At 41.1% G+C, this 53,251-nt stretch carries 46 protein-coding genes and 1 tRNA gene; 25 read left to right on the top strand and 22 right to left on the bottom strand.

Annotation, left to right across the window (positions count from 1 at the left end; genetic code table 11):
• Nucleotides 1-229: 229 nt before the first annotated feature.
• The gene (locus ACE1B6_RS01590) at nucleotides 230-691 is read right to left on the bottom strand and encodes a DUF29 domain-containing protein (RefSeq protein ID WP_413255481.1); all 462 of its coding nucleotides are present in this window, start codon (nucleotides 689-691) and stop codon (nucleotides 230-232) included.
• 175 nt (nucleotides 692-866) lie between these two features.
• Between ACE1B6_RS01590 and ACE1B6_RS01585 the strand changes: the two genes are divergently transcribed.
• The 4 genes from ACE1B6_RS01585 to tilS all read left to right on the top strand — a co-directional run bounded on the left by ACE1B6_RS01585 (nucleotide 867) and on the right by tilS (nucleotide 5,623).
• Nucleotides 867-2,651, top strand: coding sequence for a DUF3352 domain-containing protein (locus ACE1B6_RS01585; RefSeq protein ID WP_413255480.1), 1,785 nt, complete (start codon nucleotides 867-869; stop codon nucleotides 2,649-2,651).
• Nucleotides 2,652-2,823: 172 nt separating this feature from the next.
• Nucleotides 2,824-3,885, top strand: coding sequence for a c-type cytochrome biogenesis protein CcsB (ccsB, locus tag ACE1B6_RS01580; protein ID WP_413255479.1), 1,062 nt, complete (start codon nucleotides 2,824-2,826; stop codon nucleotides 3,883-3,885).
• Between the two features lie 273 nt (nucleotides 3,886-4,158).
• The gene (locus ACE1B6_RS01575; RefSeq protein ID WP_413255478.1) at nucleotides 4,159-4,527 is read left to right on the top strand and encodes a response regulator; all 369 of its coding nucleotides are present in this window, start codon (nucleotides 4,159-4,161) and stop codon (nucleotides 4,525-4,527) included.
• A gap of 109 nt (nucleotides 4,528-4,636) precedes the next feature.
• On the top strand, nucleotides 4,637-5,623 hold the full coding sequence (tilS, locus tag ACE1B6_RS01570) for a tRNA lysidine(34) synthetase TilS (protein ID WP_413255477.1): 987 nt from the start codon (nucleotides 4,637-4,639) through the stop codon (nucleotides 5,621-5,623).
• A 67-nt stretch (nucleotides 5,624-5,690) separates the two neighbouring features.
• Here the strand turns inward: tilS and hmpF are convergent, their stop codons facing one another.
• On the bottom strand, nucleotides 5,691-7,457 hold the full coding sequence (hmpF, locus tag ACE1B6_RS01565) for a pilus motility taxis protein HmpF (protein WP_413255476.1): 1,767 nt from the start codon (nucleotides 7,455-7,457) through the stop codon (nucleotides 5,691-5,693).
• Nucleotides 7,458-8,173: 716 nt separating this feature from the next.
• Here hmpF and ACE1B6_RS01560 point away from each other — a divergent pair.
• The 7 genes from ACE1B6_RS01560 (at nucleotide 8,174) to ACE1B6_RS01530 (ending at nucleotide 22,424) form a co-directional block, all read left to right on the top strand.
• Nucleotides 8,174-9,400 (top strand): response regulator, encoded by a 1,227-nt coding sequence (locus tag ACE1B6_RS01560; protein WP_413255475.1) that lies wholly within the window; start codon nucleotides 8,174-8,176, stop codon nucleotides 9,398-9,400.
• A gap of 221 nt (nucleotides 9,401-9,621) precedes the next feature.
• The gene (locus ACE1B6_RS01555) at nucleotides 9,622-9,987 is read left to right on the top strand and encodes a response regulator transcription factor (RefSeq protein WP_413255474.1); all 366 of its coding nucleotides are present in this window, start codon (nucleotides 9,622-9,624) and stop codon (nucleotides 9,985-9,987) included.
• Between the two features lie 11 nt (nucleotides 9,988-9,998).
• The gene (locus ACE1B6_RS01550; protein WP_413255473.1) at nucleotides 9,999-10,532 is read left to right on the top strand and encodes a chemotaxis protein CheW; all 534 of its coding nucleotides are present in this window, start codon (nucleotides 9,999-10,001) and stop codon (nucleotides 10,530-10,532) included.
• Between the two features lie 254 nt (nucleotides 10,533-10,786).
• A complete protein-coding gene (locus tag ACE1B6_RS01545; protein ID WP_413255472.1) occupies nucleotides 10,787-13,651 on the top strand; it encodes a methyl-accepting chemotaxis protein in 2,865 nt (954 codons plus the stop codon).
• Nucleotides 13,652-13,820: 169 nt separating this feature from the next.
• Nucleotides 13,821-19,304, top strand: coding sequence for a response regulator (locus ACE1B6_RS01540; protein ID WP_413255471.1), 5,484 nt, complete (start codon nucleotides 13,821-13,823; stop codon nucleotides 19,302-19,304).
• A 474-nt stretch (nucleotides 19,305-19,778) separates the two neighbouring features.
• Nucleotides 19,779-21,851 carry a prolyl oligopeptidase family serine peptidase gene (locus tag ACE1B6_RS01535; protein ID WP_413255470.1) on the top strand — a complete coding sequence of 691 codons (2,073 nt, stop codon included), beginning with the start codon at nucleotides 19,779-19,781 and terminating at the stop codon, nucleotides 21,849-21,851.
• A 114-nt stretch (nucleotides 21,852-21,965) separates the two neighbouring features.
• Nucleotides 21,966-22,424 (top strand): NUDIX hydrolase, encoded by a 459-nt coding sequence (locus ACE1B6_RS01530; protein WP_413255469.1) that lies wholly within the window; start codon nucleotides 21,966-21,968, stop codon nucleotides 22,422-22,424.
• A gap of 20 nt (nucleotides 22,425-22,444) precedes the next feature.
• On the opposite strand, the gene ACE1B6_RS01525 is transcribed toward ACE1B6_RS01530, so the two are convergent.
• Nucleotides 22,445-23,467, bottom strand: a complete 1,023-nt coding sequence (locus ACE1B6_RS01525; protein ID WP_413255468.1) for a mechanosensitive ion channel family protein — start codon at nucleotides 23,465-23,467, stop codon at nucleotides 22,445-22,447.
• A gap of 289 nt (nucleotides 23,468-23,756) precedes the next feature.
• The gene (locus ACE1B6_RS01520) at nucleotides 23,757-24,995 is read right to left on the bottom strand and encodes a sugar ABC transporter substrate-binding protein (RefSeq protein WP_413255467.1); all 1,239 of its coding nucleotides are present in this window, start codon (nucleotides 24,993-24,995) and stop codon (nucleotides 23,757-23,759) included.
• A 122-nt stretch (nucleotides 24,996-25,117) separates the two neighbouring features.
• Here ACE1B6_RS01520 and ACE1B6_RS01515 point away from each other — a divergent pair, with 122 nt between their 5' ends.
• A complete protein-coding gene (locus ACE1B6_RS01515) occupies nucleotides 25,118-25,870 on the top strand; it encodes a sterol desaturase family protein (protein WP_413255466.1) in 753 nt (250 codons plus the stop codon).
• Here the strand turns inward: ACE1B6_RS01515 and ACE1B6_RS01510 are convergent.
• Nucleotides 25,867-26,730, bottom strand: a complete 864-nt coding sequence (locus tag ACE1B6_RS01510) for a DUF6671 family protein (RefSeq protein WP_413255465.1) — start codon at nucleotides 26,728-26,730, stop codon at nucleotides 25,867-25,869. The genes ACE1B6_RS01515 and ACE1B6_RS01510 overlap by 4 nt on opposite strands.
• Nucleotides 26,731-26,891: 161 nt before the next feature.
• Here ACE1B6_RS01510 and ACE1B6_RS01505 point away from each other — a divergent pair, with 161 nt between their 5' ends.
• Nucleotides 26,892-28,244 (top strand): AAA-like domain-containing protein, encoded by a 1,353-nt coding sequence (locus tag ACE1B6_RS01505; RefSeq protein ID WP_413255464.1) that lies wholly within the window; start codon nucleotides 26,892-26,894, stop codon nucleotides 28,242-28,244.
• Between the two features lie 179 nt (nucleotides 28,245-28,423).
• On the opposite strand, the gene ACE1B6_RS01500 is transcribed toward ACE1B6_RS01505, so the two are convergent.
• From ACE1B6_RS01500 to ACE1B6_RS01490, 3 genes are all read right to left on the bottom strand, one after another.
• Nucleotides 28,424-29,503, bottom strand: a complete 1,080-nt coding sequence (locus ACE1B6_RS01500; RefSeq protein WP_413255463.1) for an NAD(P)/FAD-dependent oxidoreductase — start codon at nucleotides 29,501-29,503, stop codon at nucleotides 28,424-28,426.
• Nucleotides 29,504-29,576: 73 nt separating this feature from the next.
• Complete coding sequence (gene psbQ, locus ACE1B6_RS01495) at nucleotides 29,577-30,029, bottom strand: photosystem II protein PsbQ (protein ID WP_413255462.1); 453 nt, start codon at nucleotides 30,027-30,029, stop codon at nucleotides 29,577-29,579.
• A gap of 41 nt (nucleotides 30,030-30,070) precedes the next feature.
• A complete protein-coding gene (locus ACE1B6_RS01490) occupies nucleotides 30,071-30,910 on the bottom strand; it encodes an alpha/beta fold hydrolase (protein ID WP_413255461.1) in 840 nt (279 codons plus the stop codon).
• Nucleotides 30,911-31,204: 294 nt separating this feature from the next.
• Here ACE1B6_RS01490 and ACE1B6_RS01485 point away from each other — a divergent pair, with 294 nt between their 5' ends.
• Complete coding sequence (locus ACE1B6_RS01485) at nucleotides 31,205-31,624, top strand: hypothetical protein (RefSeq protein WP_413255460.1); 420 nt, start codon at nucleotides 31,205-31,207, stop codon at nucleotides 31,622-31,624.
• Between the two features lie 18 nt (nucleotides 31,625-31,642).
• On the opposite strand, the gene ACE1B6_RS01480 is transcribed toward ACE1B6_RS01485, so the two are convergent.
• From ACE1B6_RS01480 to ACE1B6_RS01470, 3 genes are all read right to left on the bottom strand, one after another.
• Nucleotides 31,643-32,065, bottom strand: coding sequence for a thiol-disulfide oxidoreductase DCC family protein (locus ACE1B6_RS01480; protein WP_413255459.1), 423 nt, complete (start codon nucleotides 32,063-32,065; stop codon nucleotides 31,643-31,645).
• A 33-nt stretch (nucleotides 32,066-32,098) separates the two neighbouring features.
• Nucleotides 32,099-32,593: a hypothetical protein gene (locus ACE1B6_RS01475; RefSeq protein WP_413255458.1), complete on the bottom strand. Its 495-nt coding sequence runs from the start codon at nucleotides 32,591-32,593 to the stop codon at nucleotides 32,099-32,101.
• Between the two features lie 850 nt (nucleotides 32,594-33,443).
• The gene (locus tag ACE1B6_RS01470) at nucleotides 33,444-33,677 is read right to left on the bottom strand and encodes a hypothetical protein (RefSeq protein ID WP_413255457.1); all 234 of its coding nucleotides are present in this window, start codon (nucleotides 33,675-33,677) and stop codon (nucleotides 33,444-33,446) included.
• Between the two features lie 241 nt (nucleotides 33,678-33,918).
• Between ACE1B6_RS01470 and ebsA the strand changes: the two genes are divergently transcribed.
• Nucleotides 33,919-34,314, top strand: a complete 396-nt coding sequence (gene ebsA / locus ACE1B6_RS01465; protein ID WP_413255456.1) for a type IV pilus biogenesis protein EbsA — start codon at nucleotides 33,919-33,921, stop codon at nucleotides 34,312-34,314.
• Nucleotides 34,315-34,453: 139 nt separating this feature from the next.
• Here ebsA and ACE1B6_RS01460 read toward each other — a convergent pair whose 3' ends face one another.
• Nucleotides 34,454-35,344 carry an alpha/beta fold hydrolase gene (locus ACE1B6_RS01460; protein WP_413255455.1) on the bottom strand — a complete coding sequence of 297 codons (891 nt, stop codon included), beginning with the start codon at nucleotides 35,342-35,344 and terminating at the stop codon, nucleotides 34,454-34,456.
• 134 nt (nucleotides 35,345-35,478) lie between these two features.
• On the opposite strand from ACE1B6_RS01460, the gene ACE1B6_RS01455 reads away from it, so the two are divergent.
• Nucleotides 35,479-37,794, top strand: a complete 2,316-nt coding sequence (locus ACE1B6_RS01455) for an S-layer homology domain-containing protein (protein ID WP_413255454.1) — start codon at nucleotides 35,479-35,481, stop codon at nucleotides 37,792-37,794.
• A 54-nt stretch (nucleotides 37,795-37,848) separates the two neighbouring features.
• Here ACE1B6_RS01455 and ACE1B6_RS01450 read toward each other — a convergent pair whose 3' ends face one another.
• From ACE1B6_RS01450 to ACE1B6_RS01440, 3 genes are all read right to left on the bottom strand, one after another.
• Nucleotides 37,849-38,358 carry a hypothetical protein gene (locus ACE1B6_RS01450; protein WP_413255453.1) on the bottom strand — a complete coding sequence of 170 codons (510 nt, stop codon included), beginning with the start codon at nucleotides 38,356-38,358 and terminating at the stop codon, nucleotides 37,849-37,851.
• 90 nt (nucleotides 38,359-38,448) lie between these two features.
• On the bottom strand, nucleotides 38,449-38,937 hold the full coding sequence (locus ACE1B6_RS01445) for a GNAT family N-acetyltransferase (RefSeq protein WP_413255452.1): 489 nt from the start codon (nucleotides 38,935-38,937) through the stop codon (nucleotides 38,449-38,451).
• Nucleotides 38,937-39,557 (bottom strand): MiaE family protein, encoded by a 621-nt coding sequence (locus ACE1B6_RS01440; RefSeq protein WP_459562956.1) that lies wholly within the window; start codon nucleotides 39,555-39,557, stop codon nucleotides 38,937-38,939. Before ACE1B6_RS01440 ends, ACE1B6_RS01445 begins: the two co-directional genes overlap by 1 nt.
• A 120-nt stretch (nucleotides 39,558-39,677) precedes the next feature.
• On the opposite strand from ACE1B6_RS01440, the gene ACE1B6_RS01435 reads away from it, so the two are divergent.
• Nucleotides 39,678-40,427 (top strand): metallophosphoesterase family protein, encoded by a 750-nt coding sequence (locus ACE1B6_RS01435; protein ID WP_413255450.1) that lies wholly within the window; start codon nucleotides 39,678-39,680, stop codon nucleotides 40,425-40,427.
• A gap of 96 nt (nucleotides 40,428-40,523) precedes the next feature.
• Here ACE1B6_RS01435 and nspC read toward each other — a convergent pair whose 3' ends face one another.
• From nspC to ACE1B6_RS01420, 3 genes are all read right to left on the bottom strand, one after another.
• Entirely contained in the window at nucleotides 40,524-41,678 is a 1,155-nt protein-coding gene (nspC, locus tag ACE1B6_RS01430) for a carboxynorspermidine decarboxylase (protein ID WP_459562955.1), read from the bottom strand.
• A gap of 2 nt (nucleotides 41,679-41,680) precedes the next feature.
• Nucleotides 41,681-42,880, bottom strand: coding sequence for a saccharopine dehydrogenase family protein (locus tag ACE1B6_RS01425; protein ID WP_413255448.1), 1,200 nt, complete (start codon nucleotides 42,878-42,880; stop codon nucleotides 41,681-41,683).
• 155 nt (nucleotides 42,881-43,035) lie between these two features.
• Entirely contained in the window at nucleotides 43,036-43,887 is an 852-nt protein-coding gene (locus tag ACE1B6_RS01420; protein ID WP_413255447.1) for a M48 family metallopeptidase, read from the bottom strand.
• A gap of 323 nt (nucleotides 43,888-44,210) precedes the next feature.
• On the opposite strand from ACE1B6_RS01420, the gene ACE1B6_RS01415 reads away from it, so the two are divergent.
• Nucleotides 44,211-44,735: a DUF4330 domain-containing protein gene (locus ACE1B6_RS01415; RefSeq protein WP_413255446.1), complete on the top strand. Its 525-nt coding sequence runs from the start codon at nucleotides 44,211-44,213 to the stop codon at nucleotides 44,733-44,735.
• 297 nt (nucleotides 44,736-45,032) lie between these two features.
• Here the strand turns inward: ACE1B6_RS01415 and ACE1B6_RS01410 are convergent, their stop codons facing one another.
• Nucleotides 45,033-45,644: a chorismate lyase gene (locus ACE1B6_RS01410; protein ID WP_413255445.1), complete on the bottom strand. Its 612-nt coding sequence runs from the start codon at nucleotides 45,642-45,644 to the stop codon at nucleotides 45,033-45,035.
• 118 nt (nucleotides 45,645-45,762) lie between these two features.
• Entirely contained in the window at nucleotides 45,763-46,596 is an 834-nt protein-coding gene (locus tag ACE1B6_RS01405; protein WP_413255444.1) for an Rpn family recombination-promoting nuclease/putative transposase, read from the bottom strand.
• Between the two features lie 156 nt (nucleotides 46,597-46,752).
• Between ACE1B6_RS01405 and ACE1B6_RS01400 the strand changes: the two genes are divergently transcribed.
• From ACE1B6_RS01400 to ACE1B6_RS01385, 4 genes are all read left to right on the top strand, one after another.
• A complete protein-coding gene (locus ACE1B6_RS01400; RefSeq protein WP_413255443.1) occupies nucleotides 46,753-47,388 on the top strand; it encodes a hypothetical protein in 636 nt (211 codons plus the stop codon).
• Nucleotides 47,389-47,494: 106 nt separating this feature from the next.
• Nucleotides 47,495-48,418: a pentapeptide repeat-containing protein gene (locus tag ACE1B6_RS01395; RefSeq protein WP_413255442.1), complete on the top strand. Its 924-nt coding sequence runs from the start codon at nucleotides 47,495-47,497 to the stop codon at nucleotides 48,416-48,418.
• A 122-nt stretch (nucleotides 48,419-48,540) separates the two neighbouring features.
• Nucleotides 48,541-48,774: a hypothetical protein gene (locus tag ACE1B6_RS01390; RefSeq protein ID WP_413255441.1), complete on the top strand. Its 234-nt coding sequence runs from the start codon at nucleotides 48,541-48,543 to the stop codon at nucleotides 48,772-48,774.
• Nucleotides 48,758-49,156 (top strand): type II toxin-antitoxin system VapC family toxin, encoded by a 399-nt coding sequence (locus tag ACE1B6_RS01385; protein ID WP_413255440.1) that lies wholly within the window; start codon nucleotides 48,758-48,760, stop codon nucleotides 49,154-49,156. Before ACE1B6_RS01390 ends, ACE1B6_RS01385 begins: the two co-directional genes overlap by 17 nt.
• A 189-nt stretch (nucleotides 49,157-49,345) precedes the next feature.
• Here the strand turns inward: ACE1B6_RS01385 and ACE1B6_RS01380 are convergent.
• Nucleotides 49,346-49,426, bottom strand: a tRNA-Leu gene (locus ACE1B6_RS01380).
• Between the two features lie 289 nt (nucleotides 49,427-49,715).
• Between ACE1B6_RS01380 and accC the strand changes: the two genes are divergently transcribed.
• Nucleotides 49,716-51,062: an acetyl-CoA carboxylase biotin carboxylase subunit gene (accC, locus tag ACE1B6_RS01375; RefSeq protein WP_413255439.1), complete on the top strand. Its 1,347-nt coding sequence runs from the start codon at nucleotides 49,716-49,718 to the stop codon at nucleotides 51,060-51,062.
• A 147-nt stretch (nucleotides 51,063-51,209) separates the two neighbouring features.
• On the opposite strand, the gene ACE1B6_RS01370 is transcribed toward accC, so the two are convergent.
• Nucleotides 51,210-51,494: a YggT family protein gene (locus ACE1B6_RS01370; RefSeq protein ID WP_413255438.1), complete on the bottom strand. Its 285-nt coding sequence runs from the start codon at nucleotides 51,492-51,494 to the stop codon at nucleotides 51,210-51,212.
• Nucleotides 51,495-51,733: 239 nt separating this feature from the next.
• Here ACE1B6_RS01370 and psbX point away from each other — a divergent pair, with 239 nt between their 5' ends.
• Entirely contained in the window at nucleotides 51,734-51,853 is a 120-nt protein-coding gene (psbX, locus tag ACE1B6_RS01365; protein ID WP_193986431.1) for a photosystem II reaction center X protein, read from the top strand.
• 224 nt (nucleotides 51,854-52,077) lie between these two features.
• Entirely contained in the window at nucleotides 52,078-52,899 is an 822-nt protein-coding gene (locus ACE1B6_RS01360; protein WP_413255437.1) for a Ycf66 family protein, read from the top strand.
• Nucleotides 52,900-53,251 lie beyond the last annotated feature (352 nt).

Below are 53,251 nucleotides of genomic sequence, written 5' to 3'. Positions count from 1 at the left end.
AAGAGTGTCCTTATAACATAGAACAAATCTTAAATTTAGAATTTCTCACTCAATAGTTCGTAGTAGCGACGTAAGAAGGTTTAAGAATTTAATCAGGACCAACAACAACAGTAAAAAAAGCGAACCCAAACTATCCTAATTGTCAATTTGGCTACTGTGCGTTGGCTTTTTTTCCTCTATTTTGTTGTCGCGACTTCAGTCTTAAACCGACTGAAGTCGCTACTACGAACTATTGAGGGAGAAATTCTAAATTTAAGATTTGTTCTATGTTATAAGGACACTCTTCGGGGAAATCTTCATAATTTAGAGAAGTTTCTCGCACCGCTAAAGCTAAACCGTATTGATATGCTTGTGCGATCGCTTCTGGTAAATAAGGTTTTAAGCTGGGACTTTCTGCCAAAAGTTGCAGAATTCTGTAACGTTGTTCTCGAATTGTCGCCAGCCAACTTTTAGAACGATGGGAAGATTGAAACTCCCACTTTAACAGATGTCCTAATAATACTCCTAAACGATTTCTTAACTCCTGTCTTTCTTGTCTTCCCAAAGATTCAATCTCCTCAACCAAATTGGGAATATCTAAGCAATCCCAAGCACCTTCGCGGAGGAATTTTGCTTGCACTGCTGTCCAAGCGTAGAAATCAGTTTGGTATAATTCTTCCGGTTTAGTTATTGGTGATTGTTGTTGAGTCATTTGCTTTTAAATTCTTGTCTTTTCTCCCATTAACTGCCTCAGTCTTAACTAAGATAATAATTGATTGCAGCAGTTTTGCGATGTTTTTGGCTGGGGAATGTTAACATTGTCAGGATAAGTCGATTCATTGAAGTCAAAATCCCAGGCTTTCTGTAGCTGTGGGAATTTCTAGATAATGAGGAAAAAAAATAAGTCTTCTCTAATCCTAACTACAGCTGCGATCGCCGCAATAATTACTGGTGGTGCTGCTGCTTACTGGGTATTAATCCAGGAAAAATACTCTTGGGGAAATTTACCTGTAGGTGCGGATTTAATTCCCCAAGATGCTTTAATGGCGTTATCTGTTTCGACAGATGAACGACAATGGCAACAGTTGGGTGAATTTGGTACATTACAAAGTCAAGCAGCTTTTCAACAAAGTTTAACTAAGTTGCGCGATCGCTTTCTCACTGCCAATGGTTACAATTATCAGCAACATATCCAACCTTGGCTAGGTAAACAAGTAACCCTAGCTTTTTTGTCACCGCCAAAAAGCACATCTCAGGGTAAACTTACCAAACAAATTACCCCAACATCAGAATCAGAAAATACCGAATCTGAAACACCTGAACCAGAAAAACAATCAGTGGTAATGGTGTTACCAATTGCACAACCACTTCAGGCAAAACAAATATTAGAAAAACCCCAAAGTCCATTCAATCAAAATCAATGGACAGAACGGGAATATCAAGGCGTGACGATTAAAGAAACCAAAATAAATGAGGATGAAACATACTCAACAGCGGTTATTAATGGGCGATTTTTAGTAATTAGTACTGATGGTAGAGGGATCGATCGCGTAATTGATACCTACAAAGGTGGAGCATCTTTAGCAAACACTCCCGGTTACAGCGAAGCTTTACAAAAAATCGCTGACAACCAATCTTTCGCTAGATTATACGTGAATATTCCCGCCGCCGCAGTAGCAGCAAACACTCCAGGCAAACAAATTTCTCCCCAAGGATTAGCCCAAATTCAACAACAGCAAGGTTTGGCATCAAATATTATTTTAGAATCCCAAGGAATTAGGTTTAAAAATATTTCCTGGTTAAAGCCAAATAGTCAACGAAAATACAAAATCACCAATAGTGCTGACACCATGCCTCAACTGTTGCCAGCTAACACTTTAATGATGGTGTCTGGAGGAAATTTAAAACAGTTTTGGCAAGAATATGTTCAAGGTGCTCAATCAAATCCCATGACACCTTTTAAACCGAAAGAGTTAAGAAATGCGGTAAGAAATTTCACTGGATTAGATTTAGATGAAGATTTAGTTTCTTGGATGGGAGGAGAATTTTCTGTAGCATTAATTCCGGCAAAGCCAGCAAATAAAGCCAATAGTGAATCGCCAAATATTGGGCCAGGTGTAGTGTTTATGGTGAAAAGTAGCGATCGCCAAACCGCCGAAAAAAACCTGGCACAACTCAACGAATTAATGAGCGAAAAATACCAATTTAAAGCCGAGAAAACTCAATTAGGTAATCAACCAGTAGTCAATTTAGTATCTCCAGTTTTAGGAGTAAAAATGTCTCAAGGTTGGTTAGATGGCAATATTGCCTTTCTCACTTTAGGTGCGCCAGTCACAGAAGAAATTGTACCTAGACCGAAAAATAACTTAAATCAAAACGAATTATTCCGCAACACAGTTCCTTCAGAACTTAAACCGAATAACGGTCACTTTTTCCTAGATATTGAACGAATGGGAGTAGATACTACCGCTAACTTATTAAGTTTTCTTTTGCGACTTTCACCAGATATTACTACGCAAAATAACCTGAGAAATCAACTTTCTCCCATGCAAGCAATAGGCGTTACTGCCGCAGTCAACGACGAAAGAAGTACTCGTTTTGACATTTTCGTGAAGTTGAAAAAAGTCAACGAAGGAGGAACTTTGCCAGCGCCGAAAGTACCGCAAAGGTAGAGGTAGACTGGTAGACTGACAGAGGGGCAGTATTGGGAGGGGAGGAGAGAGGAGAAATTATAAAGTTGAAACCCAAGACTTTTCTCTTTTTTCCAGTCTTCTGTTTTTGTGGTAATAAGCTGCCAAAATTAATACTAGAGACATATAAAACAAGATTGGGGAGAACACTTTCATGAATCTGGTTTTACTCCAGAATTGGTTGGATAACACTAGTTTTGCGATTTTATTCATTACCATGCTGGTGTACTGGGGAGGGGCGGCATTCCCCAATATTCCAGTTTTACCAGCATTGGGAACTGCGGGGATGACGATCGCCAACCTTTGCATTGCTAGCTTACTTGGGGCACGCTGGATAGAAGCGGGATATTTTCCCCTAAGTAACCTCTACGAATCATTATTTTTCCTGACTTGGGGAATTACCACGATTCATTTAATCGCAGAAAATATGAGTCGTAGTCGGTTAGTAGGAGTCGTCACCGCACCTGTAGCAATGGGAGTAACTGCGTTTGCCGCCTTATCTTTACCCGCACAAATGCAAACCGCGGAACCTTTGGTACCAGCACTAAAGTCAAACTGGTTAATGATGCACGTCAGCGTGATGATGTTGAGTTATTCTTGTTTGATGGTAGGGTCGTTGTTAGCGATCGCATTTTTAATAGTTACCAGAGGGAAAAATATTGAATTGCGAGGCAGTTCTGTAGGCACAGGCGGCTTTCGTAATCATCATTATCAGCTGCGGCGTTACGGAGACTTAGTAACAGAAACCGCAGCTACGAAAATTGAACAAACTGCGGGAATTTCCGCTATTCTTCCCCAAGAAATTGAATATAACGGCAAAGGTAAAACCGCAGTTTTAGAGGTTGTCAAAACCCAACCAAAAGAAACAACAGTCGAACCACTTTCGCCTCAACGTCTCAACCTAGCAGAAATACTCGATAATATTAGCTATCGAGTAATTGGCTTAGGATTTCCGCTATTAACAATTGGGATTATTGCTGGGGCTGTTTGGGCGAATGAAGCATGGGGTTCTTATTGGAGTTGGGACCCGAAAGAAACCTGGGCATTAATTACTTGGTTAATATTTGCCGCTTACCTACACGCTAGAATTACTCGTGGTTGGCAAGGGAGAAAACCCGCAATTTTAGCAGCCACAGGTTTTGTTGTCGTTTGGGTTTGCTACTTAGGAGTTAACTTACTAGGTAAGGGTTTGCACAGTTACGGCTGGTTTTTCTAATTTTCCTAGTTTAAGCGATCGGCACTCAATTATTTTGTATTGTCAGCCGATCGCTAACTTTTTGCAAATTTATGCAAAATTAGCCGGAACTATACAATAAGTTAAATAGTTGTGAGTTATTCTAGAAAGTTGTGCATTTAAATTGCTAATTAGCGGTCATCGAGAATTGAGCGTTGTTGTGTTCTTTGCTGCAAAAGCTGATCCCTCTTGCTGACTAAAGCGTAAATGAGATGCTAAAAAGCTGATTAGCGTTCAGCTGAGTTTAAGCTCCTTATGATTACAATTCTACTGGTTGATGATAGTCCCACAGTGAGGGCTATGGTTTCCGAACTACTCAGAAGTAAAGGGATAGAAGTTATTGAAGCAGCTGACGGCATTGAAGCAATGGCAAAAATGCAGATTCAATGTCCAGATTTAGTAATAACTGATATTGTCATGCCTAGAATGAATGGTTACGAACTTTGTCGATGGATAAAAACACAATTTCAGGACAAATATATACCAGTAATTATGTGTACCAGTAAAGATCAACAATTCGATCATTACTGGGGAATTAAGCAAGGTGCAGATGCTTATATCACTAAACCTTTTCAACCAGTAGATTTGATTAAAGCAATTAAAAAACTGTTAGTTAGGAATTAGCTTCTACTCTTCCTCTGCGTCCTCTGCCTCTGGAGCAGTTCAAAAAAATATTATTTAACTCTTACTCTTCCTTCGTTTCCTTCGCGTCTTCGCGGTGCAAAACTCTTAAATGCTTTCCTCCCAACCTTGGACACCACTTCACGCCCAAATACATCGCACCTTGCGAAAACGGCAACTTTTACCAAAAAACCAAAATATATTAATTGCAGTATCCGGGGGACAAGACTCGCTTTCTTTAGCGAAATTACTATTAGACTTACAATCAAAATGGCGATGGAAATTAGCAATTTGTCATTGCAATCATCGGTGGCGAAGTGATTCAGAAGCCAACGCAAATCATGTAGAAAAACTTGCTCAAAAATGGCAATTACCATTTTATTTATCAGTGACAAACCAAGAATTAAAAAGTGAAGCGGCGGCGAGAGAATGGCGATATCAAGCATTAATTGAAGTTGCCCAAACTGATAATTATGGCTATATTGTTACCGGGCATACAGCGAGCGATCGCGCCGAAACCCTACTCTACAACTTAACTCGTGGTAGCGGTGCCGATGGATTGCAAAGTTTAACTTGGCGCAGAAACTTAACCGAAAAAATCCAATTAATTCGCCCACTTTTAGAAATTACCCGCTTAGAAACCGCCCAATTTTGCAGCGATTTTCAACTACCAATTTGGACAGATTCTACTAACGAAGAGTTAAAATATAAGCGAAATCGCATTAGATTAGAATTAATCCCTTACTTAAAACAAAACTTTAATCCGCAAGTAGAAAAAGCTTTAGCTCAAACAGCGGAACTTTTGCAAGCCGAAGTAGAATTTTTAGAAAATACTGCTCAAGAAATCAAGCAAAAAGCTAGCTTAAACGCATCAATAACACAAATAAATCGTTTAATTTTACGCTCTACACCTTTAGCGATTCAAAGGCGAGTAATGAGACAATTCTTACAGGAAAATTTAGGATTTGCCCCTAGTTTTGAGCAAATAGAAAAAATAACAGCTTTAATTACAGCACCTAATCGTTCTTGTACCGATCCATTTCCCGGAGGTGCGATCGCCCAAGTAGAAAACGACTGGATTTGTTGGAAAAAATCCTAGTGCAGCATGGCAGAACTACCAGTTGAAAAAAGCCTTCTTTCCTTCGGCTTTCTGCCCTCTGCCTTCTTTAAGAAGCTGCCAGCTGTTGCAACTCACTAGGAATCAAACTATAAATAATCTTCCGCATTTCGGCAACACCATGAAATTGATAATCGCCAACTTCTTGAATACGATTCAGCAGTTCAGAAATCGCTTCTAACTTCTGCCGAACCTCATTGATTTTATCTTGAATCAATTGCAACATTTCATCATAAAGTCGAACTTTGCCCCAAGATTCTGCTAAAGAAGCCTTTTGAGTTTGCAAATTTTGTTCGCTACTTTGTAACTCTTGGCGTTGACTTTCTTGTTGCTGTACTTGAGAATCAACCATTGTTTGAGCTTGCCCAATACTAGAACGCATTTGCTCAATCTCTCGTTCCAGCTTTTGTAACTCCTCCGCTTGTTGTTGACGAACAGATTCAATTTGGGATAAAACAGGTCCTAAATCAATTTTTTGCCCATCGATCACTTCCGTATCAGCTAATCCTTGACGACGGCGTAACACCTTAACGTGCTGAGCAAAAATTTCCTCCCGTTCCCGGAGAGTGCGACGTTGACCGACCAAAGTTTCTTCTAACATTTGGTAACGGTCTTGTTCATCGATTAATTCTGTTTGCAGCTGTTGACGTTCTTGGTCGTTCGCTTGTTGTAGCTTTTGTTGTAATTCAGCGATCGCCTGACGCTCTAACTCTAACTCCTCTTCCTGATCGCTAACAAAACGCTTCGCCTTATCTAACTCCAACTTCAAATTTTGGGCAACTACTTGCAACTCACCAATAGGCATCCGTTCTAACGCTTCCAAATCAATAGCTTGACTAATCTTCACCTCCGAAGACATCGCCGCCAAGCGTTGTACTTGTTGGTACAATTCATCTTGATTTCGCAGTTGAGCATCCAAAGTTTGAGCATATTCCTGCTTCAAAGATAAAGAATTTTGCTGAACCTTTAAAGCTTCCTTTGCTTGATCTACAGAACTCTGAGCTTGGTAAAATTCTTGCCAACGAGTTTGCAGATTGCTAGCTTGGCGATCGACCCGTTCTTGAAGTGCAGTCGCCGCTGCCCTTTGTTGTTCCAACTGTTGCCAATGTTGGTCTAAAATCGACTGTTCTTGATTGAGCGCCTCCACTGCCAAACCAAGTTGTTCCCGAATCGGTTCTGGAGAAGGCGTAGTTTGGGATAATCTTTCTAAAATCTCTTGAATTTGCCTTGCTTGCTGATCGTCTAGCGCCGCTTGCGGTTTGTATTGCGCTTCCAACTCTTTCAAACGTTCTTGCTCACCCTTCAAATGCGCCCAAGCACCTTCCAACTCCAAACGATTTCGGTCAATTTCCTCCTTTAATCTTTCCGTTTCTTCACGAGAACTATTGATCTCTTGTCTTTGCTGTTCAAATCGCTCCACTTCCTCTTCCATTTGCGCCAACTCTTCTTGACGAGCTTGAATTTCCATCTCTCGACGATTCAACTCGTGAGCTTGGTAAGTCAGCGACTCTTTCCACTGTTCAATTTCTTCTTCCTTCGTCTTGTACTTTTCTTGTAAGCGCGAGAAATTTTGCAGAATCCCCACTAACTCTCGTCCCGGATTAATTCGCTGCACTTGGCGATTTCCACCCACTTCCACCAAAACTAGTGCTCCATCGCCGTACTTGCTTGCTTCTTCAGGAGAAAGGGGAATTATTTCTTCACCAGTTATGGCACTCCAACTTTCTCCACGCTGACAAGCCAGCAGTTTCAGATCCGTCTTATTGCCCCCGAATGGGCCAGATTTTTTTTGTAATACTTCCGCTAGATACAGCACGCCGATATTCCTCTTGATGTGTCTAGGTTAGAGCTTTGGCTAAACCTTTCCCAGATATTATTTAGTTCTACTAACCCTAGTTTAGGCAGACAACGCTCATAAAACAATTTGAATTGACTGGTCTACATATTCGCCGCTGTCTTCATCTCACCCCACCCGATCGAACAGAATCAACTTTGAGCTACTAGTTAAATTTAGCGTGAAAGGGTAGCCGAAATTAGCTTACCGCCTCAGCCGTGAATTTTGACGGTGAAAATGCCATAATTATTTGTACTTATGACCACCAGGTAAAGTGAAAAACTGTGAGTCACAGGCGATCGGTTTAACTTTTGTAAACTTGTCACTGGAACATTCACACTTTTTCTAGCTATTGGTAAACCAGCAGGACAATTTAGAGAGGGAAGAAAACTTCTGAACAGATTTTTTGTTCGCTTGTCCCGACGAATGGTTGGTATCCCTTTGTACTTAGAGAACAATAGTAGCAGGCGAATAGAGTGGAAAGCTAAGTTAAATTCTAACCTAGACTAAATATATCTACTGTACTTGCCAGACATTCACTGGTCAGTGAACCAAAAATTAAGCCTGACTGAGTAAGTTTTTCGGAGCGGATACTCATCCACAATTAAAAGGTAACTTTTATAATTTTCTCAGCTGGGAAATTCAGTAGCAGCACGAAATTAGATCGAAACAGTTTATTAGGAGAGTGCTATAGTTCCATGCAGGGAACGTTAAGTGAAATTGATATTCGTAGTATTTTGCAACTGATCGAATTAGGTCAACGAACCGGGTACTTAGAAGTACAGGCGTTTCGTGACTCCAAATATCGAGTTGCAGAACAGTTTTGGATTGTATTTTTCCTAAATGGTCAAATTGCTTATGCCGCAGACAGCGATAGCAGTTTATCTCGCCTGCGCGATTATTTACGGCGTTATCGGTTAGACTCTGCTTTAGATCAACTCGATCTACCTGCGATCGCTACCACCAATGCCCCCGAATACGGCTACCTGTGGACGTTATTAGAAACTCACGTTCTCACCCCAGCCCAAGGCAGGAGCATCGTTCAAAGCATGGTACATGAAACCCTGTTTGACCTGCTCAGTTTACACCAAGGCTCCTTTGTGTTTGAAATCGGCCCCGCCCTCGCCCCTCAACTCACCACCCTGGAAATTGGCCCCCTGGTGACTCACATTATGAAACAGGTACAAGAGTGGAAACAATTTCATCCACACATCCAATCCCCAGAACAATGCCCAGTGATTGTCGAACCGTCACTTTTACGGCAAAAATTACCCGAAAACACCTTTAAAATTTTGGCAAGTTGGGCAGATGGGCAGAACTCGCTGCGGCAAATGGCACGTTACTTAAATCGGCAAATTCTGCCAGTAGCTAAAGCCATTTACCCCTACATTAAGAAAGGTTGGGTGCAACTAGTTTATCCTAGTAATCCCAGCACTAATCCAACTCCGGGAGAATTTACTTCCGAGGCAAAAACTGGAACATACAGCGTAGTTTTCATTGATGATGGGATTGCCACCTGTAAAGCGGTGGAACATACTCTTCAACAACATGGTTACGCTGTAGCTGCCATCAGTAATCCGCTCAAAGCACTCAGCTTAGTATTTCAAATTAAACCGGACCTAATTCTTTGTGACATTATTATGCCTGAATTAGATGGATTTGAAATTTGCGCCATGTTGCGAAGGTCTACAGCCTTTCGTCAGACTCCGATCGTCATGTTAACGGGGAAAGATGGGTTTATCGATCGCGTCAAAGCCCGGATGGTAGGCGCAACTGATTACCTAACCAAACCCTTTGGTGATAGCGAGTTACTGACGCTCGTAGAAAAATATATTGGTAAAAGCGATCTCAATGTCACTAAAGCCGCCCAATTATCGATCGATGCGTTAGAAGAGGAAATAGGACTACCAACTCTCCCAACTTAGAATGTTAGTCGGTCATAGTGGGGAATACTAAACATACACAGTGACCAAAAAAATCTTCACCTTGCCAATACCCGACAGGCACAGCACCGTACACTGTCATACTGTCATTATGAAGCAAGGTGCTGGATACCTAAATCAATTGATATGTGGAAAGCGGCAACCTTGATAGATTTTTACTGATATCTAAATTTTGTGAAATCAGCAGGTCAGGTAAAAAAATTATGAGTACAGTTCTAGTGGTAGAGGATAGCGTTACCCAACGAGAGATGATCTCCGACCTGTTACGTGGCAGCGGACTGAACGTGACAGTTGCCAACAATGGCGAAGAAGCACTAGAGTTCATCCAAGGTCGTTGTCCCGATCTAGTAGTTTTAGATATTGTGATGCCAAAAATGAATGGCTATGAAGTTTGCCGTCGCCTGAAAGCCGATCCAAAAACACAAAATGTTCCCGTAGTCATGTGTTCTTCCAAAGGGGAAGAATTCGATCGCTATTGGGGCATGAAACAGGGTGCAGATGCTTACATTGCCAAACCGTTTCAGCCTACAGAACTGATCGGTACAGTTAAACAATTATTACGAGGATAAGGAAGATCGTTATGGTTGGCAACCCGGACTTTTTAACCGGAAAAGGTCAAGATCAAGCCGCAGAATTTCAAGAATTAGAAAGCCCAGAAGGTGAGTTGCATCTGCGGTTTTATATTACACCGACTACAGAATTAGCTTTACCCGCAATTGGCATTAGGGAAGTAATTGAGCAACCACCCGATCGAATTACACCCATTCCTAATGCCTCTCCCCTACTCTTGGGAACACTCAACTTTCGGGGACGAGTAATTTGGGTAGCTGATTTAGGTCAATTCCTGGGAGAATCAACATCATTAAATACCGATCGCCCAGAAATTCCGGTGATTGCTATAGAAGACCAAGATACTATGCTAGGCTTGGCAGTTGATCAGATTGTGGGTATGGATTGGTTAGATGTAGAAACAGGTTTTCAAATGCCAAATAATGCACCAGATAGTATGGCACCCTTTCTGAGGGGTGAATGGGTATTAGACAGCCAAAACAATAAAACTCTACAACTACTTGACCAAGTGGCGATTCTGCGATCGGCACGCTGGGCAGCATAAAATCGTACAGAGCAGTATTGAGTGGCTGATAAAAAACAGATATTCTACTCTGGTCTAGAAACTAAAGAGTCAAGTTAATAACTCTTCTGTTCAAACAAACTCAATTCCCTATCCTGAGTCCAAAGTCCAAATCAGAAAAGACAAATTTGGTAAATAATTATTGGGTCAAAACAAATGATTTATGAGTAAAAAACCCGCATTAAATAATTTTCCACTAACTCAGCACTCAGTACTCATTTAGCGGGAGGAGGCAAATGCCATTTAGCACACACACGCAGAAATACCAAGAAGCTCAAACAGCATATATGCAGGGGAAAGACGAGGAAGCGGCAGGCATTGTCGATGAACTCGTCTCGGAATTCCCGGAGGAACCAAGTATCCGGTTACTCCGCGGTCATATTTATTGCAACCTGGGACAGTACGATACTGCCAGGGAACAGTATGAGTATGTCCTCACCCTGACAGATAATCCCGAATATGTTGATTACGCTAACAGTGGCTTGGCTTACTTGAGTGAATGTGAAAATTCCTCAAGTAGCAATGGTGCTGCTGACGGAATGAATTATGCAGAGGATTATCAAAGCGAAAGCGAAGAAGATCGGGAATGGAATCAGTACGATCGCGCCACTCTAGCCAATGATTTTGGATTAGATGACCTGGGGCTAGACGATATTGATGATATACCACCGCTGCCTACTGACAACCAAACTGACAGAGGAACTGCACAATACGAGCAGGAGCAGGACAACCCCTTTGGCATTCATAGCAGTACCAATGGTTACGAGAACGGTAATGGTGCCGATGCTGGGGAAATGTTTGCCGATCCTTTTGCCGTTGGTTCCCCGGAAGAAACCTATTTCGATCAAGAATCAACAGATGTTTCTTCTGGGTGGTTTGCCCCGGATGCGAATCAGGAAGATAATTACCAGGAAGATAATTATTATCTAGAAGAATCCGAACCCAATAATTACTCATTTACCGCTGATTCTACCTATAGCAATGAAGTGGCTTTTGACTCCCAAGCAGAAGCTTTTGACTCCCAAGCAGAGGCTTTTGACCAAGAATACAGCAATGAGTACAACGACGAGTACAACGAATACAATGACGAGTACAATGATGCAGCGTTAGCTTATCCTGAAGAGGAAGAAGAATCTCCAGCTTGGTCAAATTCACAACCCACATTTCCCGATATTCCTCCCACTACCAATCGCCAGGAAAATTCTCGTCCGCCTTATTCTAGAGGTGTAGTTGGTGAAGACGAAACAATCCTGCTGGGAAATGAACTAGTACCTGATGATGAAGGCGATGAAATTGATGCCTTTAATGTGGCTTTTGGGGGGGAAGAAAATGACGATGATTCGACTTTTTCTATGCCCTTTTCTGGCTCCCGGCAACAAGTTCATAATGATATTCTGCAAGAATTCGATGAATTTGATGATGATTTAGAACATCTGCCTAATTTTGAAAATCTGGAAGATTCGGCGAGTTTAGCACCACCTCAAACTGGTTCTTTTGGTTTAACTGGGGGAATTCCTACTGGGGGGATGCGATCAGATTTGACTGATGCTGGCGATCGCTCCGCCTTTGGTTATGATGATAATTTCCCCACCACAGAACCGCCCATCTTTGTTCCTCAATCAGACAGCAGCACCACAGAGCCAACGGTAACTGTCGAACAAGGTTGGTTAGCTCCCTTTGAAAATGCTCCTTTAGCGCAAAAACGCACCATTGCCGCGGTAGTAGTGGGCATTGTCTCGGCAATTTCTGTGGCAGGAGTTAGTTTGGGCTCACAAGTGGCTTTTCGTCCCCCAGATAAAGATAGCCTTACCCAAATGCAGTTTACAGGTTTGGCAATGGCAGGAGTAGCCGGAGTCGTGGGTTTTGGAACTACGATGCTGGTTGGGGGATTGATGGATCGGCAAATTCGTCGTCAAACGGTTAATTTGCAAGAGCAGTTTGATGCGGTTTCTCAAGGCAATTTGTCAGCCCAATCTACAGTTTACTCGGAAGATGAACTGGGAAGGTTGGCGGCAGCATTTAACCAAATGACTCGGATTATGCTGACGCAAACCAGTGAAGCGCAACGGAAGGCGGAAGAACAAGAACAGGCAAAAGAAGATTTGCAACGGCAAGTAATTCGCTTGTTGGATGATGTGGAAGGTGCCGCTAGAGGTGACTTGACTGTTCAGGCTGAGGTAACGGCTGATGTGTTGGGTGCGGTGGCTGATTCGTTTAACTTGACGATTCAAAACTTGCGGGAAATCGTGGTGAAAGTTATTGAAGCGGCGAAACAAGTTAACAAGGGTGCTTCGGAAAACGAGAAATTTGCTCGTCAACTTTCGGCTGATGCTTTGCGACAGGCGGAAGAATTGGCTGTTACCTTGAATCAGGTGCAGGGGATGACGGAAATGATTGCTCGTGTAGCTGATAGTGCGGCTGAGGCGGAAAAAGTGGGACGTTCGGCTTCTTCGATGGCTCGCAAGGGCGGCGATGCGGTAGAACGGACTGTGGGCAGTATTTTGGGGATTCGGGAAACTGTTGCCGAAACTACCCGCAAGGTGAAACGATTGGCGGAGTCTTCCCAGGAGATTGCCAAGATTGTGGCTTTGATTGCGGCGATCGCATCTCGGACTAATTTGTTGGCATTAAACGCTAGCATTGAAGCAGCGAGAGCCGGGGAAGCGGGTCGAGGTTTTGCTATTGTGGCGGATGAAGTGCGGCAATTGGCAGATCGATCGGCAAAAGCACTCAAGGAAATTGAGCAAATCGTTTTGCAAATTCAAAGCGAAACTAGCTCGGTGATGATGGCAATGGAAGAAGGTACTCAGCAGGTAATTGAAGGCACAAAAGTTGCCGAGCAAGCAAAACGGAGTTTGGATGACATTATTCAAGTGTCTAACCAAATTGATGTTTTGGTGCGATCGATTACTGCTGATACAGTTCAGCAAACTCAAGCGGCTCATAATGTAGCACAGGTGGTTCAATCTGTGGAACTTACCGCCCAAGAAACTTCCCAAGAAGCACAAAGAGTGTCAGGACAATTGCAAAATCTAGTCGGTGTGGCACGCAATTTGTTAACTTCTGTGGAGCGTTTCCGTGTGGAAGCGAGCGATCGCTAAACACATTCTCTCTAACCTGGCTATATTGAATAAATTAAAGCTAGGAAAAACTGACAATTATTACTTTTGATAGTTGAGTTTTGCCCAAAATAAATTCAGAGCAGATGTGAGGTATCCCTACCTCACAGACTGCTAAATCAAAACTCACAACTCGTTGAGGAACACAGCTATGCTGCCAGAACAACAACAGCGCATCCTGGGCTACTTTATTGAGGAAGCTAAAGATCATCTGAATACTATTGAACAGGGTTTGTTAACTCTGCAAAGTACAGTTAATGACCGAGAATTGTTAAAGGAAGTTTATCGGGCGGCTCACTCTGTTAAAGGAGGAGCCGGGATGCTCAGTTTACAAAGTATTCAGAAAACTTCCCACCTTTTAGAAGATTGTTTTAAATTACTCGAAGAGTCGCCAGTTCAAGTAGACCAAAAATTAGAGTCTCTATTTTGGCGAGTATTCGATGCACTTAAAGAGTTATTAGAACAGCTGCAAGGGCCGTTTGGTTTAACAGAAGATGTCGCAGCTAATTTAATGGCATCAGTGGAACCAGTTTCTCAGGAATTAAGGCAACATTTAGAAAAACTGGTTAATACTTCTGGTAAAGGTACAGCCACCAAGCAAAGAGATTCGCAGCAAGATTTGCTCATTTCTACATTTAAGCAGGATGTGATGGAACAATTGCGGCAAATGTTGCAATTGTTTAAGCCACCTGCTTGGCCCGACAGTCGCAGTCAACTAGAAGGTTGCTGTGAGAGTTTGGCGCAAATGGGTAATAAGTTTGAGTTGTCAGCTTGGTGTAGTTTAATGGAAATGGCGAAAAGTGCGATCGCTAATTCCGAAAACACTTGCCAAACTCTCGCACCAATTGTCATTAAAGAAATTAAATCGGCGCAAGAATTAGTTCTGTCAGGAAAATCAACAGAAATTTGCATTAGCGAACAATTACAAGCACTTTTGCCTGTGACTTTACCTGCTGAAGAAGAAGAATTAAACTTCGACGATTTATTCTTAGAAGAACCAGCTGTTAATAGTGAAACAGATTTTGATTTTGCCGCTACTTCTGAGTCAGAAGAAGTAGATGCTGACTTGTTTGCTGAACCTGAACCTGAGCCATTTATAAATACAGCTAATTTGGGGAGAAGTGGTAGAGGGAGTAGATCGATCGCAGATCATACCCCCAGGATGGATTCACCCGAAAACCCAAATAATCCAAGGTTTGCCGATCGAAATGGGCCAGAGGTAGGAGCCGCAGAACTCAACACCTTAGCAGACCTATTTGACGAAGCAGTAGACCTCGACGACAGCTGGCAAGAAGAAGAAACTTTTAGCGATACCACAGTTGAACCAGAAGGTTTAGAAACTCAAACAGATTTAGAAAAAGACAGCGAATTTGCCGATTTGTTTGACAATATTTCTGATGAAGAACAAGCAACAGATGACGACCTTTTAGGTTTTCTCAGCGATGACTTTGAAGAAGAAACTGCTTCAGCTAGCCCCGCCGATTTGACCGATCTCGGCTTAGGTAATTCGGGAGAAAATGAAGAAGATAATCTCACTGAACTATTTGCTGACTTACCCGAAGAATCAATGACTTGGGAAGAAGTTACAGAACTTCCCGAAGCAAATTTAACCTCATCAATTGACCAATTTGATGGCGCAGAAACCGAAGATTGGACAATAGGAACTGAAGAAGATTTTGCCACAGTAGAGGCAGAAAATTTAGACAATTCTTTAGAGCTTCTGGATTTAGAAAATGAAGCAGAATTTGATTGGGAAGCTGAAACGATCGACGTAACAACAGCTGAAAATTTGCCTCCTGATTCTCAAAGCGAAACCGAATTTGATTTAGCCAATCTATTCGATGATGATGCAGAGTTATTAGAATTTGATGGTGAAACTTCTATAACAAGCGAATCAGAAGTAACTGAAGCTGCCTTAACAGATGACTTTGGATTTAACGATAATGCAGAAGTTGCTGAGGATGAATCTTTAGCAGATACTTTTGATTTTGGTGCAAGTAATGAGGAATTTTGGAGCGAAGAAACTCCAGAAGCAAGCGCCTCAGAAGCAGAAATCGATCTATTTAATTTAGAGGAAATTGCTGATACAGAAGCGGATGCTAGTAGCCAAATTACTGAAGAAAATCTAGAATTTGGCGATTTTACTGGAGAAGATAATCACGAAACCCCTGTAGCGGTAGATGATTTATCTTTTGATGGCAACTGGGATTTAATGGACTGGGAAAGTACTCCAACTACACCAGCAGCACAAACAGATAATACTCAATTAGATGATGTTTTTGATCCCTTTGCTTTAGATACTTCAGTTACTAACCAAGAATCAGAAGATCCGTTTGCTTGGGATGTTAACCAAACCGCAGATAGTACGGGAAGTTTAGACGATCTGTTTGTCTTGGAAACAGAAGATTCTGGCAATTTAGCGGCAGAAAGTATTGATTTTGGTGATGATTTGTTTGGCGGAGATACATTTACAGAAAGCACAAATTTAGCCAGTACAACAAATGTATCGCCAGTAGATGAATTTACTACTCAAATCCAAGATTTCGATAACGAAATTGCTGCTTACGTTGCTGAAGAACCGGGAATGGAATGGTTGACAGACAACTCGACAGAAGCATCTTTAGAGTTGTTTGATTCACCTGCACCAACAACCGAAGAAAGTTTTGATTTGGGGAGTTTTGATGAAGAATTAACCCCAGATTCAGAATTGGCAACGGATAACTTTTTGGCAGATACTTCTGATGATGGGGGTTTTGATTGGGGTGCTGAATTAACAGAGGAATTACCAAAACCTTCAGAAGCTACAGTGTGGCAAGATTTTGCAGAATTACCGACAGAGGAAAGTTTTGATTTTGATGGTTTGACTGCGGAAACATCGGAAGATTTTGCAGAATTGGCGATAGAAGAAAGCTTTGATTTTGATGGTTTAACTGCGGAAACATCGGAAGATTTTGCAGAATTGCCAACAGAAGAAAGTTTTGATTTTGATGGTTTAACTGCGGAAACATCGGAAGATTTTGCAGAATTGCCAACAGAAGAAAGTTTTGATTTTGATGGTTTAACTGCGGAAACATCAGAAGATGCTTCAGAGTCTTGGTTGTCTGATTTACCAAGTGCAGAAGCGGGATTAGAAGTTAATGCTTTGGATCTCGATACTGGTAGTTTGGATAATTTGGATCTGGAATTACCGGAAGAGTTAGACACAGGAGATGGCGCTGGGGATTGGGATTTTGCCGCTGATGTAGGTGGAACAGATGAGTTTGGCGATTTAGCGGCGATGTTGACTGAGGAAGAAGTGCCTTCCGTGGATGAATCAGCGGAGGTGGCGGATTTTGCTGATTTGGAGGCAATGCTGGGCGATGAAGAACCTGTAAGTGTTGCTGCGCCAAGTAATGATGCTGGTGATGATTTAGATTTTGCTGATTTGGAAGCAATGTTGGGTAATGAATCGCCTGTAGCTAAGGCGGCAGTTCCCGCAATAGCGACGGCGACGGTAGCAGCGGTAGTGAGTCAAAAGTCAGATGATGATATTGACTTTTCGGAGTTGGAAAGTCTGGTAGCGGATATTGATAAGAAGCCTGGTTCGCCTGCTGCAAGTAAACCTAGACCTAGCCAGTCTGCACCGCCGAAGCGTTTGACTAGAGGTATTCTGGAACAAACGATGAAGGTGCCAGTTAAGCAGATGGATAATCTGAGTAACTTGGTTGGGGAGTTGGTGGTTAACCGAAATACTTTAGAACAAGAACAGGAAAGGTTACGGCAATTTTTGGATAATTTGCTGACGCAGGTGCAGCAACTCAGCGATGTGGGTGCAAGGATGCAGGATTTGTATGAACGATCGCTTCTGGAGGCTTCGCTGTTGGCTTCTCGGCGGCGCGATCGCTATTACGATTCTAGTTTTAGAAGTTACGATCGATCGGATTCCGATGATTCCTCTGCTAACGAGCATTCTAATAATGTAGATTACGATCCTTTGGAAATGGATCGATTTACTTCTTTCCACACTATTTCCCAAGAGATGATTGAGTTAATTGTTCGAGTCAGGGAATCTACGGCGGATATTGAATTTGTCACTGATGAAACTGAACAAGTTAGTCGTCTGTTCCGCCAAGTGACTACTCAATTGCAAGAAGGTTTAACTAGGGCAAGAATGGTGCCGTTTGGGGAAATTGAGCGAATTTTCCCGTTAATTCGTTATGTGCGCGATAAGGCGGCGGAATTTGGTAAACAGGCAGAAATTAAAATTGAAGGTCGAGAAACGCTGATTGATAAGTTGATTTTGGAGCATTTTTCTGACCCGTTAAAGCATTTGGTAAATAATGCGATCGCTCACGGAATTGAAACTCCAGAAGTGCGACAAAAAGCGGGTAAAGTGCCGATGGGTAAGATTACGATTAAGGCTTTCCACCAAGGAAACCAAACGGTAATTTCTTTCTCGGATGATGGTGCTGGGATTAATGCTGAAAGAGTTAAGACTAAGGCGATCGAAAAACGCTTAATTTCTCGCGCCGATGCTGAAGGTATGTCCCGCCAAGAAATTTACCAATTGATTTATCATCCTGGTTTTAGTACTAAGGATGAAGCGGATTTACTCGCTGGTAAAGGTGTGGGAATGGATGTGGTTCTTACCTCTTTGAGCGAAATTCGGGGGACTATTACTACTGATTCCAAAGAAGGTAAAGGTACGACTTTTACAATTCGTTTACCTTTGACTTTGAGTATTTGTAAAGCACTTTGTTGTTTGAGTGACAAAGCCAGAATTGCCTTCCCAATGGACGGTGTAGAAGATGCTTTAGATATTCCTAGAGATCGGATTCAAACTAATGCTGAAGGAAACCCTTGCATTCCTTGGCGCGATACAAGTTTACCCTTCAAACCACTCAGCGAATTGTTGACTTATAATCGGCAATTAGGTCGGGCTGGTGTGTATGGTGGGAGTAAGGAAGAAGATGTAATTTCGATCGTGGTTTTGCGAAGTCCGAATAACTTAATTGCTTTGCAAGTCGATCAAGTTTTGGGCGAACAGGAAATCGTAATTAAGCAATTGGAAGGGCCAATTCCTAAACCTTTGGGAATTGCTGGTGCTACAGTGCAAGGGGATGGGCGAATTATGCCGATCGCTGATGTACTAGAATTAGTTGACCTGTCACTCGGACTAATTCGCAATGAAGGCGGAAAATTTGAATTCTGGAATCAAGATGCCGGAACAGGTTTAACATCAGATCAACCCAAGCCAGATCCGACTGTATTAATTGTTGATGACTCAATTACGGTTCGCGAATTGTTGTCTATGACATTTAATAAAACTGGCTACCGAGTTGAACAAGCACGCGATGGTCAAGAAGCTTGGGATAAACTAAAATCTGGTTTACCCTGCGATATCATTTTCTGTGATATTGAAATGCCGAGAATGGACGGTTTAGAGTTACTTTCTCGTCTGCAAAAAGACCCCGAATTGAATCATTTGCCAGTAGCAATGTTAACTTCTCGCGGTGCAGATAAACACCGTCAAATGGCAATTCAATTAGGCGCAAGCGGCTATTTTACTAAACCTTATCTGGAAGATTCGCTGTTAGATGCAGCATCAAGAATGTTGAAAGGTGAGAAGTTGGTTACTAGCAATGTTGGTGCTTAATTAAAGTTTCGATCCCCCCTAACCCCCCTTAATAAGGGGGGAACAAGGCTCAGTTTGAAGTTCCTTAATAAGGGGGGAACAAGGCTCAGTTTGAAGTTCCTTAATAAGGGGGAACAAGGCTCAGTTTGAAGTTCCTTAATAAGGGGGAACAAGGCTCAGTTTGAAGTTCCTTAATAAGGGGAGAACAAGGCTCAGTTTGAAGTTCCTTAATAAGGGGGGAACAAGGCTCTGTTTGAAGTTCCTTAATAAGGGGAGAACAAGGCTCTGTTTGAAGTTCCTTAATAAGGGGAGAACAAGGCTCTGTTTGAAGTTCCTTAATAAGGGGAGAACAAGGCTCTGTTTGAAGTTCCTTTTATTAAGAAGTTTGAAGTCCCCCTTATTAAGGGGGATTTAGGGGGATCTCTGATTAGTTGAATTCTGATATTTAAAAAGGTGCGTTACACTGGTTTTAACGCACCCTACTTTTTTTTATTTATGACTGATTCAAATTTGTTCTTCAATTACCCAGAAAGCAGAAAAATTGACGTAGTTGATGATTATCATGGTACAAAAGTTGCCGATCCTTATCGTTGGTTAGAAGATCCTGATTCAGATGAAACTAAAGCTTGGGTAGAAGGACAAAATCAAGTTACTTTCGGGTTTTTGAACGAAATTCCTGTTAGAGAGAATTTGAAGGAACGCCTGACTAAACTTTGGGATTATGAAAAATATAGTATTCCTTTTAAAAAGGGCGATCGCTATTTTTACTTTAAAAATGATGGGTTACAAAATCAAAGCGTTCTCTACACTTTAACTTCGCTTGATGGCGAACCTAAAGAACTATTAGATCCGAATAAATTATCAACAGATGGAACAGTTGCACTTTCGGGAATTGCTATTACTGAAGATGGCAATTTAATGGCTTATGGTTTATCAAGTTCCGGTTCTGATTGGCAAGAATGGAAAGTGCGAAATGTGGAAACTAGGGAAGATTTACCAGATCATTTAAAGTGGATTAAATTTTCTGGCGCTGCTTGGACTAATGACAATCAAGGATTTTTCTATAGTCGCTACGATGAACCAAAGGAAGCAACTAAGTTAGAGGATGTTAATTATTACCAAAAACTCTTTTATCATCGGTTAGGAACTCCTCAATCAGATGATGTGTTAATTTATCATCGTCCTGACCAAAAAGAATGGGGATTTAGTGGTGATGTGACGGAAGACGGCAAATATTTGATTATTAGTGTTTGGCGAGGGACCGATCCCAAGAATTTGTTTTTTTACAAAGATTTGACCGATCGAAATGCTGAGGTAGTCGAATTAATTAGTGAGTTTGAAGCCAGCTACGGTTTTATTGAAAATGATGGCGAAATCTTCTGGTTTCGTACTGATTTAGATGCACCAAAGGGAAAGGTAATTGGGATTAATATTAACAACCCAGCTAAGGAAAATTGGCAAGAAATTATTCCCGAAGCTGAGGAAGTTTTAGAAGGTGTAGGTTTACTAAATAATCAGTTTGTCGCTGAATATTTAAAAGATGCCCGCAGTCAAATTAAAATCTTTGGATTAAATGGTGATTTTGTCCGGGAAGTTGAGTTACCGGGAATTGGTTCTGCGGGTGGTTTCAGCGGAAAACGTTACGATACGGAAACTTTTTACAGTTTTACGAGTTTCACTTTTCCAACTATTATCTATCGCTACAATATGATAACTGGTGAAAGTGTGGTTTTTCGCCAGCCAAATGTGGATTTCAACCCGGAAGATTACGAGACTAAGCAGGTATTTTATGCGAGTAAAGATGGGACACAAATTCCTATGTTTATTACTCACAAGAAAGGTTTGGAGTTAAATGGAAATCAACCAACTTATCTTTATGGTTATGGAGGTTTTGGTGTATCTTTAACTCCGAGTTTTTCTGTGGGTTTATTGGTTTGGTTGGAGTTGGGTGGAGTTTATGCGGTTCCTAATTTGCGAGGTGGTGGTGAGTATGGGGAAGAATGGCATTTAGCGGGAACTAAATTGCAGAAGCAAAAGGTGTTTGATGATTTCATTGCGGCGGCGGAATGGTTGATAGAAAATAACTATACTTCGGCGGCGAAATTGGCGATCGCAGGTGGTAGCAATGGCGGTTTATTAGTGGGGGCTTGTATGACGCAACGCCCGGATTTGTTTGCTGCTGCTTTACCCGCTGTCGGTGTGATGGATATGCTACGTTTCCATAAGTTTACTATTGGTTGGGCGTGGTGTTCGGAGTATGGTTCGGCGGAAAATGCGGAAGATTTTCCGGTACTTTATGGTTATTCTCCGTTGCACAATTTAAAATCTGGTGTTGCTTATCCGGCTACTTTAATTACTACCGCAGATCATGACGATCGCGTAGTTCCTGCCCATAGTTTTAAGTTCGCTGCGGCGTTACAGGAAGCGCATAATGGGGATAAACCTGTGTTAATTCGCATTGAAACAAAAGCTGGACATGGTGCCGGAAAACCAACTGCTAAAATAATAGAAGAAATTCGCGATCGCTGGGCGTTTTTAGTGCGAACTTTGAAAATAGAAATAGCATAATCGAGTTGTAGGGGTGGGTTTTGCAGATAATTTTGTAATTGTAGCCGAATAATTAAAACAAAACCTGCCCTTACTTCCGCTACCTTTTTCAAGCTATTCAATGTAACAGTTAATATGCTAATTAAACAGATTATTTCCGTGATGGCAAAAATAACTACTCCCACAATTCAGCAATCAGCCGTAATTCCCTATCGCATTCAAGATGGAAAATTAGAAATTTTGCTTATCACTTCTTCGGGAGGTAAACGTTGGGTGATTCCCAAAGGTATGATTGAATTGTTTATGAAACCGCACTATTCCGCAGCTAAAGAAGCTTGGGAAGAAGCGGGGGTTGTTGGTGAAGTTTCTGACACTCCCATTGGTACTTACAGTTATAAAAAATCGGGCGCTAATTTCTTAGTTGAAGTGTTTTTGTTGCGGGTAGACACGGTGTTTAAAGATTGGCCTGAAGCTAAAATTAGAAAGAGAGAATGGCTGAGTTTATCCCAGGCAATTAACCGGATTCAGGAGGCGGAATTAAAACAACTATTAAGGGAATTTCCGCTTCATTTATCAAACGATTTCTTTTCTTAAACGAAACCATGCAAATTACACTAATTATTCTGAATATGAACAACTCTCTGAGGAAAAGGTATTTCAATATTATGCTGATTAAAAACTTTCCAAATAGCTAAATTTAATTCACTAGTAACTCGTTTGTGAACGATCGGATTATCTAACCAAACTGCTAATTCAAAATCCAGACTAGACTCGCCAAAACCAATAAAATAAACAGATGGAGGAGGAGTAGTTAAAACTTCAGGATGATCTTGTCCAACTTGAATTAATAACTCGATAACTTGCTCTGGATTGCTATTATAGCTTACTCCAACAGGAAGGAGTAAACGAATTACGCGATCGCTTCCTGTATAAGTGATTACTGATGATGTCAGAAAGGTTTGATTGGGAACGAATTTTTCAACATTATTAGGAGTAATGATTGTGGTAGAACGAATACTAAGTTTTTTAACTGTTGCCATTTCATTATCAAGGTTAATAACATCTCCCGGTTTTAATGCGCCTTCAAATAATAGCAAAATACCACTAATAAAGTTAGATAAAATTTCTTTCGATCCAAAACCAATGCCAATAGATAAACCACCTGTTATAGCTGCGATCGTTGCTGTGTTTAAACCTAAATTAGTTAAGGCAATTAATATTGCCAAACCAATTAAAAGGTAACGAATTAAAGTTAAAGAAGCTTCAATAATACCAGATGATATTGTTGTTTTATTCTTAACTAAACGATAAGTAATGTCTTGGATACCGGATAAAGCATAAATCCATAAATATAAACCGATGGTAGCTTGCAATAAGCCTCCTATAGTAATTACACCATCAAAAAATTTAGCCAAAACAACATTAGCAAGTTGTTGGATATCTGTTATTTCATTGATAATTTGAAAACCAATAAAAAGTAAAACTAAAGGAATGAAAAAGCGATAGTGGTAATGTTTTACTGTTGTTTTATGAAAAATAATATAACTAATACTTAAAAAGAGACGATATAAAGTAAATATTATTGTTACAGTTGTAGTACGGATGACTAAACCGTTAACCCAATTTTGAGAGTTCATGAAGTTATTGAGTAAGATTAATAAAGTTAATGCGATTAGGGGAAATTGTAAATAATTTATAAATATGAGACTTTTTTGATTCAATTTATTTAATTTCAAAGGCAGTTTGCTTTTAAATCTTAAAAAATCTAAGCTTTTTGACAATAACCAAGTAATTAAAAATGTCAGAATAATTAATATTATTTGTAATTGAACTATCGGACGTTCAAGGAAAATCAAAATTTTTGTTAACAAATCAAATATAACTTGTAAATTAGCTGCGGTGAACATTTTTAGTAAATCCAAAAAATTATTTATTTGCCCGATTTTCTTGATTAATTAAATTTACTAATTTATTCATTTCGTCGGCAGCTTCATCAGCCGTAATTTCGCCAGCCAAGACTTGATGATAAAGTTCATTCCCACGTTTTGTAATTCTACCTTTTGTTTTACTAATAATATCGAGGGGAATGGATACTCCCTCTTGAGCTTGTTTCAATAGAATAGCTTGAATCGGTGATAACCGATAGTCAACTTGTGATTCAATATTGGTTGGAATCTGAGATTCAGCTTGAACTGCGAATTTTTCCTGTTGTTCATGATTGGTCAAAAAATTAGCAATTTGTAGGGCTAATTGTTGTTGTTTAAGTGAAGAAGCTTTATTTAATACAATTACTTCAGTGTCGATCAGGGGCTTCGCTGTTTGACTATTTTCACCAGGTAATACAGTGACTCCTAGATTATTTTTAGGTAATTTATTTTTAAGTTCAGAAATTTCAATAGATTCACAAGTATAATAGTCAAGTTCGCCTTTAATAAAAGCGTTTCTTAGCAATTCTTTTTCTTCACTAAGAATAGTATGAGGTTCAATATTAGCTTTTTGTAAAATTCCTAACCATTGACTCCAAGCAAGTTTAGGAAACTCTAAATTACCTTGTTTATCTAAAAGCTTACCTCCCATACTTCCAACCCCCCAAAAGCTACTAATAAAATCAGAAGTAATCCCAACTTTGATACCTGTTTTAGTTTGTTGTACAATTTCTGACCAAGTTTTAGCTGGATTTTTTATTTTATTTTTATCATAACATAAGACTTGAACATCGATCGAAAAAGGTAAAGCATATATTTTATTGTTTAATTTAATATGGTTTAAGGTGACTGGCAGATATTGAGACAAATTTATACTTTTAGAATCAAGTTCAATAATAATAGACTTCTGGCTCAATTCATAAATATGGGAATACCAAATAATCGCCAAATCAGGGCCAAATCCTGATTGACTTTGTTCAGCAAATTGACTAGACATATTTTTTTCTGATACATATTCGCTAACCAATCTAAGATTGGGATGAATAGTGCGATATTCATTTAAAATTGATTCAAATACTTGAGCATCATTATTAGTAAAAGAATGCCAAATCAAAATATTACCTTTATTTCCTGCTTGTTGATTAGTAAAATCTGGCTTTTGATAACAAGAATTCAAATCCAAAGTTAGACAAATAATAAAAAATATTTGGATTATTTTGCAGCCGTGCATTTTCAACATAAATTTCTGGTTTATTTTCAACTAAGAAGTTCGGTTTTTTTAAGGAATACCAAACTTGGTGCGTTAATATGCTAGAATTATATCTTAAAAGTGGAATTCAATTGTAAAAATCTAAATTTCAGATGGTAATAAGTAGCAAGTTGGCAATAATTTTGGGCAGTCTTCTAATTTTTGGAGTTTTAGAAAATCTGTTTCCGTTTTACACTTATAAGCAAGGTTTAATTAACCGGATGGCTACTAATTTTGGGTTGGGGTTGTTGAATGCGATCGCCGCCAGTCTAACCACAATTTTTCTAGCCAAATGGTTACAACAACAGACTACTTGGCAAGGGTTATTTCACAATCTTCAACCTATTTGGTTAGTGGGCATTTTATCGATTTTAATTTTAGATTTGTATATGTATTTTTGGCATAGATTAATGCACACTTGGCCCCTAGCTTGGCGTTTTCATGCGATACATCACACCGATCGATCGATGAATGTTTCCACAGCTTATCGGTTTCATGTTATAGAAGTAATTGCTTCTTATTTTCCCAAAATTCTCTTAATTTGGTTCTTAGGTATTGCTATTCAACCGTTATTAATTTATGAACTAGCATTTATTTTAGTGATTGTTTTTCATCATAGCAATTGGGCTTTAGGTTATGAGTGCGATCGCATTTTAAGCTACTTCATTGTCACCCCAAACTATCACCGAATACATCACTCTCAAATTGTCGAAGAAACTAACTCAAATTACGCCAGCCTTCTGACTATCTGGGATAGAATTTTTCAATCTTTCCGCCACAGAGACGATCCAAAAAATATTAAACTAGGCTTATCTCAAGCTGAAAAAGAACTAAACTTAATTAGCTTACTGCGTCTAAGTTTTTAAGGATTACAATACATACATTGTGCAGGATCGGCTTGTTTAATGCCATCAGGAAACAGCATTTCTTTTTGAAAACCGCATTTTTGGCATCGATAAATACTGGCTAAAGTTAACTGAGTAGGTGTATGGCACAAACTACAAGGTAAACCAGGTCTTCTGTCAGTTATACTAAAACCGGGACGATCGCATTTTGGACAAAGGCTATTAATTTTTTCTACTAAATTAAGAGTAGCTTTGGCAATATTTTTCATCCTTGTAGGATTATAAAGCGCCCGCATATCCGTTTCTAAATGCACTTTGCCATTAAGTGATTTTTTCAGGAATAAACTAACAGCTTCTTCCAGTTTTTCTTGAGTGTTAATTCCCTTAATTACTTCGCTACTATCTTTGGGATTTTCTGCAAACATGACAACTAAACCATGTTCGGGAAATCCAACTTTTTGGGCAAATTCAAAAGCCTCTTCCACACTTTTAACTAACTGATGACTGTGGTTAGTTTCGGTAGAAAATTCTTCCCCAATAATTTCTAAGTCATGCTGTTTATCTATTAAGATGACTATTTCCCGATCGCAAGACAAATATGGTACAAAAGGATGAGGGCCAAAAGTTCCTTCACTGGAAATTGCTAAAGTTTCTCCGGTGAGATTTAATGCTGCTTCAGCTTTAAATTTAGCAGCTTCAATTTGCGTTCCTAAACGTTTGATTTCTCTGGTAAAAGTACCAAATCGATCGGTATCAAAGTCTGAAGGAACGATCGCCTTTACTCCCAATTCCCTAGTTAAAATTGGCGAAATTACTGCTTCTTTTTTGTGCATGGTAGCTATTACAGCTGTGCGATCCACAAACAACGATCCACTCTTCATATTTTCTCGGTATTAGTTTACCTTGCTTAAAATTTCCTCAAATTATATCATTTAACTTAAAATAGACAAGTTTTAAGTATCTTTCCAAAGAAAGATTAATTATTTATTATTTAGTTTAAAATGTTTAGTTAGTGCGATTTTAGCTCAATTCGGTTAATGTTATGTCGTGGAATAGTTTTCTTAGAGATATAGCCGATCGCTATCAACTTTCGGGAATAGAGAGAGATATCTTTATTGAACGTTTTAATGAATACAATTACGAGAAAACTGAAACAGAAATTATTGCTGATTTGCACAGAAATCTCAGATTAGATATAGATGAAACTGCTTATAAAAAACAGTTGCGGATAGTTTATGAAAAATTGATTCAAAGTAAGGAAAACCCAGAAGGTTGTCCAGATCTTGATTATAAAGGGCCAAATAAATATAAAAAATTACTAGCTTGGTTGGAAGCGAAATATGAACAAGGATCGGTTTTAGAAACCCCTGAACCTTTGCCAAAACCCCAATATCCTAACATAGCAGAACCTTTAAACTCGCCTTTTTATATTGAACGTCCGGCGATCGAAAATCACCTCTATGAACAAGTATTGCAACCGGGTAGTTTAATCAGAATTAAAGCCGCTAATCAAATTGGTAAAACCTCTTTACTAATCAGAATTTTAGATCGTGCTGCTGCTAACAGCTGTCAAACAGTGCGGTTAAACTTTTGGGAAGACGCTAAACCAAATGACTTTGAAAGTTTAGATAAATTGCTGCGTTGGCTATGTGTAAATATTAGTCGCCAACTGCATTTTAAACCCCAATTAGATGCTGATTGGGATGAAAATCTGGATAGTAAAACTAATTGCACCGCATATTTACAAACTCATTTTTTATCAGCCATAAATAGCCCTTTAATTTTAGGTTTAGATGAAATCGATCGCATTTTCCACTACCTAAACTTTGCCGATGATTTCCTGTACCTGCTGCGAGAATGGTATGAAAAATCGCAACAAATCCCCATCTGGAAAAATCTGAGATTAGTGTTAACCTACTCCACAGAACCCTATATTAGATTAGAAAGTGAAAAATCTCCCTTTGCGGTTGGATTAGAAACTAAAATTTCCGAATTTACTGTAAAGGAAGTGCAAACTTTAGCTGATTTACACAATCTTTGTTGGCAACCTAAAGAAGTTAAACAACTAATGGCAATGGTAGGAGGACATCCCTATTTAGTGCGATTAGCTTTTTATCATTTAACCCGCCAAAAGATTAGTTTAGAACAACTTTTGTCAGAAGCGATTAGCCGATCGGGAATTTACGGCGAACACCTGAAATATTTGTTAGATTATTTAGACGATCATCCCGAATTAAGAGCCGGAATGAGAAAAGTTTTAAAATCAGAAAAAAGCGTACAATTAGACATCACCCGTGCCAATAAATTAGAAGCATTAGGTTTAGTGAAAATTCAAGGCAGTAAAGTAATTCCTAGTTGTCAATTGTACCGGGAATATTTCCGCGATCGCCTCTAGGTGCAGAGGGGCAGAGGGGCAGAGGGGCAGAGGGGCAGAGGGGCAGAGGGGCAGAGGGGCAGAGGGGCAGAGGGGCAGAGGGGCAGGGGAGTTGAAGATAAAAATTCACCTTGTCCCCAGTCCCCAGTCCCTAGTCCCCAGTCCCCAGTCCCCAGTCCCCAGTCCCCAGTCCCCAGTCCCTAGTACCCAATTGCAGAACGAATTGCTTGGGCGGTTGCAGGTGCTAATAAAATGCCGTTGCGATAGTGACCAGTTGCTAAGAGAATGTTGTTATAACCGGGTAAATTACCGATAACTGGGGCAGGTCTTCCTTCGGGACGGGGACGCAAACCTACCCAGGATTTAATAATAGTAGCATTGGCTAAAGCTGGGCAAAGTGCGATCGCCTCCTCACGCACCAATTCCAATCTACTAGCATCAGCTTCCACCTGATAACCATCAACCGGAAATTCCACAGTTGCGCCTACCCAATAATCTCCTCCACCCACAGGTACAATATGCACATCATTACCTGTAATTGACGGTTGAAAATCGGGATTTCCCAAAGGATTATCCAACCTTAAATGTAAAGCTTGACCTAAAACTGGTCTAATATCAATTTGATGCAAAAGAGACTTAGTTAACAGCGAAGAACCCAAACCCCCAGCTAACACCAACCAATCAAACTCTAAATTTCCATTTGCCGTTTTTAACTGCCAACCACTTGCTAAAGATTCTATTCCCGAAACCTCAGCACCAAACTGAAAATTTACGCCATTTTTTGTCGCCGCATCTACCAAAGCTAAAGTTAAATTAGTCGGATCGACTTGCCTATCTTGGGGCGAATAAACCCCAGCAATTACCCTTTCTAAATTCAACTGCGGACAATTAGCTTTTACCTTCTCCAAATCCCAAATTTCCAAACTAAAACCTTGAGAACGGCGAACCTCTGCTAACTCTTCCCAACTCGCCAAATTCTCACCTTCCAAACAAAGCAAAAGAATTCCTTGGCGATTAAAAGGAATCTCCCGCCCCAAACTTTTTTCTAACTCAGGAATTAAAGTTTCATAACGCTGCATACTACTTTGCCGCAGTCGCCAAGCACCTCCTTTAACCTTGTGGCTAATAATTCCCATCATCACACCCAAAGCGGCACTTGTCGCACCAGCCGCTGGTGATTTTTGTTCAAAAACAGTCACATTTAACTCAGGAACTAAACTGAGTTCGTAGGCAATTGTTGCCCCAATAATTCCGCACCCAATGATGGCAATTTTGCTCATAAATTTAACGATTGGGTAATAGGTAATTGGTAGTGAATAATATCTACTACCAACTACCAAATTCAACGATCGACTACGCTTGAGGAGCTAGTTCTAAGAACGATCGCAATTCTCTTTGGACAACTCCAAAATTGCGAATAGCCTTTTTATAATCACGGCTATCAGCAGCTTCATCAATTAAGATCAACCCTTGAATTAACTCCTGGGAAGTTGCACGGGCTTTTGTCTTATCTTGGGGCAGCAAATTGCGTTCAATAAAACTCAATTTTGTCCGCAACTCACCCAAAGGTCCCCGAATGAAATTCTTAACAAAAGTCCAATTTTCATCTTGGATCAGCTTAGCTAACTCTGGCAACCGTTCCTGAACGGTTTCCAAATCAGAAGCGTACCGCTGAATTTGCTCAATTTGTGCCGGAGTGTAAGTAGGCGGCTTCTTCACTGTGGGAGTACCACCGCAGCTAACTAGAACCGTTGCCACAAACGCCAGCATTAACGCGAGAATAGACCGAAATCGTGCCTTAAACATTATCTTTGCAATCAACCTATCAAAAAGCATCCTTAAAAATATTAGCGGCGCAGAAACCCAATTAGTACATCACTGACTTTTTCTGACCAATGTTCTTGCGGATAATGCCCCGCTTCCTCTATTTTCACCAATTCTGCATTCGGCATCGCCGCTTTCAGCTGTTCCGCTTGCGAAACAGGCAACCAAGGGTCTTTCATCCCCCAAACAATTAAAGTCGGCTGTGACCACTGCTTTAACCCAGAGGCAATTTCTGCGCCTATTTCCCCCAATTGCAGGTTTCTCACCGTTGCTAACAAACTTCGACCCGCATCAGAACTTTTTAAGAAAGGACGGCGATAGACATCTAAATCTGCGTCTGAGATGCCATAACGACTGCCACCTTCTAAAGTTCGATCGACTAACAACGGATCTTGGGTCAGCATATCACCCACAAAGGGCCATCCCAACTGTTGCAATTTCCAAGGTAACTTAGCTTCTGGGGAAACCGGAGCACTCAAAATTGCTAAACATTCAACTTTTTCAGGATGACGTAAGGCATATTGAATCCCCACTGAGCCCAAAAACCCTTGCACAACTAAAGAAAATCTTTCTAATTCCAGAGTTTCGATAAAACCAGTTAACGCTTGAATAAAAGCATCAGGAGTGTAGGCAAAGTCCCGCCGATCGGGTTTAGCCGAAAAACCAGAACCAATCCAATCTGGGGCAATACTTGGATATCCCTTATCTGCTAATGCTGGCATTACTTGTGTCCAACTAAAACTTTGGGATGGTATACCATGTAACAGCAATACTGGCAATTTGTCGCTTCTGCCCAAGGGTTTTGTTTCCCGATAAAACCACTTGAGGGAACCTACTTCGATTATTTCTTCGTTCGTGGTCACTAGATCGATCCTGTCACCGCTAAATGTTGTTTGAGCTTACCTTCCAAGGGACAAGAAAACAAGGGGCAGGGGAGCAGGGGAGCAGGGGAGCAGGGGGGAAACAATTTTAGATTTCGGATTGTCAATTTTAGATTCCAAGGCAACTTCAAAAATCGAAAATCCCCAGTCCCCAGTACCCAGTCCCTAGTCCCCTTTTTTCCCTTATGCCTTATTTAATGTTGCGAAATTAGTGATAAATTGTTACACTAATTCGCCAAAATCAAAGCAATATTTTAACTCTAAGGAACTACAACAGTGAATGCTGCACAACAAGCTACTAGTATTGAAGTTGCGAGTAAAATTGCTGCCGTTGTTAATTCATTTAAGTCCGAGTTTCCCGATGCTAGGGCAGACTTGAAACCTTGGCAAAATGATGCTGATACTAGGGAGTTAGTCGATCCTGATTCGATCGATATTGGCTTTCATCTTCCGGGGTGGAGTCGCCGATTTCAATGCCGAAGTATGCTGGTGCAAATTCGGTTTCACCAAGATCCAGTGGAAAGTTCACGGCGAGCGATCGGCATGGAAATTGCAGGTTTTAATCATCAAGGGTTAGCTTGGCGATTTTCCACTGTGGAAAATTGGAGTATCGTTGGTGAATATCAACCAGTCCCGGAAATGGCAGAAAAATTAAAACGATTCGGTAGACAAACCTTTGAATTATTTAATGGTTAAAATCAGGACAAATTATTGTTAATTGGAATTAGAGCAACTTTCTGTTCCTCGACAACCGATCGGATAAGCAGATTGGTAAGTAGTACTACGTTTGCCAAAAATAGTATATCGATTGTCGCGTACTTGTTCGTAAACGCGATCGCCCACCCATTTCACCCCAGGTAACGCTCGATAAGCTGCCACAAAACCATTTCCCACAGGCAACAACCTGCCAATTTCTTCCGCTGCATCGCTACCTTGCCAGCGTTTTTCTGGCGCATTAGCATCAATTAAAATCATCCCCATTTCGCAATCTTGAGAAGTAATATTAAACTGACTCAAAGTTGCCAAATCCTGCATCGGAGTATAGCGAAACAACTGTCCTTTGTCCCAGCTTTCTAAAACTCGTACCAAACTCACACAAAGATTACAATTCCCATCATAAATCACGTAGTAATTCATCCCATTAATTTAACTCAAAACTGAAAACTTTCTTTAATCTGCGATCGCCCATCGAATCGCCGGACGAGAAGACACCACACCCTGATAATTAATCCTAGTTATTGTACCAGGACGAAGCCGAGACAGATCCATCCGAAAAATCACCTTTCGATCGGCAAATCGAAATCTATAAATCGGTTCATCCTCAGAAATAGCTTCCCCCACACAAGAAGCAAATTCCGATTTTAAAGGCGCACTAAATTCCACAAACTTCGCCCCATAATTAGTTAATCTCACTCCATTAGCAACCATACTAGTATCAACAATTACTGTATGTTCCCCCCCACCTTCATAACTGCGAAAGGCAGTCCAAAGTTTCATATTGTCGGGGCAACTTCCCGATCGCCTACTCACATCAATTGTTGTATTTGGTCGATCGTCAGGAATTCTCGGCGCTGAAACTGGAAAACTTTGCGTAATTCCTGGAGTAGCTGCCAACAAAACCGATAAAATACCCGAACTTAAAACCAAACTCTTGAATTTTTTCATAGTAATATCTAATTCCTCAATTCATCTTTGTCAACTACCAAAGGGTAAAATTATTTTTTCCCACTTATTACTAATGACGATTTAAATTCTCCAAAGTTGCCAAAGTAATATTTTTTTACATAAATTGTAGAGACTTTGTATACAAAGTCTCTACAATAATTCCAGGTAACACACCTTCAATTTCTGGAAATGTCTAATATTAACAAAAAAGCAGCTTTTTACTTAGCTGCTAAATTAATCTTCACTTACATAGCCTCAACGTTTATAAACACACCCTCTTGATGCTTTTAAACCTACCCTGAGAGTTTTTTATTTATTCCCTCACTAGCTTTTTAGAGTAGCCAAATTTATTTAGTAAAGGGGAAGCTGATGGCTGGGATTGAAAATAAATAATTCTTGCCTAACCATCAGCTACTCGTAAGGCATCTATCATCTAGGGGTCGTTATTCCATCATACTTTTTTTACCTAAAAGTCCAAGTTATTAGCGCACCAAAAATGTAGTCTAACTTTGCAATTTTCCCCTACTTCCAACTTATAAATCAGCTACATTTTCTTTTTTGGCTATCCAAATAAAAAGCAGATAACCCAGTTTATTGAAAAAATATCTCAACAAGTTTCAATTAGCCTTGTTTTCCAACTATCTGTGTTACAGGAATAAAAGGAGTTTCAGACTTTTTTGCTTTTGTCAATATCTTTAATGTAACTTCTTTTAGAATGAATTATTTTCTACTAAAAAAGACAGATGTATTGCCCACCACAGAACAGGAGTCTGTCAGCCATTAAATTCAGTAAGGACAACGGACTAGCCATACTATTTCCACAGGACTAGTCCGAAAACTGTATTTTCAGTTACATTTTACCTTTCTGCATTACTTCCTGAAGGTGACGACGAATTTCTTGCGCTTGTTCCATATCTGACTGCATTAATTTTTTAAACAATTCCACACAAGGTTCAGACCCAGTTTCTTGGGCATCGTTTATATAAGTTTCATAAGCCTTTATCGCTTCTGACTTATTTTGTAATACAGTCAACAAATCATATTCTAGGTTATCGATCACCTGTGAATCGCTATTAACAGCCATAGCTTTTGCCTCGACTCGATTTCAATATCACATTGACTCAGCCAAAACTGTATTTCATCTGCCCAAAAGAGGATAAAAAGACAAATAGTTTTCATTTAGGATTTTATAGAGAACTTTTATAGCTTTTCTGTCGCTGCATAAGTATCCTATAGTCAGACATAATCTAATTGCAGCAAGTACTTTCCGTTAATTAGTCCTATCAGCGGATTATTTATCCCTGCAAGTAAACAGAAGATTGATCATGACACAATTACTTGAAGAATTGAAACCAGCCCAACCAAATATCGTTAACGTTTTTCTACCTTACTACCGCCATAACAAACGTAACATTCTTCCTTTTGCACTTAATCTTTATCAAAGAGCCTACTTAGAAGGGGAACGCCATATAATTGGTAGTGATAACATTTCTTTTGTAGCAACTTGGTCTGTAAATGACAGTATTTTACCAGCTGACTTAACTCGTTTTCGGATACAATTTGACCGAAACCCTGATTACAGTTATGAAGTTACGATCGCTACTTTTGAATTCGTCAATCACCTAATTGAAGCAATTCTCAACTTTCAACGAGACGGCATTTGGGACTTCTCCAAATCCTTCTATTACAGACTACTCCAAGTCAGACAATCAAAATATTAGGCAGAGGGGCAGAGGGGCAGAGGGGCAGAGGGGCAGAGGGGCAGAGGAATTGAAGATAAAAATTCACCTTGTCCCCAGTCCCCAGTCCCCAGTCCCCAGTCCCCAGTCCCCAGTCCCCAGTCCCCAGTCCCCAGTCCCCCTAATTCAAACTAATCAACCAATCTAAAATTAACTGATTGACCAGTTCTGGCTTTTCATCATGAGGACAATGACCAGCATTAGGAATGGGAATAAACCTTAAACTTTGCCCATTTGTACTCAATTGCTGATAAATTCCTGCACCTTTAATTGGTGTCCAAGGGTCTTTTTCGCCCCAAAGTACTAACAAAGGATGCTGAACTTTTGGCAACAATTCCACAGGACTTGGGCCGGGAGGTGCAGTCAAAATGGAAGCAAAAACTTTTTGCGCCCCCACATCACAGGAAGGTTGATAAAGCATCTCAACCAACTCCTCTGTGACAGCATCAGCATTAATATAAACCTGCCTTAAAGTGTTGCGAATTCGGTGTTTTTGGCGAATCATATTAAATATGAACGGGCCAAAAGCTGGCGAACTTACTAACTTAGTAAAAGTTCCCATAATGAACCGCAAAGGCAAATTTAATTCATCTGGGCGATGATTTAATCCTCCGGCACAATTAATTAAAACTGCACCCGCAGCAATTTCAGGATGATTCGCCACTACCATTAAGCTGAGTAAACCCCCGATCGAATTACCCACAAATATGGTAGGTTCCTGAATGTGCGAAACGTAGAAATCCTTAACTAAATCTTGCCAAAGTTCCAAAGTGTAGTTCAAAGGCGGCTTATCAGAACCACCAAAACCCAACAAATCTAAGGCAAAAACTCGATAACCACCTGCGGCTAACACCGGAATATTTTGTCGCCAGTGTCCAATCGAAGCACCAAAACCATGTAACAGTAACAGCGGACGACCGCTTCCCATTACAGTGTATTCTATTTTGTGGCCTTGCCAATCCCAGGTAAGTTTTTCTAACTGGCTGGCTTTCCTTAACTGCTGAGTTGTCACAGGATATTTATGAAGTTTCGTAAAGTATCATCTCTTATATGATATTATGTCGAGATTTACAGGGATTATATTCAGGAACATTTACTTAAGGAATTAAGCTCAAGCAGTTTTGTCTGAGGGTGGCAGAGGAGAATATGAATCAAGGTTTGTTCGCTTTACTAGGCAGGTTGGTTTTTGCTTCTGCCAGTTTGGTAATTATCCAAACAGCCGCCAATGCACAAGAAAGTCGGCTGTCCGCAGTTAGCGGTCAAATTTCCCAAGAAATTAACCAAGAACAACTAATAAGTCAAAAATCGGGAACAAATGACCAAAATTTACGTCAGAGACGCACGAGAAGACAAAGGGTAATCAACAATGGCCCAGTTCCCGAAGCGGTTAGCAATGCCGTAATCCAAAATTTATCCCAACAGACGGGAATAGAAGTTTCTGCTTTAAAAATTGTGGAAGCAGAACAACAAGTTTGGGCAAATGGTTGTTTAGGAATTAGTAGTCCAGGGGTTCCTTGCGCGGAAGGGAAAGTTCCTGGTTGGGAAGTAGTAGTGGCGAGTGCGACGCAACGCTGGGTTTATCGCAGTAATATGTCTGGTTCTTTGGTGAAATTAGATGCCATTGCGACTCAGAATATTGCCAAGCGTGCCGCTGCAACTACCGCAACTGCTCAGTCAGCGGCTACACCAACGGAACGGCAAACTAGCTCTAGCGCCCGTCGCCAAACTACTCAATCAACGACTCAAACTCGTACTCCTCAAGGAACGGCAACCCGCACGCAACGGCAAACTACTACTACCGTGCGTCGTCAAACTGCTACGCCAACCGAAGGGCAAACGGCAACTAGCGCCCGTAGTCAAACTACGCAAACTACTGAAACTCCAGCTGCTAGCGAGAGACAAACGGCAACTAGTGCCCGTCGCCAAACTACGCAAACTACAACTCAAACTCGTACTCCTCAAGGAACTGTCACCCGCACGCAACGGCAAACTACTACTACTGTAAGTCGGCAAACTCCGGCAAAAGGTACGGGAGAATTTAGCCTTGCAATTTGGCAACCTGCGGCTAATTTATCAGAAGTAGTTGCTCGTCTTTCCGTGATGTCGAAAGATAGCAATTTTGCCAATGAAAGATATATTGGTGATTACCGCTACCAGGTAAATCAAAGAGCGAAGTTTGTTGGGGGGGTAAATCCGGGCGATCGCATCGTAGTTCGGTTGTATAATTATCAGAATCGGCTAATTGGATTCACAGAATTTGAAGTCCTACCCCAAAGAGCCTCAGTTAACATTATTTTCGGCAATCGTCCCCTAGTTTCTCGCATTGTTCGCACAGTTTACGGCGCAGATGTTGACGAAAACGCCGCCATTGACAGAGGCGCAGATACTTACGATTTCTACACCAATATTACTGGCCCAACAGCAAGTCAAGAAACGGTAGTTTTCCTCAAAGATACCCAAGGAATAGATAAAACTTGGTATCAAGTTGCGGGATTACCCATACCCCCAGAAACCGGAGCTTTTTCCAGTGCAGTTAGAGCAACAGAAGCCCCAGAAATCAGAGTTTTTCCGGCAGATTTACCCGCAAATATTACCGCTGTTCCCGGTTCCCAAAAACCAGTTGTAAATGTAGCTGGTAATAATGAATCTACTTTTAATTTAAATCAAGAAACAGCAACTAGTTCAACGCAAACTGCAACTCCTCGAACTCCCCAAGAAACTCGCGTCAACACGCAAACAACTAACTCGCAAGTTGAAGCAAGTTTTCCTGATGTACCTGCTAATTATTGGGCGAGAAAGTTTATTGGCGAGTTAGCAGAAAAAGGGATTTTGCAAGGTTATCCTGATGGTTTATATCGTCCTAAAGCTTCCTTGACTAGGGCAGAATTTGCGATTATTATTACTGGCGCTTTCAATAAAGATAAAAAGCGGGAAGTAGTCGCTTTTAAGGATGTCTCTAATAATTTTTGGGCATATCCAGCAATTCGAGAAGCTTATGAAATGGGCTTTTTAGATGCTGATAAGCGGGGGAATTTTCGCCCTGATGAAAAGATTACTCGCTTAGATGTTTTGGTAGCTTTAGCTAAAGGATTGAATTATGCTCCGACGGTGGCTACTGAAAGAACTTTGCGTGTCTACACTGATGGTGCTAGTATTCCGAAAGGCGATCGCACTTTAATTGCCGCAGTCACAGAAAGAAATATTGTGGTAAACTACCCCAATGTTCGCTCTTTAAACCCCCAACGCGCCGCAACTAGAGCCGAAGTCGCAGCATTAATTTATCGCGCCTTAGTAAGTACCGGAGAAGTCGCTGATATTTCCTCACCTTACGTAGTCGGAGAAAATACTATCCAACAACGACAAACTACCCCCACCAGACAACCATCTAATAGCAATAATCGCAGACAAACTCAGTCTCAAAGACGCTCAAATACTAGCAGTAATTCCTCAACTAACCGTTAAGGTTTAAATGTAGAGACGTTTCATGAAACGTCTCTACAGCCTTTTCCCATTTAATTACAATTGTTCTTTTAATTGGTTGATTTTTTCGGGAGTCAGCGCCACTTTAACTTCTATTTTGAGTTTTTCATCCCGAAGAATCAGCACATAATTTTCGTTCAATCTGCTAACTTCTACTTGGGGATTTATCATCTGCAATTTTTGATAAACTATTTCCGGTACAGCTAAACGAATTACCACATCTTTTTGGGATTGTGGGTAAATATATAATTGTTGTTTGAGAGTATCTAACTCTAACTTAGAGGGTGTAGTGTTGCGTTCTTGTGGTGCATCGGGCTTTTGCCAATAAAGTGTAATTCCGCGAATATCAGAATTAAAAATTATAAATTTCTCATCAAATCTTTGCGCTTCCCAATCAATTTCTCTCACGTCTCTAGTTGGCGGAAGTAATCGCTGTTTCCAAGTAATTTCTTTGCTGTTGAGATTAGTAAACCATTGTTTGATGATAGCAAAATTATCCGCATTCTCCAGGTTGTTACTACCTTGTTCCCAAATGATTGTTGACATAAATACTCCTAAATGATTAAGTTTGTAGTGGCGACTTTAGTCGTTTTTTTCTTGAAAAATAAGAACTGAATTTCCCAGAACAAACCAAGTTTATTCCAATGGTAAATATTTAACATAAATTCGATCGCACCTGGGAGTTTCCACCCCCGAAGCAGCTTGATAACCGCTACTTTCATACAATTTTACAGCTTCCTTTAACACACTCGCCGTTTCAATCCAAATTTCCCGAAAACCTTTATTCTCAATAGTTTTTTCCAACTCAGTTAATAAATACTTACCTAAACCTTGTCCTCGCGCTTCTGGTAACAAATACATTTTGCGAATTTCCACCGCTTTTTCCCCGCGTTTTACCGGATAGTAAGCCGCAGTTCCCACAACTTTTCCCTGTTTTTCCACTACCCAAAATTCACCCCCAGTAGCAAGATAAAACTCTTCTACCTTAATTACATCTTTATCGGCTCCTGTGGGTAGCCAAGGTAAACCATATTCTGTTAAAACAGAATGGAGAATATTGGCAGCATTATTTCGATCGCACTCTTGCCAATCACGAATTAAAAACCCTTGATAATAACCCTTCATTAGCTGTGAATTCTCGGTTCAGGATGTAAAGTAGATAAAATTTCACTTTCAACAATAGCTAACTCTTCCAATCGCTGATTCACCTGAGAACGATCGAAATAAGTATCAGCTAAACTCCAATAAATTCCGTAATGTCTCGCTTCCGAAGCCATCAAACTATGATAAAATTTAGCTAACTCCGGCTCAGGACAATGGGTAGCTAACAAACCTAATCTTTCGTGACTACGAGCTTCAATTAAACCGCAAACTAACAACGAATCTAAAAAGCGCCAAGGTTCATCCTTACGAATTTGCTTATTTAAAGAAGCACCATAAGGAGGTGCAGCTAACTGACGCAAGGGAATTTCCCGTTTTTCCAACCACTGATTCACTAACTCAAAGTGTTCTAGTTCTTCCTTTGCGATCGCCGTCAGCATCCGTACCATCTTACTATTAGAAGGATAGCGGAACATTAAATTTAACGCCACCCCAGCAGCTTTCCGCTCACAATGGGAGTGATCCAGCAAAATCAGATCCAGATGATTAATTGCTTGTTCCACCCACTCCCAGCGAGTCGGTTGTTTCAAAATATTAATTCTTGGCAATTTCGCTAAATTACTATCTAGCCAGTCAGGAGTCATTGAGGGCATAATTAAATTAGCAGGGTGTCCTAATAGTTACTAATTTTCTTGGTTGTGAGTCAGGGTAGCCTCAACTGCGAATGTGAAGTTTTAGTTAAGTATTTTGCTATAGAAAAGTAAATGGAAAAAACTATTCATCGTCGGATTGTGATCGGAGATGTTCATGGTCACTATAACGCCCTCATGACCTTGTTAGAAGCGATCGCTCCTGGCTCAGAAGATGAGGTATATTTTTTGGGAGACTTAATCGATCGAGGCCCGCAAAGTTTTCAAGTAGTCGATTTTGTTCAGGCTAGTCCATTTTATTGCCTTTTAGGTAATCATGAACAACTACTATTAGACAGCTTCGCCAACCGCCAAAACCAACAAACAATCATGCAAGTTTGGTTGTACAGTGGCGGACATAGCACGATCGCCAGTTATCGCCAAGAAGGAATTTCCATTTTAACGGAACACATAGAATGGATGCGAACCCTACCCAAATATTTAGACTTAGGAGATATTTGGTTAGTTCACGCAGGCGTACATCCAGAAATACCCTTAGAAGAACAAACCGTCGATCAATTTTGTTGGATTCGGGACGAATTTCATAGTATTACAAAACCCTATTTTCCCGACAAACTAATTATTACCGGACACACCATCACCTTTACCTTACCCAACGTTCCCCCCGGAAAAATCGCCCAAGGACAAGGTTGGCTAGACATCGACACAGGCGCATATCACCGCAAAAGTGGTTGGTTAACAGCATTAGATATTACTAACTCCCTGGTATATCAAGTTAACGTCTTTGAAGAAGTAGTGCGTACTCTACCCTTACAAAAAGCGATCGCTCAAGTTGAACCAGATCTAGTACTACCACGAACCTAACCAGCACATAGATAAGCTATTAGCCCAGAAATTGATTTCCGGGCGGGTTCGCAATCGCAGGTGCAAGATTTCAGTTAAAGTCAAAATTCATCCAAACTACCCCATTCTCGATCGATAATCTTCATAAGAAAACTGTCGCCAGAGTTCAAAAGTACCGTCTTTCTTGAGTATCCCGATCGAAGGATGAACCACACCATTAAACATGGTGGTTTTTACCATTGTGTAGTGCATCATATCCTCAAAAATAATCCGATCGCTCACCGACAACTCTTGAGAAAACCCATAATCACCGAGAAAATCTCCAGCTAAACAACTTGAACCACCCATGCGATAAAGTTTTTCTCCCGGTTGTGGTTCGTGTGCGCCGCGAATTACAGGTTTATAAGGCATTTCCAAACAATCAGGAGTATGAGCAGTAAATGACACATCTAACATCACATTAGTAACATCAGAAGTGGGAATTAAATCTTGAACCGTACTCAATAAAAATCCCGTTTCCCAAGTGATTGCAGAACCCGGTTCTAAAATTAATTCCAGATTTGGATAACGATCGTGAAATCCGTTAAGAACTGCGATCGCGTGTTCAACATCATACTTTTTATGAGTCATTAAATGCCCACCGCCCAGATTTAACCACTTTAACTGCGGTAGCAAATGCCCAAAAAACTGTTCTATATGTAAAAGCGTTTTTTCCAAAGCATAAGAATCGCTTTCACATAAATTATGAGACAAAAACCCCTCAATTCCTGGCGGTAAAACATTACCCAAACCTTCTGGAGAAACACCCAAACGAGTTGATGGCTGACAAGGATTATACAACGCATTTTGCACTGGTGAATATTGCGGGTTTATTCGCAAACCTATTGAAGGCGAAAAGGGCGATCGATCGATCGCTGAACTAAATCTTTCCCACTGACTAATCGAATTAAATGTCACATGAGAAACAAAGCTCAAAATCTCCAGCATATCCTCCTCACGATAAGCCGGAGAATAGATATGCACGTCCTTGCCAAACTCCTCCGCAGCTAGTTGCGCTTCCCAAACAGAACTAGCTGAAGCACCTTTGAGAGTGTTTCGGATTAAGGGAAAACTATGAAACAACGCAAAAGCTTTCAGCGCCAAAAGAACCTTTACAGACGCTTCTTTTTGCACTCGCTCGAAAATCGCTAGATTCCGCAAAAGACGAGCTTCTTCTAACACAAAACAAGGCGAGGGGATACTCGCTAAAACTGAATCTTTTGTTTGCACTATCTTTAGTTTTCCTCAAAAGGTGATGGTCGATCGATTACTTCATGCCAAGGTAATCCCAGAGGTCCAAGCAATTTCATAAACGGATCGGGATCGCACTGTTCCACATTAAAAACTCCCGGCTGTTTCCAAATTCCCTTAACTACCATTAATGCCCCAATTACTGCCGGAACACCTGTAGTATAAGAAATTGCCTGTCCACCAACTTCTTGATAAGCCTTGCTGTGATCGCAATTATTATAAACGTAATAATTGCTCTCTTTTCCGTTTTTTAATCCCCGAATATGACAACCGATCGAAGTTTGTCCAGTATAATTTTCTGCTAAAGAAGCAGGTTCAGGAAGCAGACTTTTTAAGAACTTCAAAGGTACTACTTGAGTTCCTTCATAATCAACCGGATCGATGCGCGTCAACCCCAAATTTTCCAGTACTTGAAGATGAGTAATATAACTCTGAGAAAAAGTCATCCAAAACCTTGCTCTTTTCAGAGTAGGAATATGTTTAACTAACGATTCTAATTCTTCGTGATAAAGAAGATATGACTCTTTTTCACCTATTTCAGGATAGGGAATTGGACGATGAATCGAAAGCGGCGGAACTTCTATCCATTTGCCATTTTCATAATACCTACCAACTTGAGTAATTTCTCTTATATTGATCTCTGGATTAAAATTCGTAGCAAATGCTTGCCCATGATTTCCCGCATTACAATCAACAATATCTAAATAATTAATTTCATCAAAATAATGCTTTAGAGCATAAGCGGTAAAAACTCCCGTCACCCCCGGATCAAAACCACAACCTAAAATAGCAGTAAGTCCCGCTTCTTTATAGCGATCGTGATATTTCCATTGCCAACTATACTCAAATTTTGCCACATCGGGAGGCTCATAATTTGCTGTATCGAGATAGTCAACACCCGCCTCAAGACAGGCATCCATTAACACTAAATCCTGATAAGGAAGTGCCACATTTATGAGAATATCCGGGCGAAATTCTTTGAGTAATTTAATAGTATTGTTTACATCATCTGCATCTAAAGCAGCTGTTTGTAATTTATTGGAGCCAATACGTTTAGCAATCCGATCGCATTTCTCGATCGTCCGACTAGCCAGCAGAATCTCAGAAAACTCCTCTTGCACAGCCGCTTTGTGCGCCACCACGTTTCCGACTCCACCTGCTCCCACGATGATTAATCTTGCCATTTCTACCCTTGTACCCTCTAATGTTACCTGAGTACAATTTACACCTCATTTTACCACATTCAATAGACCTAAAACTGTTGTTTGAGTACTGGGGAGGTAGGGGCCAACTCAAAACTCAGCCCCCTACCTCCCCACCTTCCTATCCTCGCTTCCGGCTATAACAAAGGCTGCATGACACTTTGATAAACGGACGGATCTAAACCATAACCAGCGTTAGCTCGATCGGGTTGTATAATCCGTTCGATCGCACTAATTCGATCTCGCGTTGCTGGGTGCGTACTCAAAAAACTGGGAGGCGAAGGTTGATCCAAGAGTTTTTCCAAAAAAGCGACCATCGCCGACTGCGGATAACCAGCCTTTGCCAACATTTCCAAACTGCTGCGATCCGCTTCCAACTCATCACCGCGGCTACGAGGACGCTTGAGAGCAAATTCTACACCCAAATTAACCAACCTGTTCGTATCAACACCCGCAGCCGTCGCAATACCTCTAGTAATCGCCGCTTGACGCATTTGTTTTAGAGCATCGCGATCGGTAATATGAGCAATTTCATGACCCAAAACACTCGCTAACTGAGCTTCATTATCCACCGCTGCCAGCAAACCAGTAGTCACATAAACATAACCACCCATCGTCGCAAAAGCATTAATACTGTCATCCCGCACTACCTGAAAAGTATAGGGAATATCAGGGCGATCGCTCACCGCCGCTAACCTTTGACCAACTCGATCCACATACTGATTAATTCGCGCATTGCGGTACAATCTAACCTGACTTCCCACCAATTGATCGTTAATCTGTTTGCCTAGTTGTACCTCTTGGCGATCGGAAATATTAGACAACTGAAAAATCTGAATACCTTGAAAAAGCAACCGTTCCCAAGGTAGCGCCTTTGCCGGATGAGACATTGGCGAGACTACCAAACCCAAAGCCACCAACACAGAAAGCATTGGATAAAACCAACGACGACGCGATCGAGAAATCACAATAGAGAAAGGGTTAAACATAATAAAATCGCCCTGAAACCAGCAACTAAATTCGCAACCTTGACAAAAAACTGACAGAATTAGAAGTTGATTGCCAACGAGAGATTGCAGTATGCTAAACAAGCGCAAAACTCACCGAAAATCAAAACTATCAGCAAGTTAGCCTGAAAATTGCAACCCTCGTTTAACAGAGACGCAATTTGCAGAAAATAGGTTGCCCAATTTTTAGTGTTCCCCAAAACTCAAGTTAAAAGATCTATCGATCGCGAAGCGTGCGCGTAGCGCAATCGTGTTATAAATCCCTCTTAGTTAGTTGGCTGTTTCGATTATCTGGATCAATACTCATGAAAATTTTAGACACTCAAGGTCGCATATTCGGTAAATTCAGCATCCTCGACCTGGGTGCAGCCTTAGTCATCCTATTAGTAATCGTCGGAATATTCTTCTTCCCCGGCACATCCGGTTCCGTCGCACAAGTAGGAGTCCCAACCAAACCAGTAGAAGTAGACCTACTAGTAAGAGGACTAAGCATTCGCCAACCACAAGATTTATTAAAAGAATTTCAGACCAAAAAGAAAACCAACATCATCATCCGTAACCAACCCTACGGACAAGTCGATGTCAAAGCAGTTAAAGAACTCCCCAGAACCCTAGTCATCCCCCAACCCGACGGTACAGCCAAAGCAGTCCCCGACCCCCGCCCGGATAACTTCAGCACCGATATGCTCATCACCTTAACTGGAAAAGCCCAAATCACCAAAAACGGCCCAGTTCTAGGCAACAGCAAACTCAAAGTCGGCACACCCGTTGAATTAGAAGGCTTCGACTACAACTTTAACTCCAGCGTCATCGACGTGCGAATCAAGTAGCAACGCAGAGGGGCAGAGGGGCAGAGGGGCAGAGGGGCAGAGGGGCAGAGGGGCAGAGGGGCAGAGGGGCAGGGGGGCAGAGGGGCAGAGGGGCAGAGGGGCAGAGGGGCAGAGGGGCAGAGGGGCAGGGGGCAGGGGAGAGTTGTTGATGTAAATTAAGGAACTTCCCCCCATCTCCCCATCTCCCCATCTCCCTATCTCCCAGTCCCCAGTCCCCATCTCCCTATCTCCCAGTCCCCAGTCCCCAGTCCCCAGTCCCCAGTCCCCAGTCCCCAGTCCCCAGTCCCCAGTCCCCAATCACTCCAACTCCATCCGCCCCAAATACTTAGTTAAATAAGGCGAAAAAACCTCATAAATTAGCGTCAAAGGTTCTCCATGATGCCAAAACAGGTAATGGCGACCCCAAAAAGGCCCCGAAAACCCAAAAGCTGACTCTAACGCCGCCGAATGTCCGTAATAAATTCCCTGGACATCCCGATATAACTCAGTTCGCAACCGTTCCAAACTCGCCCAAATAGGCAAAGAACGATTTTGTAAATACTCATCCACATGACTAGCTTCCCACCAGGAACAAGCATAAGCTAACCTTTGTCCAGAAGCAGTTCTCAGCCAAACCTGTCGCCGCACTCTTGGCCCCGGTACCACCTGCATTTGCTCAGGTGCATTATCTGGGTGCATTCCAATGGCAGACATATCAATCAAATCTACTTCTGTCTTTTCACCTGTAAGTAATCTTAAATGTCTCGTCGGTGAACCATCTCCCAACAAAAACATTTGCCAGGTTGGTGCTAGCTGGGAGTGAGGCAACCCATTTTCAATACAAGTTTCTCCTCCCTGCCAAAGCGGGGAAAGTTGGTGCCAAGAGGAAGGCAATATCAGCGTTTCTGAGCTTTTGAATGTTGCAGTCAAGGTTCTTTACATTACTTAACTGTTTATTATCATACCGCTCCTCAGACTATTAGACATCTCGAAGAAAGAATCTCAAAGGCAGGCAGGATGCATACCCTACAAGAGTTATTGGAGATGTCTATTGGTTTTGTCGATCGAACCAAGCAGTCAAATCTGCTGGATCAGAAAAATCTAACAATGCTTCTGCCAATTCTTCTAACTGCGGTAAGGTTAGAGTTTGAATTCGTTCTTGTTGCTGTGCTTCCACAACACCAATGCGACGGGCTAACAAACGCAGAATTAAAGACAAAGCTTCTTGTTTTTCTCCTTCTTCCCGTCCTTCGCGGAGAATAGCTTGGTAGGTGACAGATTCTCTCATAAACTCCCTTCTAAATAAGCGACGAATCAGGTTTTCATCGAATCGTAAACCAGCGAGAACGTCTGCACAGGAGAGAATGTTTTGCCGTTCTGCAACTGATTCAATCCTAGCGACTTGGGTGGCTACTTGTTGGAGTAATGTTTGGGGTGAGTCGCTGCGGGTTAGGGTGGCAAAGGGTAACAGCGCAGGGTTGGTTAAAAATGGCGCTGGTTCTTGTTCCCAAAGTCGCACGACTCTATAACTATGTCTGGTGTTTCTGTCTGTATATTCAGATACAAAAACTAAGTCGGAAGTAGTTTCTTTTAGGTAGATTACTACTTGATCGATCGCACAATCATAAACCCGCTTCAACCTCACATAATAATCCAACATCCTTAAAGAAATTGGCGGTTCCGAGTAAGGGCGCGTTTCAAATTCAATATGCAGAATCGAAGACGCAGTTTGTAGGAAGGTAACTGAGTCGGCGCGAATAGGTTCGAGAATTAGTTCAGTTTTGAGGACTTGAACTTCGGTTGTTTCAATGGCAAGTAACCAACGGACAAAATCGGCTGGGTACTTTTCAGCAAGATATTTACAAGTATTATCGTATGTCAAATGAGAGTATTAATTAATTGAATGGTTGCTTAAGTTAGTTTAATTTGTTTTAAGAATTAGCCTATCAGGAAAAAGTTTGTAACTAATGATGATCTGTTGGTGTGTTTGGGAACTCTAATAAAGAATAGATTTCACCCGTTCACACCTTTAATAGTTATGTCACAACCAAATCCTCTGGAACTTGCTAAACAAGGGCATCCTAAAGCGATCGAATCTCTAATCAATCGCCAAATGCAACCCAAGGGAATCACCGCCAAAGTTGCCCTAAAAAACAACTGCTTACACATCATGTTAGAAGCCGCCCAAGATCCGCTTCAAAAGTTCCTAATATTATTGACAATAATAGTCTCCAACTTCTTGACTGGTTTCTGTTTCGTCAAGGTTATTTTCAAAAGCCTATTCTTGCTAACAGTTCTACTTATTTCTTTGTTTCTTAGTTTTCCGCCTCTGGCTTGGGCTGATCTGACTAATATTAGTGTAGAAATTGAAAATACAAAAGCTAACACTAAAAGTTGGGATACTCTCAATGGCGCACCAGACATTGCTATCTGTCTCACAAATAAAATGGTAGGAACTATGTGCTTACCCGAAGGTGATAGCATTAGCAATATAAGGACCGCTCAATGCCAAAATTCTTTTAAATGTAAGTTTAACGCCGATGTGCCAGAAGGTAACTTTAAAATTTCTGTCGTCGATGTTGATCCAGGAGTTAATGATCTCATAGGTACAAGCTTGTGCCATACAGGTACAACTTGTGAAATTGGACAGGCTAAAGTAACAATTGGAAAATGAAAATCTAACTAGAGAAATCACATCTCATGATTCATTGGTAATTTCCAACTTTTTTTGTGGCTACATCTCTTGTTTGTTGATAAATCTAAGGAGAATAGAATTAAAGATGTTAAGTCGAAATTTCATTGCTAGAAAACTGATTATTCAGTTCTTCGTTGTCATGTTTCTCTTGGTTTATGCACTGCTAATAATTCCAAATCAAGCAAGGGCAGATGAACCTAAACCTAATGTAACTACATCTGTTGATTGTAAATTTTCTTTAGGTTGCGATTCTTCACAAGGTAGAGGTTCCAAAACTACACAAAATATTGTTTCTGAAATTAATATAAAACCAGGAGCTAACTTGAGCGGAAAAGATCTACAGGGTGTGAACCTACATAATGCAAATTTAAGTAGATCTGATTTTAGCGGCGCGAACTTGAAGGGTTCTGATCTCAGTGGTGCAGATTTAAGTGAAGTTAAACTTGGTAGAATTAATAATCCTGGCAATTTAGATTTTACTGGCTTCGACTGGAGTAAAGTCAAGTTAAGTAAAGAAGATGCAGTTAAGATAGCGAAGACTAACTTGACTAACCAAGACTTGTTTGATTTAATCAAAGATGACCCCAGTAAGATAAATTTTGCGGGAACTAACTGGAGCAAAGTACATTTAAGCCAACAAGAATTGACAGCTTTAATTAATTCAAAGTTAGGTTCACAAGAGTTGGCAAAATTGATTAAAGAGAATCCAAGTAAAATAAACCTAAGTCAAGAAGATTTACTCGATTTAATCACATATAACCTAAATAATGGTGGATTTTTGAAGAGTTCAACACTGAACATTCAGAGTTTAATTGACCTTTTAGCAAAGCAAAGTAAGTTGAATAATATAAAACTGAGTGAAGTTAACTTGCAAAATGCTGATTTTGCTGGAAGTAACTTGCAGCAAGCTAATCTAAATGGTGCTGATCTCAGAAATGCAGATCTAACGGGTGCTGATCTCAGCAAAGCAAAACTTAAGGGAGCTAAAATGCCTAAAAGCAAAACTTAAGGACGCTAAAATATCTAATGGTACTATTTATCGACCTTGAAACCATACAGCGATCGCACTAACGCACACATTTTGCGATCGCACCTTACACTAGTATTAATAGAAAACTCCCTGAACTGAAAATGGAAACAATTCGTCAAACTGTTGAAGTAAAGAGCGATCGCAAACTCGAAATGAACTTACCAGATAACCTGAACCCTGGTTTATTCGAGGTAGTCATTGTACTGCAACCAATAGCAACAGACAACACCCTAACAGAAAATTCCACTGAAAAACAGAATTTATTTGGTTTCTTACCCCAACGAGTTGATCCTCTGGAATTTCAGGAACAAATGAGAAATGAATGGAACGATTAATAACTACTTATTGGATACGAATATCTTTATTTATTACTTCAACGGCGAATCTTTAGTACAACCTATTTTCAATGAAATCATCACAGGTAATGCAATAGGTTTTTACTGTCCAATTACCTGGTCAGAATTATTGTGTTATCCCAATCTTAGCGCCGAAGAAGCAAATCAAATCCGCGCATTTTTACGATCGATGAATGTTGTACAACTCACAGAAACAGTTTTAAATTGTACTGCTGAAATTCGCCGAGATTATCGGCTCAAAATTCCTGATGCTTTAATAGCTGCTTGTGCTCTTAAATCTAGTAGCATTTTAGTAACCAGGAATATCCAAGATTTTCAAAGAGTTGTAGGATTAAGTTTGTTAAATCCCTTTAATCCTTGATTGGGCAAAAATGAAAACAATTAATCAAACTGTTGAAGTGGACTAAAAAATAAATAATATTCAGTCCATTTTAATGGACTTTTGCTATTAGCCTGCGAATTGATTCGCAGGCGGGATAACTCGCTGATAGTTAACCCCAAAACCACAAATCAAATAACAGAAATCACCGAATAAATAAACATAAAAAAATGCGGATGGCGAGACTCGAACTCGCAAGGCAAAGCCACACGCCCCTCAAACGTGCGCGTATACCAATTCCGCCACATCCGCGTAGAGAACAATGATAGCGCAACTCAATTCCGAAAATCAACCATCCGGCAAAAAATCTCCCCTGCCCTCAGTGGCAAAATGTTGCAATAGATTAAGCCGCAACAGCAGAGAACCCAAAGCTGGCACAGATCAACGATAAGTAGTCCCCGACAGCATGGTAGGATTAACACCCGAACACAAAAAGCTGCTTTTCCTCCAGGGCTAGGTGTAACCAGAGAGAAGCAGCCTGAGTTGCTTCGATACTTAACATTAAAAACTTAGTGCCACTGCCCTCGCCAAAAGCTGGAAAATGCCTTTTTCAAAGATTCTAATTGCCAACCGAGGAGAAATAGCCCTTCGGATTCTCCGCACCTGCGAAGAGATGGGAATTGCTACCGTTGCAGTTCACTCTACCATTGATTCTCAAGCCTTGCACGTCCAACTTGCCGACGAAGCTGTTTGTATAGGTGAACCTCCCAGCGGCAAAAGTTATTTAAACATCCCTAACATTATCGCTGCCGCCTTAACGCGCAACGCTACGGCAATTCATCCCGGATACGGATTTTTAGCCGAAAATGCCCGATTTGCCGAAATTTGCGCCGATCATCAAATAACATTTATTGGCCCCAGCCCCGAAGCAATCCGGGCGATGGGCGACAAATCCACCGCCAAAGACACCATGAAACGGGTAGGAGTTCCCACCGTTCCCGGAAGTGACGGCTTACTTACCGACGAACAAGAAGCGATGATTATCGCCAAAAAAATCGGCTATCCGGTGATGATTAAAGCCACAGCGGGCGGTGGTGGAAGAGGGATGCGGTTAGTTAAAGATCCCGAAGACTTTTCTAAACTATTTCAAGCCGCCCAAGGGGAAGCGGAAGCCGCTTTTGGCAATCCCGGCGTTTATTTGGAAAAATTCATTGAACGCCCCCGTCACATTGAATTTCAAATCATGGCGGACTCTTACGGTAATGTGATTCACTTGGGAGAACGGGATTGTTCCATTCAACGCCGACATCAAAAACTGTTAGAAGAAGCCCCTAGCCCCGCCCTTAGCCCAGAATTACGCGAAAAGATGGGGAAAGCGGCAGTTATGGCGGCTAAATCGATTAATTACGTTGGCGCGGGAACTGTAGAGTTTCTCTTGGATCAATACGGTGATTTTTACTTTATGGAAATGAACACCCGGATTCAAGTGGAACATCCGGTGACAGAAATGATTACTGGATTGGATTTAATCGCGGAACAAATCCGCGTCGCCCAAGGGGAAAGATTGCGTTTAACCCAAGAGGAAGTGCTTTTGCGGGGTCATGCGATCGAATGCCGAATCAACGCCGAAGACCCGGATCATAACTTCCGTCCCTCTCCTGGGCGCATTAGCGGCTACTTACCACCAGGGGGTACAGGTGTACGAATGGATTCCCACGTTTACACCGATTACGATATTCCCGCTTACTACGATTCTCTCATCGGCAAGTTAATTGTTTGGGGACCCGATCGCCAAAGCGCCATTCAACGTATGAAACGCGCCTTAAGAGAATGCGCTATCACCGGACTACCTACAACCATCAGTTTCCACCAAAAAATTCTGGAAAACCCAGGCTTTCTCAAAGGTGAAGTTTACACTAATTTTGTCGAGCAGATGATGATGCGATAGTGGGGATTGGGGGTTGGGGATTGGGTACTGGGTAGTGGGTACTGGGTAGTAATTAATAATTTTGCCCATTCATTACTCAAAACAAAAATTCTCCCAATCCCCAATCCCCAATCCCCAATCCCCAGTCCCCAGTCCCCAGTCCCCAACCTACCCCATCATCCGCAACAATCCTTGCTGACCAACTAAAATTTCTCGTAGCAAACTACAAATTCCCACCCAAATAATCGGGCTAATATCCACACCTCCCAAAGGTGGCACAATCTTTCTCGTCACCACTAAAAAAGGTTCGGTGGGCCAAGCGATTAAATTCCAGGGAAAACTATTCAGGTTGATTTGTGGATACCAAGTCAGCACGATTCTGATAATAAACAGAAAAATCATTACTGCCAACAGCAAACCAAGCCCTAAGCTAACAATGTCAATACCAGTCATAATTCTTTAAGTAAATTGTCAAAGTGGATACTTTTTATCATGGTGTGTTACGTTATCACTAACGCACCCTACGAATATTTTAAGATTTGTTAAAATTTTTATCTAGTTATTTAATTTTAAGCTCTAGTCGGGATATCCTATCGACTTGTCATCATCCTTAACAGTGGGACTTTTCAAGGTTGTAGCAGCTAGGTAAAATTAAAAGACGGTATCGTTTTGTAAAACATAGAGGCGCGGATATGACTCCTTCTTTAGCTAACTTTTTGTGGAGCCTGGTTGCAGGTTTTGTGATTGTGGTTGTTCCTGTAGTTGTGGGATTAGTCTTTATTAGTCAAAAGGATCGGATTCAGCGCTCTTAAGAAAGCTGATTTACTAGAAACCAGATAATCATTTCAGGGACGCTAAAGCCAAATTTCCGTAAATAGCGTCCCTTCTGTTCTATTAAGTAAGTTGGGCAGTAAGATCGGGTGATTTTCTGAAATACCAGTTTCAAACTGGTGCCAGCGAAAAATTAGGCCAGTCAAGCTACATTGGAGATGTCAAGCCTGACTCACTGCCGTAGAACTAACTTCGGAGAGATACAATGCTCAATTTTGGGCAGTCATTTGCCACATTTCTCGGTATTGCACTAGCTTTAGCTGGTGTAGGACTTTATTTTCTCAGGTCGGTTCGCCCAGAACTAGCCAGAGATCATGATATTTTCTTTGCTGCCATTAGCTTAGTTTGCGGGTTAATTCTCCTGTTTCAAGGATGGCGCTTAGACCCAATTTTGGCTTTTAGTCAATATCTATTAGCGGGTTCTGCTGTTTTCTTTGCGGTGGATAATCTGCGTTTACGGGGTGTGACTACAGAACAGGCTAAGCGTAATACACCGATCGTAGATGAAGAACGACCCGTCAGCAGAGAATATCGTGTATATCAAGAAGCTGAATTAGATGATTTAGAACTAGAACCAGACGAAGAATTACCAGTTTCTCGTCGCATCAGAGGTAGTCGTGACTCGCGGAGTTCCCGCAATGGCTATTATGATGAACCCCGTCGTCGTCCCTCCAGTCGCAGCAGTAGCTTAGCTGAAAGAGACAGGGAGAGATTATCTAGCGATGTTCCTACACGCAAAAAACGCCGTCCCCGTCCTGAGTCTCGTTCTGTTGAACCTCCTGTAGATGATTGGGGCATTATTAGGGATGTGGAAGAAAGACCTGCTCGCAGTTCTTCCCGTCGTCCTCCTAGAGATGAATTCGATAATTCGGAAACGGTGCCAACTCGATCGCGAAAACGTCGTCCTCCAGAGGATATCTCTTTGCGGGATGATTCCGAAAATTTACCACCGAAAGCACCAGATGATTATGTAGATTATCAACCGATCGATCCCAAAGACGACGAAAATAATTCGGGAGTCTATTAGATAGATAAATTGCAGGTGCAACAGAAATCAAAAGAGCTAAGTCTGTAACCCAGCAATGGCTGTTATGGGAATAGGCTTGAGTCTGGCTGGGTTGGTTGGAGTCTGTACGATGCTAAAACATCATATAGACCCAACCTCTCGGAACAGCCTTGGGAGCAGAGGGGCAGAGGGGCAGAGGGGCAGAGGGGCAGAGGGGTAGAGGGGTAGAGGGGCAGAGGGGTAGAGGGGCAGAGGGGCAGAGGAGAGAATATATAAAAAGTTAGAAAGTTAGAGAGTTTTTATTGTTTTTTAAATAAGTTGGGAAGAGTCAAGAACAATCAATAGTTGTAATTTTGTCTGTTCAACTACCAAC

The organism is Floridaenema fluviatile BLCC-F154 (genome assembly GCF_041929135.1).
In the GTDB taxonomy this organism is placed as follows: domain Bacteria; phylum Cyanobacteriota; class Cyanobacteriia; order Cyanobacteriales; family Aerosakkonemataceae; genus Floridanema; species Floridanema fluviatile.
This window is presented reverse-complemented; position numbering and strand designations above follow the sequence as displayed.

Coding starts and splice junctions, on each gene's coding strand:
- ACE1B6_RS01510 (WP_413255465.1), bottom strand. CDS start 26,730: ATGAAGAGTGGATCGTTGTTTGTGGATCGCACAGCTGTAATAGCTACC.
- ACE1B6_RS01395 (WP_413255442.1), top strand. CDS start 47,495: ATGTTAAGTCGAAATTTCATTGCTAGAAAACTGATTATTCAGTTCTTC.
- ACE1B6_RS01435 (WP_413255450.1), top strand. CDS start 39,678: ATGGAAAAAACTATTCATCGTCGGATTGTGATCGGAGATGTTCATGGT.
- ebsA (WP_413255456.1), top strand. CDS start 33,919: ATGACACAATTACTTGAAGAATTGAAACCAGCCCAACCAAATATCGTT.
- ACE1B6_RS01470 (WP_413255457.1), bottom strand. CDS start 33,677: ATGGCTGTTAATAGCGATTCACAGGTGATCGATAACCTAGAATATGAT.
- ACE1B6_RS01400 (WP_413255443.1), top strand. CDS start 46,753: ATGTCACAACCAAATCCTCTGGAACTTGCTAAACAAGGGCATCCTAAA.
- ACE1B6_RS01420 (WP_413255447.1), bottom strand. CDS start 43,887: ATGTTTAACCCTTTCTCTATTGTGATTTCTCGATCGCGTCGTCGTTGG.
- ccsB (WP_413255479.1), top strand. CDS start 2,824: ATGAATCTGGTTTTACTCCAGAATTGGTTGGATAACACTAGTTTTGCG.
- psbQ (WP_413255462.1), bottom strand. CDS start 30,029: ATGTTTAAGGCACGATTTCGGTCTATTCTCGCGTTAATGCTGGCGTTT.
- ACE1B6_RS01525 (WP_413255468.1), bottom strand. CDS start 23,467: ATGAACTCTCAAAATTGGGTTAACGGTTTAGTCATCCGTACTACAACT.
- ACE1B6_RS01440 (WP_459562956.1), bottom strand. CDS start 39,557: ATGACTCCTGACTGGCTAGATAGTAATTTAGCGAAATTGCCAAGAATT.
- ACE1B6_RS01540 (WP_413255471.1), top strand. CDS start 13,821: ATGCTGCCAGAACAACAACAGCGCATCCTGGGCTACTTTATTGAGGAA.
- ACE1B6_RS01505 (WP_413255464.1), top strand. CDS start 26,892: ATGTCGTGGAATAGTTTTCTTAGAGATATAGCCGATCGCTATCAACTT.
- ACE1B6_RS01390 (WP_413255441.1), top strand. CDS start 48,541: ATGGAAACAATTCGTCAAACTGTTGAAGTAAAGAGCGATCGCAAACTC.
- ACE1B6_RS01535 (WP_413255470.1), top strand. CDS start 19,779: ATGACTGATTCAAATTTGTTCTTCAATTACCCAGAAAGCAGAAAAATT.
- accC (WP_413255439.1), top strand. CDS start 49,716: ATGCCTTTTTCAAAGATTCTAATTGCCAACCGAGGAGAAATAGCCCTT.
- ACE1B6_RS01455 (WP_413255454.1), top strand. CDS start 35,479: ATGAATCAAGGTTTGTTCGCTTTACTAGGCAGGTTGGTTTTTGCTTCT.
- ACE1B6_RS01550 (WP_413255473.1), top strand. CDS start 9,999: ATGGTTGGCAACCCGGACTTTTTAACCGGAAAAGGTCAAGATCAAGCC.
- ACE1B6_RS01545 (WP_413255472.1), top strand. CDS start 10,787: ATGCCATTTAGCACACACACGCAGAAATACCAAGAAGCTCAAACAGCA.
- ACE1B6_RS01590 (WP_413255481.1), bottom strand. CDS start 691: ATGACTCAACAACAATCACCAATAACTAAACCGGAAGAATTATACCAA.
- ACE1B6_RS01560 (WP_413255475.1), top strand. CDS start 8,174: ATGCAGGGAACGTTAAGTGAAATTGATATTCGTAGTATTTTGCAACTG.
- ACE1B6_RS01370 (WP_413255438.1), bottom strand. CDS start 51,494: ATGACTGGTATTGACATTGTTAGCTTAGGGCTTGGTTTGCTGTTGGCA.
- ACE1B6_RS01520 (WP_413255467.1), bottom strand. CDS start 24,995: ATGTTGAAAATGCACGGCTGCAAAATAATCCAAATATTTTTTATTATT.
- ACE1B6_RS01445 (WP_413255452.1), bottom strand. CDS start 38,937: ATGAAGGGTTATTATCAAGGGTTTTTAATTCGTGATTGGCAAGAGTGC.
- ACE1B6_RS01555 (WP_413255474.1), top strand. CDS start 9,622: ATGAGTACAGTTCTAGTGGTAGAGGATAGCGTTACCCAACGAGAGATG.
- ACE1B6_RS01515 (WP_413255466.1), top strand. CDS start 25,118: ATGGTAATAAGTAGCAAGTTGGCAATAATTTTGGGCAGTCTTCTAATT.
- ACE1B6_RS01480 (WP_413255459.1), bottom strand. CDS start 32,065: ATGAATTACTACGTGATTTATGATGGGAATTGTAATCTTTGTGTGAGT.
- ACE1B6_RS01530 (WP_413255469.1), top strand. CDS start 21,966: ATGCTAATTAAACAGATTATTTCCGTGATGGCAAAAATAACTACTCCC.
- ACE1B6_RS01585 (WP_413255480.1), top strand. CDS start 867: ATGAGGAAAAAAAATAAGTCTTCTCTAATCCTAACTACAGCTGCGATC.
- ACE1B6_RS01475 (WP_413255458.1), bottom strand. CDS start 32,593: ATGAAAAAATTCAAGAGTTTGGTTTTAAGTTCGGGTATTTTATCGGTT.
- tilS (WP_413255477.1), top strand. CDS start 4,637: ATGCTTTCCTCCCAACCTTGGACACCACTTCACGCCCAAATACATCGC.
- ACE1B6_RS01425 (WP_413255448.1), bottom strand. CDS start 42,880: ATGGCAAGATTAATCATCGTGGGAGCAGGTGGAGTCGGAAACGTGGTG.
- ACE1B6_RS01450 (WP_413255453.1), bottom strand. CDS start 38,358: ATGTCAACAATCATTTGGGAACAAGGTAGTAACAACCTGGAGAATGCG.
- ACE1B6_RS01385 (WP_413255440.1), top strand. CDS start 48,758: ATGAATGGAACGATTAATAACTACTTATTGGATACGAATATCTTTATT.
- psbX (WP_193986431.1), top strand. CDS start 51,734: ATGACTCCTTCTTTAGCTAACTTTTTGTGGAGCCTGGTTGCAGGTTTT.
- ACE1B6_RS01500 (WP_413255463.1), bottom strand. CDS start 29,503: ATGAGCAAAATTGCCATCATTGGGTGCGGAATTATTGGGGCAACAATT.
- ACE1B6_RS01575 (WP_413255478.1), top strand. CDS start 4,159: ATGATTACAATTCTACTGGTTGATGATAGTCCCACAGTGAGGGCTATG.
- ACE1B6_RS01415 (WP_413255446.1), top strand. CDS start 44,211: ATGAAAATTTTAGACACTCAAGGTCGCATATTCGGTAAATTCAGCATC.
- ACE1B6_RS01360 (WP_413255437.1), top strand. CDS start 52,078: ATGCTCAATTTTGGGCAGTCATTTGCCACATTTCTCGGTATTGCACTA.